Here is a 57,671-nt window from a genome sequence, read left to right as displayed (position 1 = left end):
CCTAGAGCGTCAGTCCAGTAACCTAAAGCCTGATCCAAGCAAAGGTGGCGACGAAAGTTGAGTTGTATAATCAGACCTATTAAGAAGGCTATAACTTTAATACTTCTGCTTTGCTTGAACTCGATTTTCCTAACAGGATGTTGGGACCGCACTGAGGTAAATGATTTAGCTCTCATTTTGGCAGCAGGTATAGATAAGGGCGAAAAAAACAATATTGAATTATCCGCCCAAATTTATATCCCTCAAGGATCACAAGGCGGACAACAATCCGGGATGTCCAGCGGTTCCAGCAGTAATCAGTCATTTGTTAGGTCAGCTGAAGGAGAAACCATTGCTGACGCGATGGCGCGACTCCAGGAAGAACTGACAAGGAAGGTTTTTTGGGGCCAAAATGAGGTGCTCATTATTGGTGAAAAATTAGCAAAGGCAGGGATAAGTGATGAAATTGATTTTTGGTTGCGACACTCGGAACCTCGCATACGCGCTGATGTTTTTGTTTCAAAAGGAAGGGCAAAGACTGTCTTAGGGGCCATACCTGAATTGGAAAGAGACGCAGCAAAACAACTACGTAAAATCGTCAAAACACATATAGGTGTGGAAGTAACAGTAAAGGATTTATCGCAGATGCTATCAGGTGAATCAGCTCCAGCCGTACTTCCTTGGGTCGAAGAACTTCCACCATCACTAATGGATTCAAAGAAAAAAGAAATCCCCATCATTAATGGAGTAGCCATTTTTAAGGAAGGAAAAATGGTAGGAAGATTAGATGACAAGGTAACAAGGGGGATTCTTTGGCCTAGAAATGAGATTAAATCAGGTGTAATTACGATTGCTTTTGATGACGAAGATGGTCACATCTCCTTACATTTATTGAGGAGCCATACTGAATTGACCCCCTCCATAAAAGATGGAAAATGGAGTATGCACATTAATACAAACGTAGATCTTGAGGTTATCCAAAATACGACAAAAGTAAACTTATTCAATCCCAAGGTCATAAAAAAAGCTGAGCAAAAGGTTAGAGATGAGATTGAACAAAGAGAACGCTTAGCTTTCTCGGAAGTTCATAAAAAATTAAATGCTGATATTTTCGGTTTTGCGGATGAATTCCAGAGAAAATATCCACAAATATGGAAGCAAAAGAAAGACGAATGGAATGAAATATTTCCGGAAGTGGCCGTTTCTTTTGAAACCAAGGTAAAGATCGAAAGAACCGGTTTGGCAACTGGACAAGGTCAAAGGGGTGTTGAACATTGAGGATTGGAGGGATAGTAGGCGTAACAGTTATATTGGTGTTTATTTTCTTTTACCAATGGCCCCAGTTGAAGAAAAGTGGAAGAAAAGTAAGAATGGTCTTTTTTTCGTTGATGCTGCTTAACTGGGTTCTTGCAGTTTTGCTTGTGATCTTTCCAGAAATGCCAGGACCTGGGCAATTAATTGATTTCATCTTTAAGCCATTTGAACCCTTTTGGTAAATAGACTCCTTTTAGAAAAGGATTGAACAAACATGATTGAAAAAGGTAGAATTGCCTACTTAGAGTTATCTCTCATTATGTATGCAACAATTGTAGCTACGTCCATACTTTACATTCCATATATCACAGCACAACATGCAAAGCGTGATTTGTGGTTATCTCCCATATGGGGTTCTTTGACCGGCTTTCTCATCGTCATCATTATTGTAAAGCTTTCTAAGCTATATCCAGGGAAAACACTAATCGAATATTGTGAACTTATTCTTGGTCGGACTTTAGGCAAAATCATCGCGGTCATTTACTTGTTTTTTTTATTACACGATACCGCTATCGCTTTTAGGGAATATGGTGAGTTCATAGAGAGTGCTTTTTTGCATAAAACGCCAATCATTTTTGTAACTGGCAGTATTGCCCTTTCTTGCGCGATTGCGGTCCACGGGGGCATTGAAACGATTGGAAGATGTGCCACTATCTTTATGCCGATTGTATTAGCTCTTTATATCCTGATTTATATCTTATTAATTCCTGATTTGAATGTAAAAAATATGTTTCCAATTATGCAAGATGGGGTCATGCCCTCCATTAAAGGTTCCATTGCACCACATGCCTGGTTAAGTCAATTTTCATTGATGTCATTCCTGATTCCGTTTTTAACGAATCAACAAAAGGTTTTGAAATGGGGAATGTTTTCTGTCATTGCCTGCGTCTTAACCATGGTATTTATTAATCTTGGGAATCTTTTATTATTTGGAGGAATTCTTTCTAACCTACATTTCCCTGTGTTTGAGGCTGCAAGATATATAAGTATTGGTTCTTTTTTTGAACATATTGAGTCAATCGTCATCGCCTTTTGGGCTCTTGGCGGATTTGTACAACTTTCTGCCTTTTTTTATATGCTCGTGCTCGGTACTTCACAGTGGTTAACACTGCCAAGTTATAAACCGTTTATATTACCAATTGGTTTTTTAATTATTATCTTTTCAGTCTGGTCAATTCCCTCATTTGAAGAAATGATACGAGGAATGGGGACAACCATGCCATTTTACTTTTTAACCGTTCAGTTACTCATTCCGATTTTACTCTTAGCTGTTGCAGTCATACGTCGGAAGAGATCGAAAACGTCCCAACCGTAATTTTTTAGGTTACCAATCATGCTCTAGATAACCGGAATTGCGTATCGTAACAAGTGATGCGTTATTCAAAGAAAAACTGCCCTCGTTTTTTTGAGGACAGTTCTCTTTTTGCAACACTATTAGATTAATATGCTAATAACAAATCAGGTTCGTGAACCAATTTTTTAAATTCATTTACAGCCTTCTGTGCGGTAGCTCCATCAATTAAGCGGTGATCATAGCTTAAGGATAAAGCCATAACTGGTCTAATTTCAATTGCATCATCGATGACAACGACTTTTTTCTCAATACGACCAAATCCTAGAATACAGGATTGTGGTGCATTAATAATAGGAGTAAACCAAGCTCCTCTTTCAGAGCCGATATTTGAAATGGTGCAAGTACCGCCAGACATTTCATCTGCTTTAATCGAACCTTCCCTCGCCTTCTTGGAAAGTTCTTGAATCTCTTTGGCAATATCAAAAAGTGATTTTTGATCAGCGTTTTTAATAACTGGAACCACTAAGCCACGTTCTGTATCAACCGCAATTCCCATATTATATTGTTTATGAAGAATAATTTTATCATTTTGATCATCTAATGAAGCATTTAACATTGGATATTTTTTAAGAACTTTTGTTAAGGCTTTTACGATGTAAGCAAGATAAGTGAGTTTAACGTCTTCCTCACTGAAATACGCTTTCGTCTTTTGTCGATGATCTACTAAACGAGAGACCTCTGCCTCGTCAAAATGTGTAACATGTGGAATCGTTGTTTTAGAATGGACCATTGCATTCGCGATGACTTTGCGAATGCCTGAAAATGGAATAACTTCATCCACCGTTGATGGAGATTTTGAAACTTCTACATTTGCTTGAAGTGCCCGATCCACATCAATTTTCGTAACTCTTCCATTTGGACTCAATGCTTCGATTTCTTCTAAATTAATATTGTTTTCACGTGCATATTTACGGACTGATGGTGCTGCAATAACTGTTCGAACTTTCTTTTCCACTTTTTCAGTAGGTTGGCTAACCACTTTCTCAATCGTTTCTTCTGCAACTGGTTGATTCAATGCCTCCGCCGCTTCCCGAATATCATCTAAACTAAGTTTTCCGGCTGGGCTTGTTGGTGTGACCTTTTGCCAGTCCACACCAAGTTGTTTCGCAAGTCGTTTCACTCTTGGTGTTGCTCTGACTTCAACCACTGTCTCAACTTCTTGAGAGTTCTCCACTACTTCGACAGTTGTAGCTGTTTCTAATTCTGCATCAGATTCACCCGAGGAATTTGTATCAAGGACAACGAGGACTTCATCCACTTTAACTGTATCTCCTCTTTGTTTTTTAATTTCCTTAATATAACTAGATTCAGGTGCTTCTATTTCAGATACAGCTTTGGCTGTTTGAACTTCTACTAATGTCTGCCCTTTTTCGATATAGTCACCTTCTGATGCATGCCAGAAGGTGATTAAGCTTTCATCATTGTCTTCAGATTGACGAGGTAGTTTTACTTCGATAGCCATGGTGTAATCCTCCTTTACTTCAGTTTTTATTCATTGACTAGTTCCCGAGCTGCTTTATAGATTTTTTCTGCATTAGGCAATACATATTGCTCTAATGGACGACTGTACGGAATTGGAACATCCGGGATTGCCATTCTTTTTACTGGTGCATCCAAGTCATATAAGCCATGTTCTGCAGCTAAAGCAGCAATTTCTGCAGTTAATCCATATGATAAATAATCCTCATCCACAACCATTAAACGATGTGTCTTTTTAATCGAGTTCAAAATGGTTTCTTTATCAAGTGGAACAAGGGAGCGAATATCAATGACTTCTGCACTAATTCCGTCTTCTTCTAATTTTTTCGCGGCTTCAAGTGCTTGGACAGTTGTCATTTGAATACCTACAATCGTTACATCTGTTCCTTCACGTACAACGTTTGCTTTATCAAGTGGAACTGTATATGTTTCTTCTGGAACATGTCCTAGGGAAGCATCGATTTGATCCATCCAGCCTAAACCTTGAAGTGTTTTATGGAACATGAAAACAACTGGATTATCATCACGAATAGCTGAAATCATCATACCTTTTAAGTCATAAGGTGTGGTTGGCGCAACCACTTTCATTCCTGGTAGGTGGGCAAATGTTGCATATAGAGTTTGAGAGTGTTGCGCTGCATCATTATAGCCACCGCCAACACCTGTCATCAGAACCATTGGAAGTTTTACATTTCCACCTGACATGTAAGGTATTTTTGCCATTTGGTTGTAAATTTGGTCCATACAAACACCAAAGAAGTCAACAAACATTAATTCTACGATTGGACGCATACCTTGTGATGCTGCTCCTACAGCTGCTCCGATAAATGCAGTTTCAGATATTGGTGTGTCCATAATTCTTTCTGAACCGAATTTCTCATACAAACCTTCTGTTGAACCAAAAATCCCGCCATATTTACCGACGTCTTCTCCCAAAACAAAAACTTCTGGATCTTTTTCCATTTCTAAACGAATCGCTTCAGAAAGCGCTTTATTTCCAGTTAATAAACGTTTTTTTGTTTGTAACATATTAGACACCCTCTCATGTTAATTTTTCTATCAAATGCGCCTTAGCGTATTTGCGCCCAGATTTTTTAGGTCCACACGAGGTGGGTCACAAAGACGTTGCCACAGGAAGTGGCGTTCTTAGTCTTTGATCTTATGCTCGAAAAATTACCTTTAAAAATCTGTGGCATCCGCCGGAGGCTTTAACTTTATTCAGCATCCTCCTGAATAAAGTTAAATATATAAATCTTCTAATGCTGCTTCTGGCTTAGGATATTCACTTTCTCTAGCAAATTGATAAGCTTCGTCTACTACCTCTGTTGCATGCTTTTCAAGTGCAGCAATTTCCTCTTCAGATACGTTATATTCAGAAACGAGCTGGTTACGTAATTTTACAATCGGATCTTTTGTTTTTAGTTCTGGTACTTCTTTTTTCTCACGATACAATTCTGGATCACCTTGGAAGTGTCCGAGGAAACGATAGGTTTCGATTTCAATAATTGAAGGACCTTCCCCATTACGTGCACGTTCTACAGCTTCTTTAGATGCTTCATACATTGCAAGTGGGTCATTATCTTTTACATAATAGCCTTTAGCACCATATGCTGACGCACGAAGATCATTTGACGCAATCGATGTTGAATCTTCTTTTGCGACAGAAATACCATAATTATTATTTTCAACAACTACAATTAATGGGAGATTCCAAAGGGCAGCTAAATTCAGAGATTCATGGAATGCGCCTTGGTTTGCTGCGCCTTCACCTATGAATGCAATAGCTACATCATTTGTTTGTCTCTTTTTCGCAACTAATGCAGCACCGAGTGCATGAGGAATATTCGCTCCAACAATACCTCCGCAGGAAAAATTAACCTCCGGATCAAAGATGTGCATATGTCCACCTTTTCCTTTGCTTAAGCCTGTCACTTTACCAAACATTTCTGCCGTCATTTTTTTCAAGTGAACACCCTTTGCAATGGCATGGTGATGTGGGCGGTGTGGAGATGAAACTGTATCTGATTTTCTTAAATGTGCACATATCCCCACTGCTGCTGGTTCTTGACCATTGGATAAATGCATTTCACCAGGTACAGGACCTAGTCCAATATTAAAAACGGGATTTTTTCCTTCAGCATAAGCATCCATCATACTTTCTTCAAAATAACGAATCTTGTACATTGTTTCATACATCCATTTAAGTTGATCAATAGAAATCGTCAATTTTATTTCCTCCTTTGCTTTCTCTTATAAATAGTTACATCAACTAATAATGCAAGAATCGTGCCAACTTCTTTAAGTTGATAAAAATTTCTTTCTACGCCTTGTTTGTGAGCCTTTTCACGTATAAATAAAAATTGAATTCTATATAAAAAAGAGGAGTGTCTCATTTTGGGACACTCCTCTTTCATGTAAGCGCTACACTTCGCTACAAAACGCAACACCAATTATTGGATATTGAACTTTTTCATTTGCCGATACAACGTACTTCTTGCAATCCCTAAGTATTTTGCCGCATGTAAAATATTCCCTTTGTTTTTTTTCAATGCATGGATGATGGCTTGCTTTTTTAATTCATTCCGATCTAGAACAATTGTCTCCTCGTGTTTATGTTGATCGGTATTTTCAAAGATTTCATTCGGTAAGTCTTGTGAAGTTAGGCTATCCTTCAAACTTTTATTCATTGTTCTCTCTAAAATATTTTGCAACTCACGGATGTTACCCGGCCAGCTATACTTCATTAAGGCGTGAATAAATCCTGGTTCGATAACAGGCATGGAGCGGTTAAGGTTTTTACTAAACTGACGGATGAAAAACTCAACTAACAGAGGAATATCATCTATTCTGTTTCGAAGAGGTGGCAGTTCTATAGGCATCACATTTAAACGGAAAAATAAATCTTCTCTAAAACTACCTTTCTCTACTTCTTTACGAAGATTACGATTGGTTGCAGCTATAATTCGAACATCTACAGAAATAACCTTTTGTCCGCCAATTCGAATGACTTCCCTATCCTGAAGAACACGCAATAAAAGCACTTGCATCTCCAATGACATTTCCCCAATTTCATCTAAAAATAGAGTTCCTCCATCAGCAAGCTCAAATTTTCCTTGCCTGCCCCCTTTTTTCGCTCCTGTAAAAGCACCTTCCTCATACCCGAAGAGTTCACTACCTAATAAATCACGGGGGATACCCCCACAGTTAATGGAGATAAAAGGTTTATTTTTTCGGTCACTTGCATTATGAATAGCTTGTGCAATCATATCCTTACCTGTCCCGCTTTCTCCTAAAATCAGGACTGTAGAACTTGTTTTGGCTGCTAGTTTTGCTTCTTGCACTTTATCTAAAAATGAACGAGATTCACCAATAATCTCACCAAATGATACTTTGGCACGATGGTCTGTTAAATGGTTCACAAGGTGACGAACCTTCTTCATTTCTTTAAGTGTAATCATCGAACCAAGCCACTTCTTATCTTGATAAATTGGTATTTTACTAACCATACAATGGATACTTGGTTGTAAATCTTGGCGTTTTATATATATTTCTTTATCGAGAAAACGTACTTTATTGGTTGAAGTTAAGATTTGATTTTCAAAAATCGCACTTAACTTTTTATTTTCATGCTGATCCTTGTTAATCCCAAGTAACCGTGTAAACTGTTCATTTGAAATAATAATGTTACCCTGTGTATCTGTAATGACAATAGCGTCATCGATATTATTTGTAGCCGCTTCAAGGAATTTTTGCATCATTAAAATATTTTGCATATTTTCGTGTAATTTTAATTGATACTCAATGGCCTTAACAGTTGACACAACCATTCCTAAAGTATGGGAATGGACTTTCTCCCTTGGTCCAGACATATTCAGAACACCTATAATCTTTCCATCACTATCATGAATCGGGGCTGCCGAACATGTCCAAGATTGACAAACCTTCGCATAATGCTCCTCTGCAACGATTTGAAGCGGAGAATCAATCACAATCGATGTACCAATCGCATTGGTTCCCATTTCTTCCTCGCTCCAATCAGCGCCTTCAATAAAACCCATCGTATTTGCATGATTCAATGGTTCTTTATCACCAATTACTTTTAATAATTGACCTTGCTCATTACAAATAATGACCATAAATCCGGATCCCTCGACAATCGAATAAAGACCTTCCGTTAATGGTGTAGCCAAATTAATTAATTCCTTATATTTTTCAAGATCTAATGATTTCACTTTTCCATATGTACGAAATGGGTCAATTCCCATTTTTTTTGAACGAAGCCATGAAAGCCTAACAGTCGGATTGATAGTTGGTTTTAACTCATCTTCATAAATGAACTGTTCCCAATTTTCCTTATAATCTTTTAAACTTTCCATGCTACCCTCCAGAAAAAATATTTATTAATCTAGACTCTTTTCTAAAAATTTGTTGTTCTTAGCCTAAAGTTTATTGGTGGAACTAGGGTGTTTTCCGCTTCTGGCACTCGCTTTCCGCGGGCGATCCGCAAGCCTCCTCGCTCGTGCCTCACTGCGGGGTCTCGCTTGGCTCGCTATTCCCGCAGGAGTCTCGCGCCATACGCTCCAATCACTAGAGGGAACACCAATGTGTCTAATAATAATTATTAATGGCTATATCAAAAACAACAAAGTATGCAAAAATAACCTAAATCTAACTCAAGTGATTACGGTTTCATCACACTCTTCTATTGTATCATTTAAAACTTTTAAAATAGTGAAAAAAGAGCGAACCTTTAAGGCTCGCTCAATTTAAGTTATCCACCGATTCTTATACTGTTATTCATTCTTTTTAATGTCCCTAGAATACTCATAGCCGCTAAATAGCTTGTCTTTGGATTATCCGGTAGTGGATGATTCGTGATAGAAAACGTCGCTTCCCCAAACTCACCTTTTATGTCCACTTGATGTATGTTTTTTTCAATATGTGGATCAGCCACTAGACACACAGTCGTCTTCTCTATGCCTACCCCAGCCAATGCCAGGACAATGGAGACATTTACGTTTTTCGGAAATTTCTTAATGGCATCAATCGCTTTCCCCTCAAAAACAACCCTCGCCTCGTTGATGCCTTCATCAATGAGCGAGCTGGCAGGTTTCCGAGTTGTTAACGAAACGCTATTCACTTTACCGAGGGCATTTGCATTTTGTAATAAGTCCAAACCGCCAATTGCACCGGACGGCAGGTGTATGGCATTCTTATACTCTTTTACTAGGTTACTTAGTTCTGTCAACAGTGCTTCATCTGCTAAAGCTCCTACACTTATTAACACTACATCCTTCTTCTTAACAACCGATGGCAACATGGTTTTCACTGCATGTATATTCGCTGCCTCCACCACAATATCGATTTCTGAATCAAGAAATGTGTTGAGGTCCGTAAACAACCTTACCCCAAAGTTTGACTCCAGCACCCCGTACTTTTCCTTATTCCGTACCAAAATACTTTTAATCCGTAGATTTTCATGTTGGGATTGATTGATTTCTTTCAACAAAAAAGTAGCTATTGCTCCTGCACCAATTACACCGATATTCATAGTTGCCTCCCCATTTTAATTTATATATGTGATAACTCTACCCCTTAACCATTTCGCTGTTAATGTTTCGGCATTCACCATCTCTTCTGGTGTGCCTTCAAATATAACTTGTCCTCCCTGCTTACCTCCTGATGGACCCAATTCGATTATCCAATCGCTCGCCGCTATAAAGTTTAGATTGTGTTCGATGATAATAACAGAATTACCTCTGTTTACGAGATTTTGAAATACATCTAAAAGTTTCTCATTATCTTCAGCGTGCAGTCCTAAGGATGGCTCGTCTAACAGGTAGATTTGCCCTTCTTTTTGCAGGTGGCTTGCGAGTTTTAGACGCTGGATTTCTCCTCCACTTAGAGAACTTGTCGTCTGCCCTAAGGTTAAATACCCTAATCCTACTTCTTTTAACGTATCCACTCTTTTTATGATTTTTGGTAGTTTAAAATAATGAATAGCCTCGTCTATTGTTAAATCTAAAATTTCTACTATATTTTTATCTTGATAGCGATAGACAAGCGCTTCGTCAGAATATCTCGTACCGCCACATGTCTCACAAGGGATTGTCACTGGATCTGCAAATGCTACATCAGGCTTTATGACTCCTTTTCCTTTGCAGACAGGACATGCTCCTAAGGAGTTAAAGCTGAACAAACCCGCTGGTTGTCCTGTTTCTTTTGAAAATATGGTGCGTATATCATCCATTATTCCCATATATGTAGCTAGGGTCGAGCGGTTAGAGATTCCGATACTGCCTTGTCCTACCCTGATCGTTTCAGGATATTTGTTCGCAAACGCTTCTAACATTAAAGAGCTTTTACCTGATCCTGATACTCCACATACAGAAACTAAGACATTTTTGGGAATTTGTACGCTTATATTTTTTAAGTTATTGATACTTGCTTTATTTAGTGTAAAATATTTTTTTGTCTCCCTTGGATTTTGATTAATTTTTAGCTTGTGGGATAGAGCTGTTGCAGTTGGGGAGTTATTGAGCCCTTCTAATTTTCCTTGATAGACAACTTCTCCTCCATTTACTCCTGCTCCTGGTCCCATTTCTATGATTTGGTCTGCTACTTTTATGACTGCTAGATTATGTTCAATTACGATTACAGTATTATGTTGCTCTTTTAACCTTTTTAGCATCTGTATTAATAAATCTACTTCTTCTGGATGAAGTCCTGCACTTGGTTCGTCAAAAATGTATGTAATGTTATTTAGACTACTCCCTAAATGACGAGCGATTTTTACCCTTTGTGCTTCGCCACTGGACAGCGTCCCCATTTTTCTTGATAGACTCAAATATCCGAGCCCCATATCAACTAGTTGTTTTACATGCGGAATTGCTTGTTGCGCTATCGATTCCCCCATCGGGTCTTTTATGTTCTTGAGTTCCTCTAGTAATTCCGGAAGCTCCAACTGTTCATATTCTGCGATATTCAATCCATTTATTCTACATGCCAATACCTTTGGATTTAGACCTGAGCCTTGGCAGGTTGGGCATAAAGCCTGTGTTGATACTGCTAAAACGTCATCTTGGGATACTTCTTTTAGCTTTGAGATGTCTCTATTAATATAAAGGCGTGTAAATCGAGGCAATAGCCCATCCCACTCATGATCCTGAGGTCCATTTTTTGTATGAAACGGAGCATAGACTTTTTTACCTTCTGGGGGACCATATATTAGCAGGCGGCGTTTTTCTTCTGTGTAGTCCTTTATCGGTTTATCTGGATCGAATAATCCGCCCGTCATCATCCATCTGCCTTGCCAACCCGAAGGAGATAAAGGCTTAAATCTCACCGCATACTCTCGAAGTGACTTATCGAAATCAACCATCTTATTTACGTCCGGTGCAATGACCTCCCCAAATCCACCACATTCTGGACATCTACCAAAGGAACTTTGACTCGAAAAATCAGTGGCAGAACCGATTGATGGCTTTCCTATTCTCGAGAACAAAAGTCTCAGTAGTGGATCTATATCCATATAGGTACCAACTGTCGAACGGGAATTGCCCCCTATTTGCCGTTGTTCCACTACAACAACCGGGCTTAAGTTTTGCATAAGATCAGCGTGGGGTCTTTCGTACCTTGGCATTTGATTTCTAACATAGAGAGGATAATTCAACGTCATTTGTCTTCTACTTTCAGTTGCCAATGTATCAAAAACTACTGAGCTCTTTCCTGAGCCTGAAAGACCCGTAAATACGATGATTTTTTCTTTAGGTATATTTAAATCGATATTTTTTAAATTATGTTCTTTAAGCCCTCTTAATATGATTTCATCTTTTACCTCTGGCATCTTATCACCCTTTCTGATTTTTATTTTTAGTTTCATAGATATATCTAGCTTACCCTATAAATCTCTACATAAGCCAATGTTAGAAAAGAAAAAGAGCCCTCGAGCAAAACCCAAGTAACTCATTTAGTTTATTTTAAATTAAAAGGTAATCAGATCAACGTAAACAATATAGATTGGAGCACAGCAATTGCTTGTTACCCCCTATTATCAAAAAGTAAAAAACTATCCTGACGGCTATGTTTATGGCTTAAAGCAGTCAGGATAGTTCTGTTTATTTGATTTCGATTGAGTCAAAGATTCTTTGTAATTTTAGATAGGAATCTTCTGCTATATCCGTTTCCTTGGCATTTTCAAGATGTTTTTTTGCATCTTGTAAATGTTTTATGGCTTCCACTTGTCTGCCCATATCCTGGTGATGAATAGCTGAAGACAGAGAATTAAACAGCTGCTTGCTTAATGAATTTGTGATTTTGCCACCACTTGTTTGCTTCGTGACAAATTTCCGTGCAGATTCTAATGTTTCTGCTACTTCAATTTTCATTAAATTGGCTTTATCTGCATAATAAATATTTCCATCGTCCCCAATAGTCATCAACTCTGTTTCAGCAAGTGTTTCATGCTCAAATGAATCAGGGTCGATTACTGTTAGTTTACCAGCAAGAGTCGTGTACAATAGTCCGTCTTCACTCCAGCGGATATGGATTGGTCTCCATCTACCGAAATCTTTTACTTCTGGATAAATGTTTTTGCTCTTCACAATTTTCAAGTTTTCTGGATCCATTGCAAAGATTGTTCCTCCCGCTGCTGACCATAATAAACCGTCTGGTCCCAGTTTCATTCCACTAATCATCTTCGGCTGAACTGTAGCACCTGGTATTTCTGGAACAAATTCAGTGATTTTTTCACCTTTTTCCATATCCCATACAAATATTTTGGCTGCCGACTCTGTTGGGTCTATTCCCAAACCACCGGCAACAGTTGTTGACCCATAAAGTTTTCCATTCACTTCTGCTAATCCAGCAATGGCTTGATTATGAACAACGTCTTCATAAACAACTGGATTTTTTACACCGGTTGGATCAAGTACAGTTAATGAACCTCCCAAATGCCCGTAATCAGGGATCGTCCCAATATATAATTGATCGTTGGCTACAGTCATTATAAATGGACGGTCCTGATTAGGAATATCGTAAATTTGTTTAGGTGAGAGTGAAGGATTTGTAACATCCATTTCAAAAATAATCGCACCTGGGTAAACCCCAAAATACATTTTGTTGCCAAGGGAGACCATACCCTCTGCTTGTCCCAAGGTGAAATTCTGGTATTCATTCGTTTCCGTATCAAAAACTGACCCTTTCCCTCCTGGATAACCACTTAAATACAAATGACCTTGAGGGCCTTTCTCCAATGTTTGAATAGGGATTGGATTTCCGACAATTGGATATTGGGTGGTTTTTACTTTTTTAGTTTGTAAGTTCATGTAAGTGACTTGACCACCAAATTGAACGGTAACTAATGATTGACCAGGGAGGTCAGGATCATTTTCTACTTCAACCCAAGTTGTATTTCGCAAAAAGGTTCCAAACACTACTCCTGTATCAACCGCTTGAAGCGTATCTAGGTCCACTTCCTTCAATCTACTTCCTTGTAGAAAATAGACTTTGTTGCTTCCAGGAAGACCGTGAATTAGGCGTATCCCTTTATTGTTTGTATAGTACGTATCACTCCATTCCCCTGTTTCTGTATCATAAAACAAGAGTGTATTACTGCCACCACCAACACCGGCAATGATATATTTGCCTGCCGCATCTAATTGCCAAACACTGCTGCCAGGAACGACATGGTCAGGCACCTTAATTGCTTCATATTCACCTGTTTCTACATTTAGTTTCACTATTCGATTATCAACACCGATACCTAAATAGAGGAACCCATTATGATAAGCAGTAGATCTGGAGTAGCTTTGTCCCGGAGCAATACTACCATAATCCTTCATCTCTCCAGTTTTCGGGTCGTATCGTCCAGCTTTTGCATTCGGATATGAACCGAAATATACTCTCCCCTGCTCATCATAAGATAAACCGTATACCACACTTTCCCCTATACCACCAAGATTTTTTACCTCCTTGGTTACTGGGGAATATTCATATAGATATCCATTTCCACCTATATAGACATTGCCATTTGGTACCGTAATATGTGTCCAAACTGCCCCTGTACCTTCTAAAGGATATGTCCTAACGACTTCCTGACTTTTAAGGTCGATAACCTGAAAAATGGCCGGGTCACCACTGGCAGTCGTGTACATCATATCCCTTCCATCTTCCGTACCATATGTAGAGTCATAGATTGCAATACTTTGAATAGTAGACCCCAAATTTATTGGATCTTTAAACCTTTTTTCTACTTCTGCATGAACTGGAAGACTATAGAGTAAAGAAGAAATAATTAATAGACATACAGCAAAAAGAATTCCAAATAATTTTGTAAACGTTCTCATTTTTTTCTGCTCCTTTCAATTCAAATTATTTTTTATTGGTCGATTCCTGTGTTCCCTCCCTCTTCTAGATATATGTTAAAAATAACAAATCTAAAAATGGATGAAAATGACGATAAATAGCCCATAAATAAAGACAGGTATATAGTCATACATAATATTATTAGTATTCTAATTTAATCAGCAAAAAAACGGTTCTAATGACCTATACTTATAAAATTGAAAGAGTTTTCTAGTAGTAGTGAAATCGATTTTATTAGTTCAAAGTAAGTTATCTTTTACTTCTGTCGGGAATACCTTTAATTTTCGATCGCATTACTGGCTGGATTAACTGGGCAATCCCGTGTAAGTCAGTAATATTAAAAATAAAAAAGGCCTGACTCTCAGTACCCCTAGACGTTGGTACAATAGAGTTAGACCATTTAAATACAAACTTATCACTCTTTAATTCATCAAATTAAAACAATTAAAGAATATACCAATATAATGGACGCTCAATTTTTTTAGTAAATAAGCAATTTCTTTTTGTCTTCCTTACTTTTGTACATATTTTTATCTGCCTGATTGAATATTTCTTCCATTTTCCCCTTGGAGCCATTTGAAATTCCATATCCCATCGACATTTTTACCCTTATATTTGAACCACTCGCATTGTGAGTTTCTACCTCTTTTAAAATATTATTTAAGAGATCCTCTACTTCTTCTACAGTTACTCCAGCAACTATCAACGCAAATTCGTCTCCCCCTAATCTCGCAACAGTTATCTTCTCAGAGGAAAATTGATTAAGCAGTCTTGCCGTTTCCTGTATTAATTCATCTCCTACTTTATGTCCATAATTATCGTTAAAAAGTTTTAGTTCATCTAAATCGCAAATAATGATCGCAACAGGTATATTGATCTGTTGATTGTATTTCTCAAAGATTCTCTCAAAATATCCACGATTATAAAGGTTTGTTAAGTTATCATGATAAAGTCGATATTCTAATTGATTTTGTAATTCAACTTTTTCATCGATGTTTCTTAACACTCCCTGTAAGGCTACTATTTTTCCATTTTCATAGATGGGGGTAGTATATTCCTCAAAACATCTGTAAATACCATTCTTATCCTTCCATCTTTGAACAATACCCTTCTTGTAATCAAGTTCACCGTTTATCTTTTTCATAAGAATATCGTAATCATCTGGATGAATGTCGGTAAAAGCCACATTAGGACTCTGATAAGCCTTTGCAATCGAGCCGTCACCAAAAAAGTATTCGGCGGATGGACTTAAATACTTAAACTTGATTTCAGGGCTTATTTCGCAATAATAAATAAAATCCTTTGTATTTTCAACAACATGTATAAAACGGTCATACTTTTCTTTTAGGGCTTCTTCTTTTACCTTTAATGTTCTATATAAAATAACTACCAAAACTGCCCAAAGAATACTTGAGATTATGAGGCCAAAAATAAACTGTTCATTCATTGGAGGTTACCTTCTCTCATAAATTACCGTTTAAATTCCAGACATCCATCACCAGAGCATAGATCGTTTATTCCAAACTATATTGCTCTGCTATAGCTTTATGTTATTACTTATTAGCAATTACCTTTATCACCCTTTTATTAGGTCTTTGCTCCTATATTATAACATAATTTGGAAATAACTTGTATTACTTTTTGGTATTTATTTACTCCACGAATCTAGTGGTTTGACCTACAATAGTAGTTATTTCAAATAAATTTAATGTAATTTAAACCTGTTAATCATAGTTTGCAACTCTTCAGCCATTTTGGATAACATAGCAGCAGATAAAGAGATTTCTTCCATTGTTGCAGTCTGTTCTTCCGTAGATGCAGACACTTCTTGTACCCCAGAAGCTGTTTCCTCTGAAACACCCGAGATAAACTGCATAGATTGTTCGACTTGTTTTGCGCCTACTGCTAGCTGATTCACGGCTGAAGAAACTCCTTGAATTTGAGCTGTCACTTCATTAATGGAACCTTCAATTTGTGCAAAAGATTCTCCGGCATTATTAACATAGCCGATTCCTGCATCTACTTCTCTTGTCATTTCTTCCATAAATTGAACAACTATAATCGTTTCACTCTGAATCATTGAAACTAATTGAGAGATTTCCTTTGCTGACTCAGCCGACTGTTCTGAAAGTTTACGCACCTCATCAGCAACCACTGCAAATCCTCGTCCATGTTCCCCTGCTCTCGCCGCTTCAATAGCAGCATTTAAAGCAAGCAGATTTGTTTGCTCAGCAATTCCGGTAATAGCCACAATAATTTTACCTATCTCTTCGGACCGTACCCCTAATTCCCCTACTACTTCAGATAAACTAGTAAACTTATGATTAATAAAACTCATTTGTTGTTTAGCCGTATTAACTGATTGACTACCAGCTGAGGCTTTGTTTGAAGAATTGATTGCTAGATTAGATACACTTTCAGCATTATTTGAAATTTGTTGGACCCCTAATGCCATTTTATTAACAGTTTGCGATGCATCTTCGACGTTTTGAACTTGGTTGTCCACACCAATCGCTACTTCATTCATTGTTTCTGCAATTTGTTTTGAAACAGAACTAGACTGCTCAGAACTTGCCGTCAACTGTTCAGCGGATGCTGCTAGTTGATTAGTGGTCAAACTCACTTGCTTAATAAGTACACGAAGATTATTGGCCATTTCATTAAATGCAAAAGCTAAATCACCAATCTCATCGGTATTTCTTACCTTAATGTCTTCAATAGACAAATCCCCTTCAGCGACTTTTTTGGCATTATCAATTAACATTGTAAGAGGCTTTGTTTTTCTCCTAATGACCAGAATAGTAATCACACATGCGATTAACATTGGTAACAGACCAAGTATAAAACTATCTTTTACAGACTCCCATGTTCTTTCATTTACAATTTTTGCGTTAAAATCAATAGCATTTAAAGCTATTATTTCTTTGTTTGGGTCATGATCTTTAAATATAGGCGCATATCCGGTAATACGTTTCATACCACCAAATTCATAAATTTCCGAATAATGGGGGTGCTTCGTTTCTTGTATAGTTTTGAGCACCGACTTATCAATATGAAATTTATCACCAGCCTTAAATCCTTGTTGTTCCATGTTACTATCTTGAGCCAAAATAGTCCCATCTAGTGATAGAATGTATTGACCTTCAAATATTGATTTATGATTTGTCGTCCAATTTAAAATTTCTTTCAAATCGTTAGGATCTTTATTTCCACTAATGATTTCTTCAACGTCATTTGGATCTACTAAACCGGTGGTAATGTTCGCACATCCAACTGCTTCAATTCCTGCTGCTTCATATGTTTTTTCATAACTAACTTTGTAATTAGTTATTGAAGAAATAATCATCGATAGAAATAGGACTACTACAATTATGATTCCTAGCTGTCCCGTAAAAGTTCTTTTCAATTTCTTGTCCTCCTAAATATCCCAAGCCTTTTCCTAGATTAATATATTAGTATTCCATTATTATATAATGAATAATACTTTAGTACTATATAAATTGTGAGAACAGTCATAAAAAGTAGGACTTAGAAAATGTGTGGTAATGGTTTTCTATTTAGAAGAAGGGCACCCAGATTCCAACTACCATCAGCATATTATTGGATTGTCTTAATACAAAAATTAACCGTTTTTCATTCATGTTAAATTGTTTTCCAGCGCCTCCATGCTTTACAGAGCATCTTCTACTAGTCAGATTCTATTTACCCAATTATCACCTATTTGCTATCCCTCCCAATTTACTAAGTAACTATTCTTATCAACTACTACTCCCACAAAAAAAGACCTAGAGGGAATGTATTTTCATTATGAATTTATTACGGATGTCGAAAAAACATATTTGAAAACGCTTTATTTTTTACTCAGTTTAAAATATAATGAATTTTAGTAATATTCATAAAGTTTGTGATGGCATTATTAACAATATACTTACGGTGTCAAAGTTTTTAAAGGGAGGGATCTTAAGATCAAATAACACTTTACGTTTTTAGATTGATAGGTTAAAAAAGGTGGTCTATGATTTTGAGTAGAAAAAAGAAACCTAATTCCCAGGGCCCTAGAATTCACCCCCTATTCCAACCAGATCCTAGTTTTTTTTATTACATCATGCTAATAAAAGTTTAATATTATTCTAAATTACCAGATAGGTGGAGATGTAGTATGGAAAAATCATCAATTCAAACTCACGCATCTAAGGTATTACACAATAAAGGCAAAGCTGAATTATGGCGCTGGTCTGCAACAGATTTAGCACATGGAATTCGAACAAGACTTATTTCATCCCGTGAGGCTGTAGAAAGCTGTTTGGACAGGATTGAGGAAGTAAATCCAGTGCTTAATGCCCTAGTCGAAGTACATGCAGAAGAGGCACTTGCCGCAGCCGATCAGGCAGATCTTGCTGTAAAAAAAGGATTACCACTTGGACCTTTACATGGTGTGCCTGTTTCGACAAAGATTAATGTTGACCAAGCTGGTCATGTAACAACAGACGGTGTTGTCGCTTTTAAAGATAATATTGCAGAAAAAGACAGTCCCCCAGTAGCGAACTTACGAAAGGCAGGGGCTGTAATCGTTGGACGCAGCAATACGCCAGCCTTTAGTTTTCGATGGTTTACAAATAATGATTTACATGGAAGAACCCTGAACCCTTGGGATAAGTCACGTACACCTGGCGGTTCAAGCGGAGGGGCGGCTTCAGCTGTCGCATCTGGAATGATGCCAATTGGACATGGAAATGATATTGGCGGTTCTGTTCGTCATCCAGCCTATGCCTGTGGAATTACTGGAATCCGCCCTACCATGGGAAGAGTACCTGGCTGGGCTGGTCCTCCAAGTGGCGATCAGGCACCTTCTACCCAATTAATGGCAACAGATGGTCCGCTTGCACGTAACGTTGCAGATCTTCGCCTTGCCCTTACAAGCATGAGTGAATTTGATCCACGTGATCCACTCCATACTTCAGTACCTTTATTGGGCGAACCACTTCAAAAGCCTATTCGAGTTGGTCTTTTACGTGATGTAGGTATTTCCACTCCATCATCAGCTTCAATATGGCTTTGACTGATGCAGCTAATCAGTTGACGGAAGCTGGTTATGTTGTCGAAGAAGTAAGCCTACCTCTCTTTGCTGAGGCATATAGACTTTGGTATTTATTAGTACTGGAGGATTTCAGAACTAATATCTCACTTGTAGAGCTGTATGGAGACGAAGGAATGAAAAAGGCAGCTTTTAATTATTTCGCTAACGCAAAAGAATGGTGGGGAGAAGACCCTGGTCTGTCCGATTATATCAAGGGCTACGCTCGTCGTGGAACATTAATTGTTCAACTTCAAGAGTTTTTGCAAAAATATCCACTACTTCTCATGCCGGTCTCAACTGAACAGGCATTTGAACAAGATGCTGATATAAAAAGTGTTGAAAGCATGAGGCGTTGTATGGATGCACAATGGTCTATGATGGCAATCCCAGTGCTCGGATTCCCCGCTATCTCGGTTCCAACTAATGTAGTAGATGGTCTACCAGTTGGCGTTCAGCTATTAGGAAGGCGTTTTCGAGAAGATACTTTATTTGACGCAGCAGAGGTAATTGAAGCTCACGCACAAATCAAAACACCTATTGAACCAAGATAGTTTATTATAAAACCCATTTCTTTCGTCTATATAAAAATTTCCCACGGCTATTTTCGCCGTGGGTTTTCTTGTGTATTCCTAGTAATCACACACCTGTAGTTGAAATCTAGAAAATCCCGTAAAAATTTTAAATTCTTGTGTGCCATTACTTCTTTTCCAATAGTTCCGTTAGAATCTCTTCGCAAATTTCATGGGTTTCCAGTGCATCCCGAGCTGAAATTTTAGGTTTTGAATTTGTGCTGACGGACTGAATAAAATCTTTAACCATTTGCTCAAACCCTCTTTTAACCAAGGTTGGTTCCCAATCACTGCTCCGAACCTCAATATTTTCCATTCCTTTCGAAATGACTAATGCGGAAACATTCGTAACGGTCCGTTTCTCCAACGGACCCATAACCTGGGCCATTTCTTCAGTGGTTCCATTATCCCTATTCATGATGCCAATTGCCGTGCCAGCTTTGGATATAAATTGAATCACAACGTGATATAAGGCACCATTTTCTATTCGGCCGTTCACGATCAAATCTTCAATCGGGTGTGGAAATAAATACTTCATGGTATCCACGACATGGATAAAATCATCAAAAATAAACGTCCTCGGCTCACCAGGAAGATTATTGCGGTTTTTCTGGACAACTACCATATTTGGCTGTTTAACTTCCTTCAAACTTACATAAGAAGGGGCAAATCTGCGATTAAATCCCACCATCAGAATAAGACCTTTTGCCTCCGCAAGCTCAACAAGCCTTTTAGCACCTTCATACTTGTCCGTAATGGGCTTGTCCACAAACACATTGATTCCGCGATGTAGAAGCAGTTCAACAATTTCTTCATGAGAAGATGTCGATGAATGGACAAATGCACCCGTAATACCACTCTCAACCAGGGATTCGAGGTCGGAGTGAATATGTTCAAACCGATACTGGCTAGCAATGGTTCGTAACTTTTCTTGGTTTCGTGTGTAAAAGTGAAACTCAATCTCTTTTAATCCGCTATAAACTGGAAGATACGCTTTTTGTGCAATGTCTCCAAGTCCAATAACTCCAATTTTAATCACTATAAATCCCCCACTCTACTATTCGTACTTCTATTTTATAAAAAAGGTAGAACTTTCGTCTTGAAATCAGCATAACTGTCGAGGTAAAAGTCCGCCTCAATATCCGGATTTTCAAAGGCAACAGTTTTGATTCCTAATTCTCTAGCTGGTATTAAGTCTAATTCGCGGTCGCCAATCACCAAATCAATTGGATAATCCTTGATCACATGTTGATATGACGCTGCATGTGGTTTTCGGGTAAATCCTTCTTCCTCGACCGAAACAATCACCTTAAAATAATGTAATAACTTGAATTTTTCCAAAAGAAACAAGGTCGACTCCTTGTCACGGTGAGTGACGATAAAATTGTCATCTGCCACTTGTAAAACCTCTTCTAAATGCTCAAATGGCTGGCTGTTAAAGGAATACTGATTATATAATTTGATATATTCTTTACGTTGACTTTCATCAATTCCATAATGCTGAAAGGCCACTTTCGAGTTGACCTTAAGCCACTTCAGAACTTCGTCTGGATCCAAATCCTTTCCGCTCAAATGGATAAACCCTTTGACAAGCGCCGGGTACGTGTTAAACAATGTTCCGTCAAAATCCCATAGAATATTCATGCAAATCCCTCTTTCTCTTCCATAATACCTCTCATTATAGAAATGAAACTGCTGAAAATAAAGTTTTTATGTTTAAGCGGTTGACCAAATGTGATATAAAGTCAAAGCGACCACCCAAGCCACCTAAAAAGCAAAAAGCCCGCAGGACTCGGCTTGGATTCGCCGAGCCTACAGGCTCTCTATCTTAATATTGGGCTACTTACGGGATTTTCCCTTACCCTTTTTATCAGCCTTACCGAGTTTGAAGTTCAACGGTACGCTCTTCTCCAGTGGCGTATCTGCCGAGGAACCACCGACATGCACGATGTATTTTCCATCAGCGGTAGCCCACTCACCATCAGCCCAATTCGCCAGGTTGTTCGGTTCTTTCGGAATGAAATAGGAGAACGGGTGGTTAGAGTCAGCAAGGTTAATCCGTAAAGTCACTCGCTTGCTCTCACCGGGCTTAAGATCAACCTTTTCGAAGTTGACGAGCCGCTTGCTCGGCTCTCCCGCCTCGTTCGGCAGGGTCAAATAGACCTGTGCCGCTTCTTTGCCGGCAACTTTACCGGTATTTGTAACAGTGAAGGATACGTCAATACCAGACAACGAGCCTTTGCTGCCGCGGACCCTCATCACCTTGAGGTCGCCATACTTAAAGGTCGTGTACGACAGGCCATACCCGAATGGGAAGACAGGCTTCACCTTGTTAGCCTCATACCAGCGGTAGCCCATCTCAAGGCCCTCTGTGTACTGGGCAATTAACTGGTTGGAACCGTTACCGTATGGACCTGGGCCACCAGGTTTGCCAGTGTCTTGACGGGTTCCAGGATACTGCTTCTCGGTCGCGAAGGCAGCCTCACGCTCAGTGGCACCGAACGTCATAGGCAACTTGCCGGACGGATTAACCTTACCGTAGAGCAAATTGGCGACGGCATTGCCATCCTCCATGCCCGGATACCATGCTTCGAGGACTGCAGGGACCTGATCCAGCCACGGCATAAGCACCGTACCAGAAGTTTTCAGGACCACAACCGTGTTCTTTGCATTGGCCTTCATAACGGCGTCGATCATCGGCTCCTGATCCACCCAGTCCTCTCGGGGCGCGTTCTTGTCGAGGGGAATGGCCGGGAAGCCGAGAGTTTCGCGGTCTATGGTCTCACCCGGGGTGTCGCCGACCATGAGCAGCACGACGTCAGACTCGGCGGCTAGCTTAGCAGCAGCCTCCGGGTCAAGGCCATCGTTGTACGTCACTTTGGTGTTGTAGCCCAGTTCCTTGATGACGTTCTCCAGGCCCTGTTTTGGTGTGACCGTGTAAGGGGTCACGACGTTCTCGTTGTTTATCCCAATGGAGCGCGGGGACATCTTGGCCTTACCAGCGAACCACTCGACGCCAATCAGCGCGATTGACTTCGGCTTTCCGTCCAGCGGCAGGAAGCCGTCTTTGTTCTTCAACAGCACGGAACCTTCCTCTGCCATCTTCCGTGCGCTAGCGCCGTTGACATTCAGATCGACAATCTCTGGCATGAACTTATTAAAAGGCTTATCCATATGGCCGTACTCAATCATCTTGATATACCGCGGACGAAGTAGATTGTCAATGTCGGCCTCGGTCACCTGACCCGAGTCAAGGGCCTTCTTGATCTTCTCCTGGGTGTAGTACTGCGGTGCCCAGTCGAGCTCTACATTCGTACCCGCCTTGATGGCAGCGACCGTGTCGTGAATTGCGCGGCGGTCACTCATCACGTAACCATCGAAGCCCCAGTTCCTCCTTAGTGCATCTTGCAGCAGCTCAGAGCTGTCACATGCATAGGTGCCGTTAACATCCGGGAACGAGCACATCACGGAGGCAGGGTTAGCATTCTTGACGGTCATCTCAAATGGCAGCATGTACAGCTCATTCATCGCCTTTGAGGGAACCTGGACACCCATCGTCCACCGCTCGGTTTCCTGCTCGTTTCCAGCAAGGTGCTTGAGTTGGGCTTGGACTCCCTGTTTTTGGATACCCTTGACCTGCTCGGTTGCCAGGGTACCCGTCAGGTATGGGTCCTCACTGAAGTACTCATAGTTCCTGCCACCGTAAGGGTGACGCACAAGATTCATGCCAGGTCCGAGCATCACGTGGTGCGCGAAGGCACGTGTCTCTTCACCGAGGATTCGACCTGCCTCATAGTTCAGCCCACGGTTGAAGGTCGCGGCCATAGCCACGGTAGATGGCAGGCCTGTCGCCACCGGGTCATTGTGACACGATCCGCCCTTCACACCCGTACCACCGTTGGTCATGCGGACTGTGGGGATACCCAGTTCCTCGATTCCATGAATTTGCCTTCCGGTGTCCTGAAACTCACACCCGGGCAGGGTACCCTCGGGCGGAAATACGCCGCTCTGGTACTTGTTAGTACCGCCCTTTTTGATGACAACCGGCTCACCTTTGTCGTTCTCATTGAAGCGCGAGATGGCGATTTGCTGAATCTTCTGTTCCAACGTCATCGCCTTTAGTAGCAGCTCGGTTCGCTCCTTTGCAGAAAGTTTGGTGTTCATCCAGGGCTTTGCCCCAACATTCTCCGCATTAACAGGAATTTCTAACATAGACATAAAGATCATTGCTGCAAAAAAAATTGAGATCATTCGTCTTATCATTTTAATATCTCCCTTACTTTCTATGTAGTAGATTAGTTTTGATATCATTCGTTTATCATCTTAATCTCTCCTTTGCTTTCTTTGTTGTCTACTAGTATTAAAATCATTCTTTTAACGACTCAATCTCTCCCTCGCTCTTTATGTTGTCTATTCGTTATAGAAATCATTCGTTTACCCTCTTAAAGTCTTCCTTTCTAACTATTGTCTAGTAGACTAAGGGAACGTTAATTAAAGAACCGTAAAAAAACACGCAATTAAGAAAAAATAAAACCCTTAATTCACGGATAATTTTTTGCGAATTCAGGGTCTTATTATTCTGGTGTTACAATTTACACCTTTGCGATCGATTCAACATGGCTTGAGTGGAGATTGCAGACATATTGATGTAGTAGTGTTTACCGATAACTAAAATAGGATCTCTAAGAAGAAATAAAATTAAACTGCAGTTGGGATACAAAAATACTTATATTTTTATTTTTTATCCACTAAAAAAACGAGAAAATTAATTCTCGTTTTTTCAAAAATTATAACCATTCCCCGTATTTTTGTAGACTATCGTTTTGTGTATACTCATCTGTTTTTCGTAAAAGTTCAACAATGGTTGGCATATCCATTTTCTCAATAAATTCTTCAATTGCAAGAACGCCTGATTGAGCTAATTCTTCACGATGTTTTTCAGATGTAATGAGAGGCGTTGGTAGATGATCTGATGCTTTATCAAAGTATGAACCAATTGCCCCTGACTGCAACGCATATTTTCCAAGTGCATTGCCTGGGTTTTTACTCATTCCGTTTATCATACTTTGTACATCATAGGTCACTGAGTTAGATTCCGGAACATTCATCGGAACATCTTCCAATCTACCTAGTATTTTGTATGCTCCAATGCTAATATCATTGAATTTCTCCATAAACGAAAAACTTAAATCTTTAACACTATCCGTTGCCTTAATCATGTCCATATAAAGGATTGGTACTTTAGTTTCCTCAAAGAAGTCACGAACCATTCCGCTTAATGTTAGGTGAGCCGGACCATGACAAGTCACATATACCTGTCTTCTAAAACCTTGTTTTAAAAGGGATTTTGCAATTGTGTCTAAATATCTCATACCTTCTTTGACGCTTACATTAACAGTCCCGCGAGCCATCGCTGTCCCACCAGCGAAGAAATAAGGGAGGTTGTGAAGAACGAGACCATTTGTCGCCTCTGCCATTTTTAACGCGAGCGCTTCAGTAATCACCGTTTCAGTATCAAGCGGTAAGGCTCCGTGCGTTTCTGTTACACCAACAGGTACAAAAATCAGATCATTCTGTTGTAGGTATTCTTCAACTTCGCCGTTTGTGCATTTGGATAGGAACCGAGTTCTCATCAAATAACATCCCCTTTTCTTTTTATAGAATTTATTGTTAGATTTAATTAGTTTTGAGCTCTTCTTTCTTTTAATGTCGCATACATTTCTTGAGCTTTCGTACTATTTAGGTTGAAAATTAACGCAATCCCGATAATCATTAAGAGAAAAGATAAAATCGGTAATCCGTTATACATACGTAAAACACCTTCTGCCACTTCTTGGCTTTGAGAAGTTTGTCCAGAAACAAATCCTACCCAACCTAAAGCATAACTACCAAGTGCAGAACCAATCCCCATGCCTACTTTACGTGAGAAGGAATAAATGGAGTAAAGTGTTCCATCATATCGTTTACCAGTTTGAAGTTCTGTAAAATCTAAACAATCAGTAACAAGTGCCCATACAATCATAACAAAAACCATATTTGCGATTGTAGCGATATTATAGGCCACTATATAAACGTAAACATTCTCAATAATAAAAATGGTTAGAAGTGTAGAAGCAATTAAACTAAAGCTTGCAGTACTAATGACCATATTACGCTTACCAAACTTTTTAACGAGAGTAGGGACAAAAATGAACAATACCAATGTAACTCCCATTTGTAAGAATGAGTTAATCGCAAATGCACTTGGCTTGTTGTAGTATTCTGAGAACACAATTGCAGCTAATTGCTGAACACCATTAATCATAATTAAAGAGCCAACACTTGCTACCATCATCCCTAATAACTGGCGGTTTTTTAAGGCAGCCTTTAATGCATCTGCAAATTTATAATCTGGTTTGGTTCCTACCGGTTTATCATCACGAATACGTTCTGTCGTTAATTTGACAAGTCCTGTATAAGCTAGAACAGAAAGAATACTGAATACGATAGAAATGTAGAAAAACATCTCAGGTACTAGATTCCCAGATTTATCATAGATAAACATAGGGACAAAAGATAAAAATCCGATTCCAACAACCATTCCGCCAACAGAACGAGCACGAGATAATTTCGTACGTTCAATTGGATCATCTGTAATAACAGCTGCTAATGAACCATAAGGAATTGAATCAGCTGTGTATGCGATTCCATAGAATAGATAAACAAATACAACCCATACATGAATAGCCGTTGATGACCAACTTGAGACATCAGCAAATGAAATTAAGATTGATGCTGCAAGTAGCCACTTAGAAATATTAATATATGGTAAAAATTTATCTCCACTCTTACCTAATCTCCATCTATCTGGAATACTTCCCATAATCACGTCTGTTACTGCATCAAATATCCGTGCAACTAAAAATAATGTTCCCATGAAATAAGGACTTACTCCAAGTACAGATGTGGCGAACAAAAGGAAAAACGCGCCGATGTAAAGGTTTGCAAATCCTCCCCCAACATCCCCTAGCATGTATACAAATTGATCACGGAAACCAAATTTTCTAACCTGTTTCTTTTCCATGTTGAAACCCCCAAATGTAAATAAAATAGATTGATATATATTTTTGAATCCTAATAACCAAACTTCCGAAGAGTGATATCTATGAAGCAAACAAATTTTTCCATTATATTTGTTTACTATACAAACTAACGACTTAAAATTGATTAATATAGTATACCTTCTTTCGTCAGCCTCCTCCTCTAAGCATTGAAAGCGTTTAATATTTATCTAATAAAATTTTAACGCAAAATTCCTAACTACTTTTGCAATAAAATAGCTTAATTTTACACTAAAATTGCATGATAATAAAAAAAGCTTTTAATCCAACTTTTTTTAGGTTGATTAAAAGCTTTACTTACTATTATTTCGTTTATATTCCTTTGGGGTTACGCCTTCTTCTTCTTTAAAAACACGTGAAAAGTATTGTTGATTTTTAAAACCGACTATTAAGGTGATTTCGATTAAAGAAAGATTAGAATTGGTTAATAGGTCCTTTGCTTCCTGGATCCTTATCAAATTTCGATAATGACTAATGGTCATCCCTTTTTCCTTTTTGAATGTACGCATTAGGTGGGAAGGATGAACATGTAACTTTCGTGATATTTCCTCAATAGAAATTTCCTCTGAAAAGTTCATCATAATAAAATGCTCAACTTTTTCAGCAATTGTTGCTTTTTCAAGTGTTATGAAACGAATAGAAGGATCTGAGTACTCTTCTAACATTCTTTTATGTATTTCTTCTAGTTCCGATATTGATTTGGCATTCTCAACCATAATCGCGTATTTTTCAGAAAGGTAATGACATTGCCATGCACTTAAGCCACCTTTTTCCGCAGAATAGCTGTATAGCGTATTATGTGATAGTAATATGTTTTTTAATGCACGTAATTCATTCCTTGGAACCCTTTTAATAATATCTAAAGTGTCTGTGTCTCCTCTTAGAAACTCATTCAATACATTTATATAGTTGGCAACAAATTTCTGATCTCCTTTTCGAATCGATTGTAATAATTCTTCCCGAAATTTGTGTGCTGATTCGATTAGTTCATGCTTTGTATTATTTTTCATTACATCACTTTTAATTTGAACTTCCTGACCTTCCATATTCATTTTCCCATCACCTCACTTCAAATAGGTTAGTTGCTTAATCATAATGTATAATCTCAAGAACCTCTATTAAAATGTTGATGTTGAAACATACACATTCTTATTGCATTATGATATTCACCGTCAACAAAAAACTCATCGATTAATTCTCCTTCAAACTGAAAACCTAGCGTTTTATAAATATGAATCGCTTTTTCATTCGTTTTATCTACGATTAAATATAATTTATACATATTTAATACAGAAAACGCATAATCCATTGCGAGAAATGTTGCAGACTTCGCATATCCATTCCCTTGATGATTGGGATCAATAATAATTTGGAATTCTGCCCTACGATGAATATAATCAATCTCTACTAATTCAACCAATCCCACCATTTCATCGCCTTTTTGGACAATAAATCTTCTTTCACCCTGATCGTGAATATGTTTATCATACAGGTCCTGTAATTCAACAAATGACTCATATGGCTCTTCAAACCAATACGACATAATGTTTGCATTAATATTTAATTTATGGACAAATCCTAAGTCAACTCTTTCTAATGGCCTTAATTTTACATCGTTCATTCCTTTTCATCCTCCGAATTCTGCGTACAATCCTCTTACAATAAATTCTTTCCTTTTCTCCCGCTTTTTGTCCACTTTTTCTAAAAAAATCTCGAGTTTTGAGCTTAGTGGCAATCTACCTTTTGCTGTTTGTATAAGATTTGCCGCAGCGTTTAAAGCAAAAAAAGCAAATACAAAAAAGCAGATGGTATAGATATTTTCTATAACAACTGCTTTTCTATTATACCAACTCCAAACGCACCACTTAAACAATAACCAGTTATTCTTCGCATTTAGTGATAGGTGGGAAAATTGTGTCAGTACTCTTATTATCTTTGGGCGAACATCTAAATACGCTTTAACGCCCCATTAGGCTTTGGTATCTCTTGCTCGATTATCTGATTCATTTTACAAAAGTGTTCAAAAAATTGTTGTGCAAGCTCTCGTTCTTTTGGGTCACTTTTCAATGAAACGATATCAAGCAAAATTTGAGCCATCCATAAATTATCAAAATAGCGGTATTTCCCCGTATTCCATGTCATTTTGTGGGGGAATTTTTGATTCACATAATAGTCCCAGAAGAGCATCTGGTCCGATTCCTGTTCTGTCAGTTGGAGTCTGTATTTTGAATGAGCAGGAATATATCCATCTTCAGAAAGCTTACCGATAAAGTCTTCCTTCACCAAATAAACACCTAAGATACGTCTGTCTTTTTCAGGCTTTCCGGATTCTACTGCTGTTAGCAGGACAGCGCTATTTTGGTGCAAGCGGATGGGTTTGTTTGGCTTCCCCTTGTTATTACCACTTTTGATTTCACCTGAAAATACCTTCCACTCTGAGAAGGAACGATTCTGTTCTTCTGGATCACACCAAAAAACCATTTGTGATTCGGGATGAAGTTTATGATTTTTCATCAGTTTTTCATGTTCCAAGCGAAGTTCCAGTCTTTTTCGGTATAGTTTCTTTTCCTCTTCTTTCTTCCTTTCTTCCTGCTTTCGTTCCATTTCTTTTTCCTGTATCATTTTCTCAAGTGAATGAGCAATACTTTTATCATGCAGTTTTAAGTGCTTTCCAAATACATCGGGAAAAACAAACTTTTTATTTTCCGATTCAAAATGTACTTCAATACTAGAATCATTATGATTCACTATACTACCCATGCCAAAACGCTTGTGTGTAACTTTCTTATTGATTAGATTCATTTTCTAAGTCCTCCTTGTAGAATAAAAACCCAGCTACTATTAGATAGTAAAGGGATTATTTTATTCAATTAACTTACCCTTAAAGCTCACACGACTGTTTGAATTTCACCTCATTTTTTAAAAAAGGAGATTGAATTAATAATTGTAAAACTATTATAACATTTTTTTGAATATATCACAATTTTCTTGTTGACAGCATATTTTATTGTGAGGTAAAATAAAGTTTTATTCTCTTGAACTACTAAAAATTTCTATAAAAAAAGCCCTCCAAAAGTCACAAAACTTTTGAAAAGCCTCTATACAATCACCACTTGATTACCCTTCTACGATTAAGCTAACTTAACTAACCCAGCCATCACTATATTAATAAACTACTACCGCATATTTCGTTAAATTATAACTCGCTTCAAATGAACTTGCCTTTACCCAGTATTTCCCGGCTGCTGGGTCTGTTACATGATAATAACCGTCCTTATAGCCAGTTAATGTCATAACGTGTGCATTATCGATACCTGTTCCCCAAAAATATTGACCATATTGTGGTGAACCCCAATTCATGGTTACATAAACAATCACTGGATTTCCGTTTTCTAATTGATTTTTTAGGTTCTCTACTGAACTCCCTGTAATATTGGAAACACTACCATACTTACTTCCCCATTTACTTAAAGGGGCCGGATAAATTGATTGATAAACCCCACTTACTATTTTATAAGGTGTTCCGCCGAATCCATTATTTGGATTACCCTCTTGATCAACAGGCATTTCTTTTAAGAAACTTCCTAGTGAATAATTTTTAGCATATCCTTTGTACTGTAATGCCTGCAATAGGGCCGCCGCTTCACACCCCATAGGAGCATTAGCTAAGTACTGATTTAGATAAGGTACTTTTAACTCCACTATTTTTGAATGGCTGGATGTTGAACTGTTGTTAGACTTTGCAGAAGATTTTTCTGTTTTTTGCTCCGTCCTACTCTCTTTTTCCCTTTTTTGTTTCTCAGCTTCCGCTTTTGCTTTCGCAGCCTCTTCTTCCTCTTTTTCTTTAAGGTAAAGGTCTATTTTTGCTAGTGTTTCAGATAAGAATTTTTTAGCTTTCTGATTCTTCACCTTTTCTACCTCTATTTTAATTGCATTATACTCTTTTCTTGTTACTCCTTCTGCTACTTTCCCATCTTTATAAATTTCTAACGATGTGGTCACTGTTGCAATTTGATTTATTTGTGTTTCTGCTTCTTTTACTAAATTGTTAATAGTAGTTTGCCATTCATTTACATCCCCTGCTTCATCATCAACAAACACCATGTTTTTTATCTCTATTACTTTTTCTGCATCTAAATCATCAGCAATGACTATGTTTTGTGAAACTGTATCGCCATTAATTGCTTTTTCTTCTCCGTTAAACAAAGAATTGACTTTCTCCTGAATCGAAAATTTGTGAGTAATTTCTTCTACCTCTATCTTTAACGACTCTTTCTCCGTATTTACCTTCTCGATTTTCTTCTTTAGATCATTTTCCTTTATATCGAAGTCAAATTTTGGTTTCTTAAATGTATGTAATGAACTTTTTACTTCATCAATTTCCTTTTGTGTTAAATCTGCCTTTAAGAAATCGGGCGTATCTGACTTAAGAAGATTGACCTGATCTTTGATTAGAGTTAATTCTTTATGTAGATCCGATAAATGATCTTCAGCATTTGCTATGTTTTGTTTGTAATTATATTGGTCGTATGCAAATACGCCTCCCGAAAAAACTAAAATAAAGATAATAATTGTTGCTGCGGTAACAAGTGGTTTCTTTAGTAGTTTAAACTTCATTTCTTTCTTCCCCCTACAAGTACATACAATAATATTTTAGGATAGTTATACATAAACATAAAAACGTCTAAAGATACAGAGTTTATTGGAAATTGACATAAAAAAGTCCCGGATTCCTATTGTGGAATAACCGGGATAAAATAAATCTGAGGGAAATAGGAGATGTATTAGAGTCATCAAAAAACATACTCAACTTTACTTGAGTAGTGATGGGGTGTAAAAAGGAAAGAAGTTGATTCTCTAGATATAGTAGGGAATCAACTTCTTTTCTCTTTAAATTGGACTTTTTAGATGGATGGAAAATAGTAAAAGAACGTGAGAACCGTCCCCCTGTTCACGAATCAAAGCATTTTAGTTTCTTACCTTAATAGCTATTCGATTTGTAATTGATGGAGGGAGTTTATTACATACCACCATTAGTAGTAAATCTTCTCACAGCTTTCAAAAGAAAAGTATCAACCATTAATAAAAAAATCGGCCACGGCGAAATCCACGGCGAAAACGAAAGCGAGGACCAAAAACAGGACCTCGACGGAAACGGAAACGAGGACCACCGAAACCACCTACGAAGAATGGCATAATAAAATTCCTCCTTTATCGAATGATAGTATAGGTTATGCCACAAGGGGGCTCGGGGATTGAGACAAACATCTAGAAATTCTACAAAACAAGTAATTTATTTCATATTGAGATACTAAAAGAATCCTTTATAACCAACAAACAATTCTCCACCATACTCCTCAAGCGTAGATTGGATGAATGAAATGAGTTCAGTTTTATCATTTGTATTCATGTATGTTTTTGTAGATTTAACCAGTTTGTCACACATATCTTTATCGAATGATTTAAGGCTTCTAACCATCCACTTTCCTTCACCAAGCCAATTGCCATTTGCCCTTAAAATCAATTCAGTTAACGTATTTACTAACTTATTTAAAATAAATAAACTTTCGGCAAAGTCTTCTGAACTTCTAAAGTCTGACAAAAAATCTGTAATTTCATACCTTGCTGCATTTATTTTGTCTTGATCCCAACGCTGTGGGCCCAGTTCATAAAGGTTTTTTGCCTCTCGTTGGAGTTCCTTTCCATTCCCTTGTTTATCTTTGATAAGTAGACCCTCGGCACACATTTTAATGATGGTGGGCATCCCTCTATATCTAGCTGTTTGAAATTCAAACTCTAAAGATAAAGCCGTATATATAAATGCTTCAATTTTCCACCCAAGAAAGTGATAACATTCAAGTCTTGGTGTTTCTGTTTCATCAATGATAATTAAGTCAATATCAGATTCTGTTGTTAAATTTCCAGAAACTGCACTTCCACCTACCCAGACGATATCTGATTCAGGATAGTGGGAAACGATAAACTGTTGAGCTATTCGCTTGATCGAGTCCCTCATATAAAACACCTCCCATACCAGGATATTCACCTAAAAGATTAGTGTTCTATAACGTAGGAGCTATCTGTAAAATAATTCACGATCATTTGCATTTGCGGCCCTTCCATTTGCTTTGTAAACAACATACAATTTCCACCTTCAAAATTCCAAAATCAACTAAACGAATAAAGGTCAGTCCCTACTTTTTAAAAAAGTGAGGACTGACCTTTTTATTTAACGAAGTGCAACAGGTTCTTCAAGTAACTGCAAATTTCCATCCATCATTTGGTAAACCTTATCGCAATATTTTAATAAACGTTCATCATGGGTGACCATGATTGCGGCTTTGTTTCTTGATTTCACACCCTTTGAAATAAGTTCGACAATTTCAAAGGCACGCTGTGTATCAAGACTTGCGGTAGGTTCGTCAGCAAGTATGATATTTGGATCATTCATGAAAGCACGTGCAATCGCTGTACGTTGCCGTTCTCCCCCTGACAGTTGATCAGGAAACTTTTTCAGTTTATCTCCTAATCCTACTTCCTCTAGCAGCTCTTTAGCAAAAAGCTTATCTTTATTTGTAACAGAGCCTTTCATTTTCTTTACAACTAAAAGTTGGTCAAGAACCGTCAAATATGGAACAAGATTAGAGGTTTGCAAAATAAAACCAATTTGCTCCAACCGTAATTTCGAAAGTTCCGTCGGCTTCAAATCGGATAAACGAAACCCGTTAATGGTGACGTTTCCTTCAGAAGGTTGTAGAAGGGCACCTGCAATTGAAAGGAATGTACTTTTCCCTGATCCTGATGGACCAATTACTGCTACGAATTCACCAGGGTTAACCGAGATGGAGACACTGTTTAAAGCTACAAACGTACTGTCTCCTTCTTTATAATACTTGGATACATTTTCAAACTGAATTCCATTCATTACTCAACCCTCCCAATCGCTTGAAGTGGATCTATCTTTGTTATTTTTCGAACAGAAAGAAGAGTACTCAATACAGACACGACTAATAGTACAAACGCATAGGTGAAGACGAGCATCGGATCAAGCGCAAAAGGCATGGCTTCTGGTAAAATCGCTGCCGTTCCATATGTGAGTAAAACACCTAAACCAATACTTATAACAGCCAAAATGAATACTTGGGAAATGACAGCTCGTCCAAGAAATGAATTACTCGCACCGATCGCTTTCATAATTCCGAACTGATTCGATTTCTGCAACGTGATGACATAGAAGAAAACGGTTATGACAACAGCAGAGATTGCCAAGAGAAAAGTAAGCATCATCATGATTGTCCCATTTTCAGCTGTGTAACCAGGCAGTCCATTAATTGCTTCTTGTTTCGTTGTTGTTTCAATTCCATCCACTGATTGATCTATGTCTTCTTGAATAATATTTTCCCCTTGAAGCATAATCGCATTAACCGGGTTCTTTATCCCCATATCTGAACCTGGTGCAGCAAAATGAATCGTACGCCATAAGTCCATCGTCATAAAAATAGCTGGTAAATGGTTAAAAGATTGATCTTTAACAAAGCCAACAACTTTGATAACTTCAGTTGAACCTTCGATTTCAAGGGTATCACCTAGTTTAATGCCTTTATTCTGCAAAACATTGTTGACAATGACTTCTTTGTCTTTTCCTTTTGTAAGTGGATTCCCCTCAATAACTTCAGGTTCTAAGAATGTTCCAGGATTGATTCCAAGAAGGGAGACATCGATTTTTTCATCATCAGAAGTTGCATTTTCTTTAAGAACCACTGCTGTACGAGAACCCATTGGAGCTACATCATTTACATGTTCCTGATTTTTGAGTTCTTCGGATAAATCTTCTGATATGACCGACCTTAGCATAGAATGACGGGCACCCTCTTCAAAGACAACATAATTCGCATCCATATTTTTGAATGCTGATGCACTTAGTAAAGAAAGGCCGTTTCCTAGTCCCGATAAAATAAAAACAAGCCAAGAGATTAATACTAGAATCATACCAATCATAAAAAAACGTAATTTTGCATGTTTTAATTCTCTTAATGCAAGAAACATATTTTCACCTCTTTGTTTAATTTACTAGATTTTCTAAATGTGCGCTGAAGTCAAAAGTTACAGAAGTGTAACTTTTGATAACAGAAGGACAAATGTGCTACTTGTTCAGTTTAATTAAAAGTAACACAAGTGTCAATTATTTATTATTAAACATTCCACTACATAGAAATTCCATAACTAGATTCTTCCAATCTTGTTCGGGTAACTGAGAATGATTAGGGATATTAACCGTTTGAAAAATAAACCCTAAAATAAGGTGATTGGGAAATTCAGATTTTAAAAATTTGTCTCTTTTTCCCAATTGGACAAAATCATTTAAATAGGAGTACATTTTTTCATGTTGGGTCTCTAACCGTTCAAGAGCCTCATCCACTTTTGCGTGATTGGACCTTTGAATTTGAAAGATCATCGAAAGGATTTGATGGATTCTACTATATTTAAAAATAACCCCAAGTAAATAATCCAATTGATCCTTGAAGAGAGGATACTCCTTAATTTTTTGAAGGTCCAGCAAGAATCGTTCCATTTCATCGACCATATATTCCGTAATCAGTTCATCTTTATTATCAAAGTACTTATATATAGCTGCCCTTGTTACATTCAGTTGTTCAGCCAGCAAGCCAAAATGAAATCCATTATAGCCATATTGCAATAATAGTTGATTGGTTGCCTGATACAAATCACTTTTTGTAAATTTACTTTCACGTCCCATCCTATCACCCCTTTTATCATTATAAGCGAAATAAAGAGAATTTCCGATAAAGATCGTTAACAGAATTTGACTTATAGGGTACTTTTCTTAATGAATTAACGTCTAAATTCACTAAATTTTGTTCACACGCTTCAATAAAATGTAAAGGCAACGTCCCATAAGGGTTAGTTGCCTCTTTTTAAAATCAGTTGCGAGATTATTCCACGTGTATAGAATGTATGCTAAGGGTGTTGATGAGTTTTTTTAGGCTTATTCAACATGGCAATAGTTTTAGCATTATCCCCTGTATTTGATAGCTAGCCCTTTTAAGAAGTTTCTGGCGAAATTATCTCCGCATTCTTTATAATTCTTATGTCCTTCTTTTCGTAATAAAGCACCTAGTTCTCCTTTTGTTACCCTTAACCCGGCATGATCAAAAATATCAAGCATATCCTCAGTCGTTAAAGCCAGTGCGATTTTGACTTTCTTTAAAAGGAGATTATTCACGTTTCCACTTGTCTTTAGAGGTGGTTCTGGTGGATTAGGCTGTCCTAATTTCGGCTCTTGTTTCCCCCTTTTGTAAATAATAAGCCCATTTAAAAATGAGTCTAACATACTGTGAGTACATTTTATTTGGTCTTCATTCTCAAAGTCATCATCATCGTATGTCTTTGTAAGGATTTTTATTACCTCTGGTACGGTTACTTCCACATTACCAAGTTTAAAAATCTCTACCATTTCTTTATTTTTTATTTCCAATGCATATCTCAACCGAATTAATATATCGTTATTATCCATTATTTGAGCTCCCTTTTTTTCAGATAGTAGTCATTTAACTCGAAACTACCTCAGATCGACCCTTTAATTCCCCATAATCAACTTTTGGTCATGAAGCAATTCTTTCGGCAGCCTTATTAGCTTTATTCCCTTTTCCACGATAATTCAAAACAATAATGCCAATCGCAACCATGCCAATAGCCACTAGAATATACAGATTCAATTTTTCACCTGGGATAAAAATGGCGGACAGTATCGTTCCGGAAACCGGTACAATGAACTTATATATTGTAATTTCACCTGCATGATTATATTTTAACAACGAATACCACAAGCCAAACGCAACAGCCGAGAGTACAGCAGAGTAGATTAATAGACCCCATCCAAATGGTGTAAACGTGATTGATCCTGTCTGCATCATCGGTAGACCTATAATAAGCATAACAAGTCCACCAAGACTCAACTGCCATCCCGTAATGGCAAATGGATCAATGCCATTTGCCAGTTCCTTGGCCATAATGGTTGCAATCGCACCAGTGAGTCCTGCTAGAATCATATATCCTTCTCCATCCCACTGAAAACTCATTTTAAGCTCTTGTCCCCAGTTAGCTACCACAATTCCAGAGAAACCAGCAAGTAGCCCAATTGATTTCTTCCAGGTTAATCGATCATTTTTATAATAGTAGTGAGCTAGTATAACAGTGAAAAAAGTGCCAACAGTCGATAAAATGGCCCCCTGCATACCTGACACTTTTGCTAATCCGTTATAGAAGAAAAAGTATTGGAGGGCTGTTTGAATCACACCTAGCAATAGGAGAATGAGAAAACTCCTTTTCGAAACCAATATTCTTTTCGGTTTTATGAATAATAAAAATCCTAAGACGAGCAAGCCCGCAAGCAAAAAGCGTATTCCCGCGAATACAACCTTAGCGATTACATCATCAGGGGACATTTGCAGTTCTTCATAACTCACCTTTAGTACAGGAAATGCACTCCCCCATAAAAGCGAACAAAAAATTGCAATCCCAATAACTGACCATTTCTTCTGAAAAATCCATTTCATGGTGTCAACTCCTAAAAAATCATTCCACAAATAAGTATATCCTATTGCATTGTCAGGGTTTTGGCAATGTATGTTTATGGGAATACCTATGGAACATCGGATTGTAAGAGTGCCCTGCACTCCCCGATTTTTTTGTTTTTCAGAAGGTTCCACAAAAAAGATGCCTGGCAAACAGTGTAGGATATCCTGTTAAACACTGTTTCCAGGCATTTTTAACAATAATAATACACACTCCACATGTGTGGTCACAAGGATATGGATACAAGGAAAATACCTTATCACTTGCTTGTGTACACAAATAATTTATGCAAATGATTTTGATAAAACCTAAAATACACGTCACCTATTCCTTTGGGAAGAGGGACGTGTATGTATTTTGAAAATGCCAGGATGTAATTTAACTAGCAATCGACTGCCCTGTAGCTTTATCCTTCTCTATAAATCTTCCAATTATTGCTCCACCGATGAATCCTATTATTGCTGGAATTAGCCATGCGAACCCATTACTGCTCAATGGAATCATCCCAATTAAACGAGATACAAATGGTATATTTATAGCTGCCGTCATAGCCTCAGCTACGCTAATAATCACTGTTAATAACACGGCACCTTTAAATGAAGCAGCGTTTGGTAAGTGCTTATGGAAAATCCCAACCAATATGACCACGATACAAATCGGATAGATTGCCTCATAAAGTGGTGTTGCTATAAACACGATTCGATCTACACCTAATAATGCAATGGCAATGCCAAGGACGCAAACGATGGCCGCTGTTGTTTTATAACTTAGCTTTCCATTTGTTAAACTATCAAAAAATTGGGCAACAGCTGTAGTCAAGCCAATCGCAGTAGTCAGACATGCTAATGCCACCACGATCCCTAATCCGTAGAGCCCGCCATTACCTAATATCGATTCTACAATCCCTAATAATAGTTCGGCCCTGTCTATGTTTTGAGGATACACCCCACTAACTGAAGCCCCTAAATATAAAAGCCCCGAATAGATGATAGCTAAAAAGATAAAGGCGATGAGCCCAGCAAATGCGGTCATTTTATTTCTTTCCTTTTCAGACCGGTATCCTTTGCCAACAATATGTGAAATAAACACACTTGCAACCATAAAACTTACTAATAAATCTCCTGTTTGATATCCACCAAGAAAGGCATTAACAAAACTGCTTGAAATATCTGTATCCACTGGTTGTCCAACTGGCGTTATGACTCCACTTATGATGATAGCAATTAAAATGACAACTAATGCAGGTGTTAAAAAAGCGCCCACTTTATCGATAACATTGTTCCTGTCATTTACAAAATAAAAAGTTAACGCGAAGAAAATGATAACAATAGGTGCTGCTGGAATCGATGGGAAAACTGCCTGAAAACCTAATTCATGGGTAACAGCCCCCGTTCTCGGTATTGCGATAAAGCTTGAAAATAACATGATGCCTAGGAGTATCCATTGTGAAAATTTAGGATGTACTTTTTTAGTCAATTGATCTACGGTACCACCTGCATAAGCGATAATATAAATCGCTAGTATAGGGAAAATAACCCCTGAAATAATGAATCCGATGCTCCCGCTAAACCAATCTGCACCCGACTGTAGCCCTAAAAATGGTGGAAAAATTAAATTCCCTGCCCCAAAAAATGTAGCAAAAAGCGCAAGCCCAATAATACTACTATCTCTTATAGTTTTTTTCATATGTAATCAGCCCTTCTCTTTTTATGTCAGAATTTGCTTGAATCCTTCCTAAGTAGTAAAAACTATCGTCTTCTAACAATTGATTCCACTATTCCACCTTTTCTGAAAAGTCCAGATACACTTTGCCTGATTGTTTCGCTCACTAAACCCCAGGTAGGGTAGCCTCGCCGTGTTCTCAAGAGGTTTAATTAACCTGTTATACGTTTTTTACTTTTTGGCATTCATACGAATCATGTTTTGTTAGATAAATATTTTTATAATATACCATATATTTTGCAATAGTGAAAATTTTTAGAACAAAAAAGTGTACTGTGGGTCACACTAGTAGATGTAGCAGCACATGGGCGACGGTGATTATAACTCCGTAAAAAAAAAGAAGGAGATGGTTAAAACCCAACCTTCTCCAAATACAACCCCTCAGCATCCGCCATACGACCTGTTTGAATTCTCTCTTTAGATTCAAGAATACTTGGTATTGTAGCAGCATCTTTTTCACCTAATCCAACTTCAATTAACGTTCCTACAATTTTTCTCACCATATTGTAAAGGAAGCCATTACCTCGCACTTTAATTTCGATAAAGCCCGCATTTTTATTTATCTCAAGTGAGTATATTTCACGCACCATGGACTTTTTCTTCGACTTTGCGTTGGAATAAGAAGTAAAGTCGTGCTGACCTAGAAAATAGTGAGATGCTTTTCTCATTTTTTCAATATCAAGCTTTTCCTCCACATGCATACTGTACTTTCGCATGAAGGGATGTGTATATTGCTCGTTCCAAATCTTATACAAATAGGTTTTATCTTTAGCATTATAGCGTGCATGAAAACGATCGTGAACGAACGTAACATCCACAACGCTAATGTCATTGGGAAGATATCTGTTTAAGTAATGCATAACTTCAGCTTCGGTTGCATTTTTACGCATCTTAAAATTAGCAATCTGAGCAAGAGCATGAACACCTGCATCCGTTCTTCCTGATCCAATGATTTCAATCTTTTCTCCTGCCAGCTCTGTTAATACATTTTCAATCTTCCCTTGAATCGTATTGTCGCCATTACCAAGTCGCTGCCACCCCTTGTAACGGCCACCATCATACTGAATGGTTAATTTATAATTGTTCATTGCTTTCTCCTTGTTTAATTACTTTATTTCTATCTTATGTAGAATATAAAACTTACCCTTTATTAATTTGCAAGAGTTGCGATTCAAATTCTTCATATGATATATTTCCTAACGACAAATCCAAAATCTTCATATATATCATTTCCGATTTTGAATGATTTCTTGAGGGAATAAGATCGAGCAATTCATTTTCATTCTTTAGTGGATTCAAAACATGCTGCTTATTAGAAAAGGCTTCATAATAGCGTAAACCAAATTTCCTTTGAGAAATTGCATCAATATGAATACCATCAGGATTAGATGTTAACCCTTCGGCTGTGACAAAATAACAATTATCCTGTTCAAAAGCAAACTTTTGCAACTCTTGATTAATAAGGTTATATTCTGTACAGTTCTTTCCAAATCCCGCTTTGCCTAAAAAATCTCCCAATCCACCGATAATGAGAGGAATATTTGTAGCATTCAATTCCTTTCTAAGAGCCTCAATAATTGAAAGTAATTTTTCGTAATAGACTTTGTAGTTACCATTTATACTATCACTTTCTCCCTGATGCCATAGAATCCCTGTTAATTCACTATTCTGCAAAGCAAATTTCGCTTCAGTTATTGCATGTCTAAAAAGCACTTGATCTACCGCCCATTCATCCAGTGTACTTCCACCTTCTGCACAAGGTATTAAACCAATCGAATCTTCTTGATTTTGACGACACCAAGCATCTGCAAATGAACCGACCAAACTTATTCCTGATACAGGTCGATCATAATTTATCGGCTCCGTCATCATTTGCCATCTACCATTACGCAACATCTGTATTCTTTCATTATAAATCGGGGGTACCTCATGGATAAACCCTCGTCCTGCCATATTTGACTGTCCTAACATTAAAAATGATTTGATCATTTTTTTCACCCTTAAATTTTTATTTAATATGTATATTAAGATGTTCTAGTTCCCATTAAATATAAAGTAGTTACGTAATCCACCATCACGTGATAATGAAAAAGAAAGATCCAACATTAAAACATTTTAGCATCAATTACTCAAGAAAGCTCTGTTGAAAGTAATCTGTTTGTTTTCACCTTACTAGTGGTTACCTATATTATTGCACTTATCTATTTTAGCCCTAGTTTTTTTTCGTCAATCTAAAAAGAATCTACCGAATTTACGGCAGATTCTTTGATTTAATGACCAATGCCCACATCATCGACATGTTTTACATGTGCGATATTTATTAAGATAAATACGACTGAAAGTAGGACAAATCCGGCTCCCACTTTAAATGGAACACTTGGATTATAAATCTCGGCAAGCTTTCCTGCAGTAAATCGAGCAATAGCTCCTCCAATAAAACGAAGAAAGCTATAAGCTGCAGAAGCTGTTGAACGTTCATTTGGGTGAGTATAGTGAAGGAGGAACATTCTTTTCCTCCATTCACAAAATACCAAGGCAAAAATTTTGTTTACCAGTCTAAAACATCAAACTACATCTGTTTTAACAAATATTCACACCATTTACTCGAACTAAGCCGAGCTGCCACATAAGGGGGCTGTATCCCTTTTACGCCTTCGAACAGAAGACCCAGCCACAAAACTTTATCGTCAATAATCACAAATGGAAATGAAAAGTTTTTGTCTAGCCAGACATCACACTTGCCCCACTTTTGATTGGAAATAACAGTTAACTTTATTCGTTTCTCTCTGTTTTCCAATTGCTGATTCCACTCCTCTGATAGCTTAATTCCCTCTGGCAGGCAGATGGTAATCGATGAATTTGCCGATCTCAAATCTTGAAAAATAACGTCTACCTTTCGTGCATGAATCCACCTTAACTTTGGGTGTTGGTTTCGAACCCAAGAACCAATCTCATTCATTGTGACCGTTTGATTGTTCCGAGCCTGATGGTCGACAAGTTGTCTTAACGTTTTTCCTTTAAAAACATGCCCTTCGATAAAGTTTCTGTCACTGACCTGAATGAATTTTCCTTTCGTTCTTGTAATGGCAACATTAATCAAACGCTTGCTGTCCTTGCCCGTGACTAACATACCTGGCTGATTTTGTGGGGCACTGTCAACCGTATCAAATATCATCACATCACGTTCACTCCCCTGGAATCGGTGTACAGTGGCTGCGATAATATCTGCTCCGCTACGTTCCTTCACATAGACCTCTTCAAGAAGCAGTTCCATCAGATTAGCTTGAGCACGGTATGGTGTCACATACCCGATTGATGTAGCGCCGCTTATATAGGCTTCATGGATACATTGAAAAGAAAGTAATAGTTGCCATAGATTGAATCTTGAATTAGTTGTTCTATCGCTCACACCATTCATTCCAGTGAAGCTTGTATCTAAAAGCACAGAAGCTTGCCCTTTAAAAGGGGGAAGGCAAGTGATATGATTTCTGCTTTTATAAACACTTTCGGGATCTTCAACTAGAGAATGATAGATATACCGATTGGTAAACGCTGAAATATCAGGGTGCATCCTGCGCTGTTCTTTTAATAAAAAAAGCTGAGGGTGAAGCTTCCCATTATGTAACCCTTCCACTACACCAGCCTTATGGAAGACATCTTCTTTCAGCCATTCGGCCACGAGTGGATTCCGGCTTGCCGCAATCGGAGGCAATTGCATGAAATCACCACAAATAATAACTCGCTTTCCCATGGATGCGGCAAAAGCAGCTTGGGGTACATAGGCCATACTAGCTTCATCGAGGATAACGATATCGTAATTCGATTCATAAATAGCACTGTCACTAGCTGCCTTTGCAAGTGTCGCACCGACAATGAAGGCATCTTTAACTAATTGAACCTCTTTCCTTCTGATTTTCTCCAGTATCTTAGAAAACTTCGTTTCTAGTTCTAGTAGATGGTCCGAATCTCTTTTACTGAATGAAGTGGCCAGGTCTTGCTTTAAGTGGTACCTTTCTTCAACCAGTCGCTCTCTATCCTTGGCAAGGAGTGGGTCCTGCTTTTCAATAAGCTGATTTGTGGTAATTTCGTGATGGGCAGATAGCGTTTCCCCTATATTTCCACCGTACCGAAGCACATCCCCTTCTCTGAATCTTTTTTTCCTTTTAATAAAATCTGTCATTTCACTCATCAATACATCGACCGCTTGATTACTATGCGATAAAATCAATACCTTTTTCTTTTGAAAATATTTATTGGCTGCAGTTCTGGCTAAGGTGTACGTCTTTCCAGTACCTGGTGGCCCCCAGACGAATGTGGCAGGATTGTATTTTGATCTCAAAATCAATTCATGGACACTACTCTTAATCTTCTCCTTCGGATGTTTCGTTTCCATGGAAGGATTCATTAATCTCTTCACTCGTATCCGCTTTTGTTTGTTTTTTTTGATTTCATCCAAGCGTTCTATTAACTGTTCAAGTAATTCCCAAGGGTCATGGAGAAGATAGGCATCCGGGATGAGGTCGCCAAAATTATGTTCCAATGCAAGAATAATTCCCTTTCCTTCAGAGGAAAGCACCTTCCCACTGCTTTTCATCGCACCCCAGTCTAATTTTATAGAGGAGCCAACCGGTATCCTTAAAGGGAATGCAGTATCAAAATAGTTTTTATAGGGGCTGTCGTTTGATAACAGTCTTCCATTTGTTACAGAATAGCGGCTTCCGCCAAACTTTTTTAAATGATTAATCTCTAGCTGCAGGGCATGCTGCCATTCTTTGATATACATTTTCGTTGTTGTCATTTGCATTCCCTTCATTTTGTAAGGCTCTTTTTACAAGGTTCATGTCAAGTTTTTCCATAATGAGAGGATTGGATCAATCGCAGTGTCCTTTTGGTGATTTAGCCTGAGCGCTTTGTCTTTGAGAGTGAGCCTCAGAGACATTTCGGTGCTTTCGCTTTAGTGTTTTGTCTTTGAGGGTGCGACTCAGGGACATTTCGGCGTTTTCGCTTTAGGGTTTTGTCTTCGAGGGTGCGCCTCAGAGACATTTCAGTGCTTTCGCTTTAGGGTTTTGTCTTTGAGGGTGCGCCTCAGAGACATTTCGGCGTTTTTGCCATAGGGTTTTGTCTTCGAATGAAGTAAACCAAGTTCCAAAAAACAACCTTCTCCAAATACACCCCTTGGCATCCGCCATACGACCTTTTTGACGTGTTTCCCTATTATTTATTACTTATTTTATATTCGCTTCATAATGCTCTTCTTTAAGTCTAACTACTTCAAGATCCTCTATACTCTCATTCAATTTCAATGCTAAACTTTCAATTCCAAAGAATTCTGTAAAAGTATGACTCCCAACGATAAGATTTATCCCTTTAAATTGCGCATATTGAATCGTATACAAATTACATTCACCAGTAATGTACACATCACACTTATTTTCAACTGCTTCCTTAAGGCAAGCTGTTGGTGCCCCGTTTCCACAGACTAAGCCTACTCGCTTCACCTTTTTATCATTAAACCGCCAATATTTAACTGGTTCCTCAAGTAGACTTTCAATAGCTTCCACAAATTCATTTAATTCAATTTCTCCATCATACTCTGCAACTCTACCAAAAAATAAACCTTCCCATTCGTGGGTCCGCTTAACAATTTCTAAATTCAATTTCTTTAATAAACTATCATTTGTTCCAAAGTTACAGTCATCGAGTGGCAAGTGATTATAGTAGTGACTTATACCATACTCTGTTAGTTTTTCTATGCATGCCTCTCTTAATCCATATATTTCATCCCATGCATCGTGGTGTGTCACCATCATATCAACACCATGAATTCTTGCTTCCTCTATCGTTTCAAGCATTAGGTTCACACAATAGCCTATTTTTTTAACTTTTTTATCTGCTTGGTATGTAATCCCCGATTCTCTCGAATAGATTTCCTTATTTGTCACATTAAAAAGAGCATTAATTCGTTCAACAATATATGTTACATCCATGTACGTACCTCCCCTTTGGGTTTGCTTGTTGCCTGAAGGCTTCTATTTTTGTTCTAATTGCAGGATTCTTAGATAGATTTTCATTAACTACTTACTCCTACCCCCATATTATCATACCCATATATTTCCTATGCTTATAAATTCTATCTGCAATCCTATATTTGTGAAAAACTATAATTCTATACGCAGAACTCTAATTTCTTTGTAAAAGCTTAGTCTGAGGGAACATAAATTTATATCGATATTCAACTAAAATACGTATAGCCCAATGATACTAAGATGGTTAAGGTACTTCCACAATTCCTCCCAATATACTCTAAATAAAATTTACATATCCTTTTAATCTTCCTCTTATTAGAGGTCGATTAAATGTAAACTTTTATTTACAATTATTCAACTCCCTCTAAAAATTGAGGCTAATTAGCATAAACACGCTACTAAATACCTGTGTATTTATTCTCAAAATAAATACATTTAGCAAATCGAAAAATAAGCACAATTAATCATTTAAAAGAGAAAATGCTAAAATCACCATTACCTTTTACCTAATGTTAAGAAAATTAACACTATATTAAAATTTATTTTGCTATATTAATCTTTGGGTCTATTAAACTCAAAAATATAGAAGGATGGATGAGTACATTATGAAATTAGAAATGAGAAACAGTAGCAAGAAAATATTGTCCAGTACACTTGCAATCACCTTGTTAGCAGCTCCTTTCTTTTCTAGCAATGCAATGGCTGCAAACCCCTCCAAAGACAAGATTCAATCACAAGTTGAACTTCGCGTCATGGAGACGACTGATATTCATACAAATCTACTGAGCTTTGATTATTACAAAAATAGTTCGGCCCCTAAACTAGGATTGGCTAAAACTGCAACTCTTGTAAAAGAAGCTCGAGAAGAAGTAAAAAACTCTGTACTCGTGGATAATGGTGACCTTATTCAAGGGAATCCTCTTAGTACATACAAAGCAAAAATAGACCCTTTAGAGGATGGAGAAATACATCCAGCTATCAAAGCCATGAACTTAATGGGCTATGATATGGCGACACTTGGAAACCATGAGTTCAACTATGGCCTGGAGTATCTAGACGAAGTATATGATGATGCAAACTTCTCTTTTGTAAATGCAAATGTATATGTAGATGATCATGATAATGATCCAACAAATGATATTAATAAATATACCCCTTATAAAATTGTAAATAAAAAAGTCAAAGATGAATCTGGCAAAACAAATGTCATTAAAATCGGATATATCGGATTCGTTCCTCCTCAAATTAATGAGTGGGATAAGTCGAATTTAGATGGGAAGGTCATAACAAAAGATATCGTAGAAACTGCTAAAAACTATATTCCTATTATGAGAGAAGAAGGAGCAGATGTAATAATCGCATTAGCTCACTCAGGTTTTAGTGGAAATGAAGCAAATACTGAAGATACAGTATATGCTTTAAGTAAAGTACCCGGTATTGATGCCATTACATTTTCACATACTCATAAAACATTCCCAGCAAACAATGTAGCTAGTTTAGATACATTGTTCAAAGGTGCCGACGGACAACCTCTGCCTGGAGTAGATAACGAAAAAGGAACGATTAACGGTGTAGCTGCTGTACAAGCTGGATTTGGTGGCGGAACATTAGGAATTATTGATCTTACCTTACAAAAAATAAAAGGTAAATGGACAATTTCTAATTCACAATCCTCAACAAGACAAGTGGATTCTGTTCAACCAGACCAAGCCATTGTAGATGCTGTTAAAGCCGATCACGAAGCTACCTTAGAATATGTGAATACACCAATTGGAACAACAACAGATGACATCTATAGCTACTTCGCACTTGTACAAGATGATCCATCTATTCAAGTAGTGACAAATGCACAAAAATGGTATGTTGAAAATTACATTGAGCTAAACAAGCCAGAATTAAAAGATCTTCCAATTTTATCAGCAGGAGCTCCTTTTAAAGCAGGTCGCAATGGTGTTGATGAATACACAGAAATCAAAAAAGGTGATTTGACGATTCGTAGTGCAGGTGACTTATATCTTTATGACAACACTTTAAAAGCTATTAAAGTAAAAGGTTCGGTTGTGAAAGAGTGGATTGAAATGTCCGCCGGACAATACAATACCATTGATCCTTCAATTACAACTGAACAACCGTTACTAAATCCAGCATTTCAAGTATTTAACTTTGATGTAATTGATGGCGTAGAATATCAGATTGATGTTACAAAACCTGCTAAATACGCACCGAATGGGACACTTTTAAACCCAGACTCAAGCCGTGTTGTGAATCTTACGTATAATGGAGAACCTTTAAATCCTGAGCAAGAATTCATCGTCGTTACTAATAATTACCGTGCTGGTGGTGGAGGAAATTTCCCTGGATTAAAAGGAAGTGAAATAGTAGTCGATTCAGCCGATGAAAACCGTCAAGTGTTAATGGACTATATTTCTGAGATGAAAGAAATTACTCCAACTGCTGATGGAAACTGGTCTATTGCTCCAATCTCAGGAAATGTAAATGTTACTTTTACGACTTCACCAAAAGCAGAGCAATATATCACGGAAGAAAGCACATTTACTTATACTGGCAAAACCGATCCAAAAGGTTTTGGGATCTTTACTTTCAGCTTTAATAGCGATTCAAATAGCGATCCATTAAAGGTTCAGCTTTTAGGAGTAAATGATTTACATGGACAGTTAGATACGGTTACAAAAGTCGGAGATTTACCAGCTGGGCAAATTGAATACTTAGCAGCTGCATTAAAACAAGAAGAAACAACAAATCTTAATACACTAATTTTACATTCAGGAGATATGATTGGGGGAAGCCCATTAATTTCTGCTCTTTTCCAAGATGAGCCTACCGTTGAAGTAATGGAAAATATCGGTTTTGATGCAGGTACTTTCGGGAATCACGAGTTTGATGAAGGGATTGATGAATTACACCGTATGATGAACGGTGGAGATCATCCAAACGGATCGGTTGGTTATGACGGAATGAACTTCCCTCTTGTTGCAGCAAATGCATATGATACAAGAGACGGAAATTTAATTACGGACCCTTACACCATCTTCACAATTGAAGGTGAAAAAATTGGTGTCATTGGAGTTGTCACTCAAGAAACGCCTTCTATGATTGTTAGAAAAGGAAACGAATCATTAAAGATTACAGACGAAGTTGAAGCCATTAACAAGTATACTGAAGAATTAAAAGGACAAGGAATTGAAGCAATTATCGTCCTTGCACATAACCCTGCTACCCAAACAGGTTATGCAGGTTCATTCGACGCTAGCGGAATTGCAGAACAAATTGATGATGAAGTGGATGTCATCTTTTCTGCCCACAACCATGTAATGGTAAACCGAGTAGTGGATAACAAACTAATTGTTCAAGCTTATTCTTATGGATCCGCTTTTTCGGATGTAGAAGTTGAGATTGACCGCGTTACTGGAGATATCATTACTAAATCAGCGGAGATTAAAACTGTTTATCAAAAGGACTATACTCCAGATCCAGAAGTTGCATCGATTATGAAAAAATATACAGAGAAGGCTGAACCAATTAAAGCAAAAGTCGTTGGGCAATCTTTATCAACCCTTGAAAAAAGTTATCCAACTGTAGCTAATGAATTTGGAGATTTTGCTCTTGGAAATCTGATTGCAGATGGTATGAAAGTTGCAATGGACGCAGACTTTGCCATGATGAATGGTGGCGGTGTTCGCTCACCACTAGAAGCTGGTGAAGTAACATTTGGTGATTTATTTGCCATTCAGCCATTTGGTAATGTGTTAAACAAAGTAAAACTTAGCGGTGCAGATTTAGAGACAGTATTAAACAACCAGATTACAGATAGAGGCCTTGACTTCCATATCGCTGGCTTTAAATACACGTATACCTATGACGACACAGCTAAAACAGGTAAGGTTATAGACATCTTCTTACCAAACGGGAGCAAGATTGATAAAACGAAAGAATACACTGTTGTTATCAACAACTATATGACCGGAAACCTTAAATACGGTATTGGGGCTCTTTCTACTGATTTAGAAGTTGGCCCAGTAGATGTTGACGCAACCGTTGATTTTGTAAAAACATTACCTTCTCCTTTTGAATATAAGTCTGAAGGAAGAATCCAAAGAATTAATTAATAAGGTAACAGAGGACTGTATAGATTCTATACACAAATCCATACAGTCCCAATGTTCTACAATCATTGAGTCGTTTCTAAATATAAAAGCCTGTGAAATTTACTACAAAATTTCACAGGCTTTTTCATTTTAGAGGATTGTTTATCCCAACCTCTACCTCTATAAAGAAAACTTACATTTATTCAAATACAGCTACTAAGCGCCCTTTTACTTCATGATTTTTGAGTTTTTCTAAGCCTTTGTCGATTTCTTCAAATGGGATTGTGACAAGAGTTGGATTCATTTTTCCAGTAGCGAAGCACTCATATACACCTTTCAAGTCTTCTACTGACCCACCATTACTTCCTAAAAGCTTAATTTCTTTTGTAATCATTAAATACGTGTTGATATTTGATTCTAATTTACCCATACCAACAATGACAACTGTTCCTTGTGGTCTTACAGCTTCCAGTGCGTCAGAAGTTGTTTGTCCGAAACCAGCAAAGTCAACAATAACGTCACATTCTGCTTCTTTCATATCTAGAACAGTATCGAATACTTTATGAGCCCCTAGTTCTCCAGCAAGTTTTCGAGCTCCTTCGGAAACATCTGTAGCGTACACTTCACAACCTTTAATTAGTGCCATTTGTAGAGCAAATTGACCAAGTCCACCGATACCGATGATTCCTAATTTTGTACCTTCTTTTGCTTGTCCAATACTGAAAAGAGCACGATACGCTGTGATTCCTGCATCTGTTGAAGCTGCCCCTTCTATAAAGGAAACGCCTTCAGGAATGATTACTAATTGATCTGCTGGAACACGTACTTTTTCTGCATACCCGCCGTCATAGTTATACCCAGCAGTTACTTTTGTTTCTCTATTCATTGGGTTAGCCCCAACACGATCTCCAACTTTAATACCTTCAACACCTTCACCCACTTCAATAACAACCCCAGCAAACTCATGCCCCATAATAACAGGACCATTTGGGAAAAGTGGCATCCAACCTGGATCTTGTAATGCTGCAACGTCTGAATGGCATAGACCAGCAGCTTTCACGTCTATCACAACGTGACCTGGAATCGCTTTCGGATCTTCTTTTTCAATCAATTCTAGTGGTTTATTTGTACCTGAAAATAGCCAACCTCTCATACTATCTCCTCCAAATTGTTCAAATCTTATTTTTTAATAATTCTAGCTACACTTATAGTTTACTAGGTTTCACTTTCTGTAAACCATCCTTAATATTTGCTATAATGTTGAAGAAACCAACATTTTCATCAAATCTGTCTAATAGGAGAGGAATATGATGAAATCCAATTCCACCCAAGCGATGCGGACAAAAAATTTCTTAAAAAAGGCATTTATTGAAATGGTACATAAAAAGGGATTTAGTGCTGTTACCGTGAAGGACATCGTTGATTATGCGCAATATAATCGAACAACCTATTATGTGTATTACCAAAACATAAATGAGCTTGTTGAAGAGTTAATGAATGAAATGTTTGAAGCCATTCAGTATTACAGCATGTCGAAATACCAAAGCGATAGTCAGGTAAAAGTAATAGAGTTAACAACAAACTCCTTCGATTTGTTGTATTATATTTACGATCACCGTGATTACTTTACATTATTACTTTTAGAAGATACCTTGCCACACATTCACCAGCAACTGCCCGAAGCGATATTTAATTTATTGAAGAATAAATTTGATATTCAATACGGCGTGTCTTCTGTTGATGATTACTCCCAAAAACGTTATATGGCATATGGTACGGCGGGGTTAATTACGGACTGGATTGCGCAGAATTTTGATGTGACACCCGGTGAAATGACAGATCGTCTTATACGTATTTTTAATACCTTTGCAAGAGGGTTTGTTATCAAAGAAATCGACACTTAACAAACTTTAGAAATATGTATGTTCATATGGTGCGTGAATAGATAATTATTAATTACGAAATTTCTCCTCTATACAATTTGCCTTTTCATACCAATATCGATAAGGTTACGTGTCAAGTATGATACGGTTTACCGTTGTTATTTGAGGGACAAAAATGAGCATTGGGAACTGTAATTCTCAATGCTCATTTTGAGTTACTTGACATTCGGTAGTAATTGGGAATTGCGTTCATTCTTGATTAGCACACTGGCTCTCTCCATATCCCTCATTAATTAAGCTGTTCAGTTCCGAAGCTTAGCCAGTTACTTATCCATCTATAACCAGAAGATATGGCATTACTTTTTTTCTAACGAGCCTGAAGAAAAAACACCCTTACGTAATACAACAGCACGCTTTGGTAGCCGGGCAACGGTTTCAGCAGAACAGCTCGCTTGAACAAGGACCGCTGTTGCTTCGTCACCAATCTTCGGCCAAATTTGAACTCCGTTTTTATTTAAAGGTGTAATACCTCCTGTTGCGAGAGCCAACGATCGGGATAAATTATACTCATTGCTCCATCCATATAATTGGGCTGCAAGATGTGCTTTCTGAAGGATATCCCCAATCCCAAAAGGTGACCAATGGTCTATGATACTATCATTTCCAAGTAAAACTTCTACTCCTTGCTTTTGAAGTAGTGGGATTGGCATAACGTTTTTACCTATTGGAACAGTTGAAGCAATTGAGATACCTAATGAGGCTAAACGATTTGCAAGCTCAATTCCTTCTACTTCAGCTATTGAAGCAAGTGAAAATGCATGACTGATTGTTACTTTTCCCTCTAAACCAGCCTCCTCCGTAAAATCTGCCAATCTAGTAATAGCTTTTATTCCCGTATCCCCTCCTTCATGGAGATGTATATCAATGCCCACATTGTAGTCAACTGCGATTTGTACCATAGTTTCCAATGATTTTTCCATATTGCCATCAACAATTGTCGGATCAAGTCCACCAACATGAGTGACCCCAAGCTGCATAGCTTCACGCAACAGCCCTTCAACATTGGAACGAAGCAATCCATGTTGTGGGAAAGCCACGATTTCATATGAAACCTTATCTGAATAATTCTCTAAAGCATTCTTTAGTTTTTCGAGATTTTTTAAACCGATTGTTTGGTCAATATTACAGTGACTTCTAATATATGTTGAGCCATAGCTAAGGAGTCGCTCAATGAGTTTTTCAGCTCGTTCCTGAGCGGTAGGAAGTAACTCTGGAAGTAATTCTTCCTCTAAAGCAATCATGTCAAATATTGTTTTTCGGTTTGCACCCGCTCTCCATGGTCCTCCATAATAAGTTTTATCTAAGTGGATATGCATTTCCTTAAAACTAGGGAGAAGAAGCATGCCTTTCGCATCATAAATATCAATATCTCTTTTATAAGGCTCATTTATCCCTTGAATTTTTGTTATTACACCATTCTCAATTTCGATATTTCGCAATTCTGTTTCTGTTGCAACAACCTCACCATTTTCAAATTGATATCCACTTTCTAATCGAACATTTAAGAGTATGTACGTGTTCTTTTTATGAAGTTCTTCATTGAAAATATTTCTTTCTTCCATTTCGGTACTCCCCTTTGTTTGAATCTATTTTTTTCCTAGTAATTTAAGAGAATGTTCTTTGTGCAAATGGTACAGAGAATTAGTAGGATCATATTTAATTGCATTCTCAATTGCTTCAATCGCTTCTTCATGTTTTCCGAGTGACCTTAGGCTGTTAGCTTTGTGAAATGAGAAATCGTACCGATGCGGTAGAAGAGCCAAAAGCTTGTCCATCTCAGCAACGGCCTCCTTATGTCTACCAAGTTCTCTTAAATAATTTGATTTATGGTATCGGTAAAAGGTTTCATTTGGGTCAAGTGCACATGCCTTATCATATTCGGCAAGCGCTTCCTCCTGTTTTTTCATCAACCGTAAGCATTGGGCAGTATAGAAATAAAAGTCTACGTCGTTTGAATCTATTGCTAAGTCCACCTCAAATTGCGTGAGTGCCTCTTTATACCTCTTTGCTTCTTGTAAAAAACACCCTTTATAAAAATATAAATCTACGTTTTCAAAGTCACTTACAAGGCCATGATTTATGGTAGCAATAGCCTCTTCGTACCTATCTTCCTTGTAGAGTGATTTAGCTTTTTTGATATTACAACTTTCTATATATTCCTTGTTTAAGATTTTAGCAACCTTTACTTGATTGAGTTTTACTGCATGCTGAATTGCAGACTTACCGTCTCTATCTGGCAAGTTTACATCCGCTCCCGCTTCAACAAGAAGTTGGATAACTTCAGAAAACAAACGTCCACCATTTCCTAAAATAACTGCTTCTAATAAAGCAGACCAACCCAAATCATTCACATGGTTGACTGGAACTCCGGCATCTAAACAAACTTGAACCGTCTTTAAATACCCTTTTTCACTAGAAGGCAGTAAAGCCGTACCACCAAATCGATTTACACTTTTGAGATCTGCACCGTATTTAAGCATCATGCTTAAAATTTCATGAAATCCGTTTGCACCCGCGCAAATAAACGGAGTTAACTGGGTAATATCTCTTGTATTAACATCACTTCCAGCTTCTAATAACAATTGAACAACTTGAATTTTATTTTTTTGTGTAGCCGCCATTAAGGCCGTTCTACCACTCTGATCCTTATAATGAATGCTTGCTCCTTCTTGCAGAAGGCGCTTTACATCCTCCAATACTCCATTTTCACTTGCAATAATTAGGTCCTTATGTAAGGTTTTTATTTGCATCGGTAACTCCTTCAGTAACTTAATTTTACTCTCTATAATAAGCTTTATATTGATGATAGCCGTTGAAGTATTATCACTATTTCTTTAAATCAGCTAGCCCTTTCTAGCTTATTAAGTACAATGAAATTATCAATAGCTTATGCAGATTTTATCCATTTACTATATGACTGTCTATGTAATTTTATAATAAACTTGATATTGGATATTTAATGAAACCACCAAATTCAATAAATAAAATAATTAACCAATCCTTGCAACCCACAAGTTGATAGACTTATATTACCAAACCCCTGATAAAATAAGAAAGACCCCAAATTCGATAATGAATTCAGGGTCGGCTTTGCAATCATATTCTTTGCTGAATTATTTCATTACCAACTTGGTTACCGCTTCCACATGTCCAGAGTGTATGTGGCAACACATGAGATGTTGGTGATTTTTGTAACATGTAAAAAAGGCTACATAACAAATGACCTAAATCAAAAAACTCCCATTTAGATGTACTAATTAGGAGTTTTTCATTCGAATGCTTAGGAGATTCTTATTTTTGATAAAAAATATTTAAAGTAATCTAGTCATAAAAAATAGTGAAATTAGAAATGCGCCGTCTTTTATTCAGGCTGTTCGAATTGCATAAGAGTGTATTTTTCATAAAACTCTTCTTCTAAATAGTCATTAACAATTTCTTTCTTAATAATTGCTCTTATTGAACTTGGTACCTTGAACTGTAGATTATTATTTTTTTTCAGTTCTCTAAACATTTCTGTAGACATTCTCCCACTTATTTCTCCAATCGAAGTAGTCGAAATTCTAAATTTGTTATAAGAAGTGTTAATTGATGTTAATACGCCTTCAACCTCAACCTCTTCAGAATGTTTCTGACTCTTATCTTTTAGAATTTTATTTAATATTTCTAGTTTACCGTAAGATGCTTTATCAAACTTAACTTCTCTCGGCACAGTCTTAGCTTTAGTATTTGCCTCTAAAGTCAATGAAAAATCATTATCTACAATGTCTTTAAGCATGTTTTTTACACTCTTTATTGTTTCGATTGAATATTCTTCATCAATATCAATTTGCTCTTCTATTTCAATTGGATTTTTATGTTGAATATCATCTATTAATTCAAAAAGATTGTTTAAAGATTTTTCAGGAACTTCAAACAAGTCTGGCTCCATTGGCTCTGTTAACAGCCAAATACCAAATGAAGATGGCTGAAGAGAATCCACTCTCAAGTTAATTGCATGAGTCGGTCCCTGCCCCAATAACTTACTTCCAATATCATAAGCAATATCGTTGATTGATTCCTTTAGATTACTTAAGACATCTAAAAATAAATCTAAGCTAATATCATGGCTGTTCCTTTCGTCTCTTAGCACCATTTTAAATCGTGAACTATCGACTAAATCTTGTTCTACCGGAACTAAATTTTGTTTTGTAACATAATCATACTCTACAAAGAAATCTTCTTCTGGAAAGCTTTCATCATCAAAATTATGTGCTTCTACTAATTCTAGCCCAACCTCATCATTTATGCTGATATAATTTGAATTAACAAAAATATGGTATAAGCGTTTTTTACTTAATAAACGATTTAACAATGTTAAGACTGAAAGCCTATGCTCAATTAAATTTTTTAGTTCTTTGCTCGTTATCCTACTAAAAAGCCATTTATCAACTTTTTCTTCTAATTCTTCTACATAATAATTTAGAAACAATTCATTAGAAGGGGATTTTGAGATGAAGAAGAGAGGGAAATCATAATAATCAAATGTATGTATAACTTCCAACCGTTCTAAATCAATATATTTAATTGGTTTCACCTCGATCTTCCTCTCCTAAGAATACTTTAAGCATATTTACATTTCTATATAACCAAAGATTTAAATGCCCGTTCTCTATATTATGTATACCACAATCAGATGTGATTTTTCCCTCTACAAAGCTTTTCCCTTTTAAATTTTTATACCTCTTCCCAGCACTTTTAGCTGCTCTTGTAGAAGTAAAAAAAGAGATTGCAAGTGCTTCACATGTTTTATCAGAAGGATATTTCTTTTCCCGTTCCTTATGATTTAAAAAATCTATTTCGCCAATTGTATCATTTTCTATAAATCTATATACAGGCTCTACATCATTGGGAGCAGCATTTGATGGAGGACAACTTTCTGGCATGTCAGCTTGACTTTTAAAAACCATTATTATATCCTTTCCTTTCTTTTTTATTCGTATACTTAGCAAATATGTATAAAAAAGTAAAATGATCTATGTCAAATATACCAATCTTTAGTGGAAATGTACTATTTCCGACAAAAAAAGACAAAATATTACATTAATCTTATTAAATTACTTCGGTCCTGCATTAGTACTTAAACAGAGATTTTCGAGGAGTTTTTCTAGAATGATTATAGAAAATTGTCTCATTATCTAATTCAATTTCAAGGCTACAAAAATAGTTAAAACTTGCATTCTATTTGTCAAAAGGTTTTATTAGCTACATAAAGTTAATCCCTTAGGATCAGAGCCACACCCTCTGTCAAAACGCTGTCGTTTTAGTAGAGTCAATATGGAAAACTACTGAAAGGAATAACCGTGGGAATGCCCTTAAGTCACGCTAAAAAGAGGTCAGGTGAGTTGAGCCGATGCAGAAAATCAACGTAGCAATCATTAGGCAAGGTCTTTACTGCTGTTTTCAGACTGGATTGTTAGGCTTAAAGGAGTGGGAACGACTTCTTGCACAAACGGTTTGGATGGAGTTTCGATTGGTTACGGCCAATAGTGCTTGTAACGATATATGCGGGCGAAACTGCGTATGCTTAATAAAGCAAATGACAAGTTGAAGTAATTCAGGTATTAAACAGTAGCATCATCGGGTGCCCAGCTTTACACTAAAAATTGCATTCTCAATGATAAATACTATTTCCTCTGTCCTTGAATCTCTATTGATTCTTGAGACAGGGGTGGGTATTTTTCATAGTCATAACCCGCATAACCTAAAAAGTGTGCATCTCGTAAAATAACCATCTTCCAAGTATATTGCTAATGAAAAGACACCCGATAAGAGTGTCTCAATCAAAAACATATGATAAACCTACATATTTGTAGCCTGTAATTTTGCTTGTTCTAATACATCCTCAACAGCTTTTGGTTCTTTGTTAGGCGGATAGTGTATTTTGCAAGAAAAAAGTGCATAGTTGCGCAAGAAATTTTGCAGAGTTTTGCCACCCAATTATTTCAACTTATTTTGCCCGAGATAAAGCGTTCGATAGTCTATAGCTTCCACCGTTAAATGTT

43 protein-coding genes and 1 pseudogene (1 of these 44 running past the window's edge) are annotated in these 57,671 nt (G+C 37.5%); 9 read left to right on the top strand and 35 right to left on the bottom strand.

The genetic code is table 11. The annotated features are described in order from the left end of the window. The 4 genes in view from DZB84_RS12430 to DZB84_RS12415 are tightly spaced (at most 32 nt apart) and all read left to right on the top strand, a layout consistent with a single transcriptional unit that may run on beyond the window. Positions 1-61, top strand: the 3' portion of a protein-coding gene (locus DZB84_RS12430; RefSeq protein WP_116352590.1) for a spore germination protein. Its footprint begins 1,517 nt before the window's first position; the window shows 61 of its 1,578 coding nt (coding positions 1,518-1,578); its start codon lies beyond the left edge, outside the window; its stop codon occupies positions 59-61. Next, positions 58-1,257, top strand: coding sequence for a Ger(x)C family spore germination protein (locus DZB84_RS12425; RefSeq protein WP_116352589.1), 1,200 nt, complete (start codon positions 58-60; stop codon positions 1,255-1,257). Before DZB84_RS12430 ends, DZB84_RS12425 begins: the two co-directional genes overlap by 4 nt. Next, positions 1,254-1,475 carry a M48 family metalloprotease gene (locus tag DZB84_RS12420; protein ID WP_116352588.1) on the top strand — a complete coding sequence of 74 codons (222 nt, stop codon included), beginning with the start codon at positions 1,254-1,256 and terminating at the stop codon, positions 1,473-1,475. Before DZB84_RS12425 ends, DZB84_RS12420 begins: the two co-directional genes overlap by 4 nt. Positions 1,476-1,507: 32 nt before the next feature. Continuing rightward, positions 1,508-2,608 (top strand): GerAB/ArcD/ProY family transporter, encoded by a 1,101-nt coding sequence (locus DZB84_RS12415; RefSeq protein WP_116352587.1) that lies wholly within the window; start codon positions 1,508-1,510, stop codon positions 2,606-2,608. A 124-nt stretch (positions 2,609-2,732) separates the two neighbouring features. On the opposite strand, the gene DZB84_RS12410 is transcribed toward DZB84_RS12415, so the two are convergent. The 9 genes from DZB84_RS12410 to DZB84_RS12370 all read right to left on the bottom strand — a co-directional run bounded on the left by DZB84_RS12410 (position 2,733) and on the right by DZB84_RS12370 (position 17,897). Next, complete coding sequence (locus tag DZB84_RS12410; RefSeq protein WP_116352586.1) at positions 2,733-4,109, bottom strand: 2-oxo acid dehydrogenase subunit E2; 1,377 nt, start codon at positions 4,107-4,109, stop codon at positions 2,733-2,735. 26 nt (positions 4,110-4,135) lie between these two features. Then, the gene (locus DZB84_RS12405; protein WP_116352585.1) at positions 4,136-5,155 is read right to left on the bottom strand and encodes an alpha-ketoacid dehydrogenase subunit beta; all 1,020 of its coding nucleotides are present in this window, start codon (positions 5,153-5,155) and stop codon (positions 4,136-4,138) included. A gap of 210 nt (positions 5,156-5,365) precedes the next feature. Then, positions 5,366-6,352, bottom strand: coding sequence for a thiamine pyrophosphate-dependent dehydrogenase E1 component subunit alpha (locus DZB84_RS12400; RefSeq protein ID WP_116352584.1), 987 nt, complete (start codon positions 6,350-6,352; stop codon positions 5,366-5,368). A gap of 224 nt (positions 6,353-6,576) precedes the next feature. Beyond that, on the bottom strand, positions 6,577-8,502 hold the full coding sequence (locus DZB84_RS12395) for a sigma-54-dependent Fis family transcriptional regulator (RefSeq protein WP_116352583.1): 1,926 nt from the start codon (positions 8,500-8,502) through the stop codon (positions 6,577-6,579). 395 nt (positions 8,503-8,897) lie between these two features. Continuing rightward, positions 8,898-9,677: an aspartate dehydrogenase gene (gene nadX / locus DZB84_RS12390; protein ID WP_116352582.1), complete on the bottom strand. Its 780-nt coding sequence runs from the start codon at positions 9,675-9,677 to the stop codon at positions 8,898-8,900. A gap of 15 nt (positions 9,678-9,692) precedes the next feature. Next, on the bottom strand, positions 9,693-11,972 hold the full coding sequence (locus DZB84_RS12385) for an ATP-binding cassette domain-containing protein (protein WP_116352581.1): 2,280 nt from the start codon (positions 11,970-11,972) through the stop codon (positions 9,693-9,695). A gap of 271 nt (positions 11,973-12,243) precedes the next feature. Beyond that, complete coding sequence (locus tag DZB84_RS12380; protein ID WP_116352580.1) at positions 12,244-14,472, bottom strand: FIMAH domain-containing protein; 2,229 nt, start codon at positions 14,470-14,472, stop codon at positions 12,244-12,246. 500 nt (positions 14,473-14,972) lie between these two features. Then, on the bottom strand, positions 14,973-15,938 hold the full coding sequence (locus DZB84_RS12375; RefSeq protein WP_116352579.1) for a sensor domain-containing diguanylate cyclase: 966 nt from the start codon (positions 15,936-15,938) through the stop codon (positions 14,973-14,975). Positions 15,939-16,196: 258 nt separating this feature from the next. Beyond that, the gene (locus DZB84_RS12370; RefSeq protein WP_116352578.1) at positions 16,197-17,897 is read right to left on the bottom strand and encodes a methyl-accepting chemotaxis protein; all 1,701 of its coding nucleotides are present in this window, start codon (positions 17,895-17,897) and stop codon (positions 16,197-16,199) included. 753 nt (positions 17,898-18,650) lie between these two features. Here DZB84_RS12370 and DZB84_RS25455 point away from each other — a divergent pair. Together DZB84_RS25455 and DZB84_RS25450 are read left to right on the top strand one after the other, a co-directional pair. Further along, positions 18,651-19,550 (top strand): amidase family protein, encoded by a 900-nt coding sequence (locus tag DZB84_RS25455; protein ID WP_262983974.1) that lies wholly within the window; start codon positions 18,651-18,653, stop codon positions 19,548-19,550. Next, positions 19,541-20,119, top strand: coding sequence for an amidase family protein (locus DZB84_RS25450; RefSeq protein WP_262983973.1), 579 nt, complete (start codon positions 19,541-19,543; stop codon positions 20,117-20,119). Before DZB84_RS25455 ends, DZB84_RS25450 begins: the two co-directional genes overlap by 10 nt. Before the next feature lie 145 nt (positions 20,120-20,264). On the opposite strand, the gene DZB84_RS12360 is transcribed toward DZB84_RS25450, so the two are convergent. The 21 genes and pseudogenes from DZB84_RS12360 to DZB84_RS12255 all read right to left on the bottom strand — a co-directional run bounded on the left by DZB84_RS12360 (position 20,265) and on the right by DZB84_RS12255 (position 45,542). Next, a complete protein-coding gene (locus DZB84_RS12360; RefSeq protein WP_116352577.1) occupies positions 20,265-21,176 on the bottom strand; it encodes a Gfo/Idh/MocA family protein in 912 nt (303 codons plus the stop codon). A gap of 35 nt (positions 21,177-21,211) precedes the next feature. After that, positions 21,212-21,781: an HAD-IA family hydrolase gene (locus DZB84_RS12355; protein ID WP_116352576.1), complete on the bottom strand. Its 570-nt coding sequence runs from the start codon at positions 21,779-21,781 to the stop codon at positions 21,212-21,214. 195 nt (positions 21,782-21,976) lie between these two features. After that, positions 21,977-24,400, bottom strand: coding sequence for a beta-glucosidase (locus DZB84_RS12350; RefSeq protein WP_189655233.1), 2,424 nt, complete (start codon positions 24,398-24,400; stop codon positions 21,977-21,979). Between the two features lie 524 nt (positions 24,401-24,924). Continuing rightward, positions 24,925-25,770, bottom strand: a complete 846-nt coding sequence (locus DZB84_RS12345; protein ID WP_116352574.1) for a creatininase family protein — start codon at positions 25,768-25,770, stop codon at positions 24,925-24,927. 47 nt (positions 25,771-25,817) lie between these two features. Further along, on the bottom strand, positions 25,818-27,200 hold the full coding sequence (locus DZB84_RS12340; protein ID WP_116352573.1) for an MFS transporter: 1,383 nt from the start codon (positions 27,198-27,200) through the stop codon (positions 25,818-25,820). A gap of 330 nt (positions 27,201-27,530) precedes the next feature. Continuing rightward, positions 27,531-28,289 (bottom strand): AraC family transcriptional regulator, encoded by a 759-nt coding sequence (locus tag DZB84_RS12335; protein WP_116352572.1) that lies wholly within the window; start codon positions 28,287-28,289, stop codon positions 27,531-27,533. A 53-nt stretch (positions 28,290-28,342) separates the two neighbouring features. Further along, a complete protein-coding gene (speG, locus tag DZB84_RS12330; RefSeq protein ID WP_116352571.1) occupies positions 28,343-28,858 on the bottom strand; it encodes a spermidine N1-acetyltransferase in 516 nt (171 codons plus the stop codon). 326 nt (positions 28,859-29,184) lie between these two features. Beyond that, a complete protein-coding gene (locus DZB84_RS12320; protein ID WP_116352569.1) occupies positions 29,185-30,039 on the bottom strand; it encodes a malate synthase in 855 nt (284 codons plus the stop codon). 363 nt (positions 30,040-30,402) lie between these two features. Next, entirely contained in the window at positions 30,403-31,854 is a 1,452-nt protein-coding gene (locus tag DZB84_RS25290) for a C39 family peptidase (protein ID WP_223254439.1), read from the bottom strand. A gap of 694 nt (positions 31,855-32,548) precedes the next feature. Continuing rightward, on the bottom strand, positions 32,549-33,253 hold the full coding sequence (locus DZB84_RS12310) for a nucleotidyltransferase domain-containing protein (protein ID WP_116352568.1): 705 nt from the start codon (positions 33,251-33,253) through the stop codon (positions 32,549-32,551). Positions 33,254-33,466: 213 nt separating this feature from the next. After that, positions 33,467-34,162: an ABC transporter ATP-binding protein gene (locus tag DZB84_RS12305; protein ID WP_116352567.1), complete on the bottom strand. Its 696-nt coding sequence runs from the start codon at positions 34,160-34,162 to the stop codon at positions 33,467-33,469. Further along, positions 34,162-35,283, bottom strand: coding sequence for an ABC transporter permease (locus DZB84_RS12300; protein ID WP_116352566.1), 1,122 nt, complete (start codon positions 35,281-35,283; stop codon positions 34,162-34,164). Before DZB84_RS12300 ends, DZB84_RS12305 begins: the two co-directional genes overlap by 1 nt. Before the next feature lie 136 nt (positions 35,284-35,419). Continuing rightward, a complete protein-coding gene (locus tag DZB84_RS12295; protein WP_116352565.1) occupies positions 35,420-35,995 on the bottom strand; it encodes a TetR/AcrR family transcriptional regulator in 576 nt (191 codons plus the stop codon). 276 nt (positions 35,996-36,271) lie between these two features. Further along, positions 36,272-36,772 (bottom strand): YehS family protein, encoded by a 501-nt coding sequence (locus DZB84_RS12290; protein WP_116352564.1) that lies wholly within the window; start codon positions 36,770-36,772, stop codon positions 36,272-36,274. 88 nt (positions 36,773-36,860) lie between these two features. Further along, entirely contained in the window at positions 36,861-37,814 is a 954-nt protein-coding gene (locus DZB84_RS12285) for a DMT family transporter (protein ID WP_116352563.1), read from the bottom strand. 397 nt (positions 37,815-38,211) lie between these two features. Continuing rightward, positions 38,212-39,519, bottom strand: coding sequence for a branched-chain amino acid transport system II carrier protein (gene brnQ, locus DZB84_RS12280; protein ID WP_116352562.1), 1,308 nt, complete (start codon positions 39,517-39,519; stop codon positions 38,212-38,214). A gap of 386 nt (positions 39,520-39,905) precedes the next feature. Then, on the bottom strand, positions 39,906-40,643 hold the full coding sequence (gene truA / locus DZB84_RS12275; RefSeq protein WP_116352561.1) for a tRNA pseudouridine(38-40) synthase TruA: 738 nt from the start codon (positions 40,641-40,643) through the stop codon (positions 39,906-39,908). Between the two features lie 52 nt (positions 40,644-40,695). Next, positions 40,696-41,544 (bottom strand): sialate O-acetylesterase, encoded by an 849-nt coding sequence (locus DZB84_RS12270; protein WP_116352560.1) that lies wholly within the window; start codon positions 41,542-41,544, stop codon positions 40,696-40,698. A 281-nt stretch (positions 41,545-41,825) separates the two neighbouring features. Beyond that, a pseudogene (locus tag DZB84_RS12265) lies at positions 41,826-42,038 on the bottom strand (MFS transporter); the annotation flags it as partial. A gap of 86 nt (positions 42,039-42,124) precedes the next feature. Continuing rightward, positions 42,125-44,353: an AAA domain-containing protein gene (locus tag DZB84_RS12260; protein ID WP_116352807.1), complete on the bottom strand. Its 2,229-nt coding sequence runs from the start codon at positions 44,351-44,353 to the stop codon at positions 42,125-42,127. A gap of 427 nt (positions 44,354-44,780) precedes the next feature. Then, positions 44,781-45,542 carry a Nif3-like dinuclear metal center hexameric protein gene (locus DZB84_RS12255; RefSeq protein ID WP_116352559.1) on the bottom strand — a complete coding sequence of 254 codons (762 nt, stop codon included), beginning with the start codon at positions 45,540-45,542 and terminating at the stop codon, positions 44,781-44,783. Between the two features lie 644 nt (positions 45,543-46,186). Here DZB84_RS12255 and DZB84_RS12250 point away from each other — a divergent pair. Beyond that, positions 46,187-49,708, top strand: a complete 3,522-nt coding sequence (locus DZB84_RS12250) for a bifunctional 2',3'-cyclic-nucleotide 2'-phosphodiesterase/3'-nucleotidase (RefSeq protein ID WP_116352558.1) — start codon at positions 46,187-46,189, stop codon at positions 49,706-49,708. 178 nt (positions 49,709-49,886) lie between these two features. Here DZB84_RS12250 and DZB84_RS12245 read toward each other — a convergent pair whose 3' ends face one another. Continuing rightward, entirely contained in the window at positions 49,887-50,840 is a 954-nt protein-coding gene (locus DZB84_RS12245; protein WP_116352557.1) for a zinc-binding dehydrogenase, read from the bottom strand. Between the two features lie 154 nt (positions 50,841-50,994). Between DZB84_RS12245 and DZB84_RS12240 the strand changes: the two genes are divergently transcribed. After that, the gene (locus DZB84_RS12240; protein ID WP_116352556.1) at positions 50,995-51,591 is read left to right on the top strand and encodes a TetR/AcrR family transcriptional regulator; all 597 of its coding nucleotides are present in this window, start codon (positions 50,995-50,997) and stop codon (positions 51,589-51,591) included. Positions 51,592-51,926: 335 nt separating this feature from the next. Here DZB84_RS12240 and DZB84_RS12235 read toward each other — a convergent pair whose 3' ends face one another. From DZB84_RS12235 to DZB84_RS12220, 4 genes are all read right to left on the bottom strand, one after another. After that, positions 51,927-53,192, bottom strand: coding sequence for an amidohydrolase (locus DZB84_RS12235; RefSeq protein WP_116352555.1), 1,266 nt, complete (start codon positions 53,190-53,192; stop codon positions 51,927-51,929). Positions 53,193-53,216: 24 nt separating this feature from the next. Continuing rightward, on the bottom strand, positions 53,217-54,380 hold the full coding sequence (locus DZB84_RS12230; protein ID WP_116352554.1) for an ankyrin repeat domain-containing protein: 1,164 nt from the start codon (positions 54,378-54,380) through the stop codon (positions 53,217-53,219). Between the two features lie 611 nt (positions 54,381-54,991). Next, positions 54,992-56,203: a DUF6575 domain-containing protein gene (locus DZB84_RS12225; protein WP_116352553.1), complete on the bottom strand. Its 1,212-nt coding sequence runs from the start codon at positions 56,201-56,203 to the stop codon at positions 54,992-54,994. After that, positions 56,190-56,576 carry a hypothetical protein gene (locus DZB84_RS12220; RefSeq protein ID WP_116352552.1) on the bottom strand — a complete coding sequence of 129 codons (387 nt, stop codon included), beginning with the start codon at positions 56,574-56,576 and terminating at the stop codon, positions 56,190-56,192. The genes DZB84_RS12225 and DZB84_RS12220 overlap by 14 nt, the downstream gene beginning before the upstream one ends. A 443-nt stretch (positions 56,577-57,019) precedes the next feature. Here DZB84_RS12220 and DZB84_RS12215 point away from each other — a divergent pair, with 443 nt between their 5' ends. Next, positions 57,020-57,217, top strand: coding sequence for a hypothetical protein (locus DZB84_RS12215; protein WP_116352551.1), 198 nt, complete (start codon positions 57,020-57,022; stop codon positions 57,215-57,217). Positions 57,218-57,671 lie beyond the last annotated feature (454 nt).

The sequence above is a fragment of the Bacillus sp. HNG genome, assembly GCF_003400205.1.
GTDB lineage: Bacteria > Bacillota > Bacilli > Bacillales > Bacillaceae_L > Ferdinandcohnia.
Note: the sequence above shows the minus strand (reverse complement) of the source record. Positions and strands in the feature narration are given on the sequence as shown.

Excerpts from the sequence above, each read along its gene's own strand:
- DZB84_RS12415 (WP_116352587.1), top strand. The coding sequence starts at position 1,508 with ATGATTGAAAAAGGTAGAATTGCCTACTTAGAGTTATCTCTCATTATG.
- DZB84_RS12410 (WP_116352586.1), bottom strand. The coding sequence starts at position 4,109 with ATGGCTATCGAAGTAAAACTACCTCGTCAATCTGAAGACAATGATGAA.
- DZB84_RS12405 (WP_116352585.1), bottom strand. The coding sequence starts at position 5,155 with ATGTTACAAACAAAAAAACGTTTATTAACTGGAAATAAAGCGCTTTCT.
- DZB84_RS12395 (WP_116352583.1), bottom strand. The coding sequence starts at position 8,502 with ATGGAAAGTTTAAAAGATTATAAGGAAAATTGGGAACAGTTCATTTAT.
- nadX (WP_116352582.1), bottom strand. The coding sequence starts at position 9,677 with ATGAATATCGGTGTAATTGGTGCAGGAGCAATAGCTACTTTTTTGTTG.
- DZB84_RS12385 (WP_116352581.1), bottom strand. The coding sequence starts at position 11,972 with ATGCCAGAGGTAAAAGATGAAATCATATTAAGAGGGCTTAAAGAACAT.
- DZB84_RS12380 (WP_116352580.1), bottom strand. The coding sequence starts at position 14,472 with ATGAGAACGTTTACAAAATTATTTGGAATTCTTTTTGCTGTATGTCTA.
- DZB84_RS12375 (WP_116352579.1), bottom strand. The coding sequence starts at position 15,938 with ATGAATGAACAGTTTATTTTTGGCCTCATAATCTCAAGTATTCTTTGG.
- DZB84_RS25455 (WP_262983974.1), top strand. The coding sequence starts at position 18,651 with ATGGAAAAATCATCAATTCAAACTCACGCATCTAAGGTATTACACAAT.
- DZB84_RS25450 (WP_262983973.1), top strand. The coding sequence starts at position 19,541 with ATGGCTTTGACTGATGCAGCTAATCAGTTGACGGAAGCTGGTTATGTT.
- DZB84_RS12355 (WP_116352576.1), bottom strand. The coding sequence starts at position 21,781 with ATGAATATTCTATGGGATTTTGACGGAACATTGTTTAACACGTACCCG.
- DZB84_RS12350 (WP_189655233.1), bottom strand. The coding sequence starts at position 24,400 with ATGATAAGACGAATGATCTCAATTTTTTTTGCAGCAATGATCTTTATG.
- DZB84_RS12345 (WP_116352574.1), bottom strand. The coding sequence starts at position 25,770 with ATGAGAACTCGGTTCCTATCCAAATGCACAAACGGCGAAGTTGAAGAA.
- DZB84_RS12340 (WP_116352573.1), bottom strand. The coding sequence starts at position 27,200 with ATGGAAAAGAAACAGGTTAGAAAATTTGGTTTCCGTGATCAATTTGTA.
- DZB84_RS12335 (WP_116352572.1), bottom strand. The coding sequence starts at position 28,289 with ATGAATATGGAAGGTCAGGAAGTTCAAATTAAAAGTGATGTAATGAAA.
- speG (WP_116352571.1), bottom strand. The coding sequence starts at position 28,858 with ATGAACGATGTAAAATTAAGGCCATTAGAAAGAGTTGACTTAGGATTT.
- DZB84_RS12320 (WP_116352569.1), bottom strand. The coding sequence starts at position 30,039 with ATGAATCTAATCAATAAGAAAGTTACACACAAGCGTTTTGGCATGGGT.
- DZB84_RS25290 (WP_223254439.1), bottom strand. The coding sequence starts at position 31,854 with ATGAAGTTTAAACTACTAAAGAAACCACTTGTTACCGCAGCAACAATT.
- DZB84_RS12310 (WP_116352568.1), bottom strand. The coding sequence starts at position 33,253 with ATGAGGGACTCGATCAAGCGAATAGCTCAACAGTTTATCGTTTCCCAC.
- DZB84_RS12305 (WP_116352567.1), bottom strand. The coding sequence starts at position 34,162 with ATGAATGGAATTCAGTTTGAAAATGTATCCAAGTATTATAAAGAAGGA.
- DZB84_RS12300 (WP_116352566.1), bottom strand. The coding sequence starts at position 35,283 with ATGTTTCTTGCATTAAGAGAATTAAAACATGCAAAATTACGTTTTTTT.
- DZB84_RS12295 (WP_116352565.1), bottom strand. The coding sequence starts at position 35,995 with ATGGGACGTGAAAGTAAATTTACAAAAAGTGATTTGTATCAGGCAACC.
- DZB84_RS12290 (WP_116352564.1), bottom strand. The coding sequence starts at position 36,772 with ATGGATAATAACGATATATTAATTCGGTTGAGATATGCATTGGAAATA.
- DZB84_RS12285 (WP_116352563.1), bottom strand. The coding sequence starts at position 37,814 with ATGAAATGGATTTTTCAGAAGAAATGGTCAGTTATTGGGATTGCAATT.
- brnQ (WP_116352562.1), bottom strand. The coding sequence starts at position 39,519 with ATGAAAAAAACTATAAGAGATAGTAGTATTATTGGGCTTGCGCTTTTT.
- truA (WP_116352561.1), bottom strand. The coding sequence starts at position 40,643 with ATGAACAATTATAAATTAACCATTCAGTATGATGGTGGCCGTTACAAG.
- DZB84_RS12270 (WP_116352560.1), bottom strand. The coding sequence starts at position 41,544 with ATGATCAAATCATTTTTAATGTTAGGACAGTCAAATATGGCAGGACGA.
- DZB84_RS12260 (WP_116352807.1), bottom strand. The coding sequence starts at position 44,353 with ATGACAACAACGAAAATGTATATCAAAGAATGGCAGCATGCCCTGCAG.
- DZB84_RS12255 (WP_116352559.1), bottom strand. The coding sequence starts at position 45,542 with ATGGATGTAACATATATTGTTGAACGAATTAATGCTCTTTTTAATGTG.
- DZB84_RS12250 (WP_116352558.1), top strand. The coding sequence starts at position 46,187 with ATGAAATTAGAAATGAGAAACAGTAGCAAGAAAATATTGTCCAGTACA.
- DZB84_RS12245 (WP_116352557.1), bottom strand. The coding sequence starts at position 50,840 with ATGAGAGGTTGGCTATTTTCAGGTACAAATAAACCACTAGAATTGATT.
- DZB84_RS12240 (WP_116352556.1), top strand. The coding sequence starts at position 50,995 with ATGATGAAATCCAATTCCACCCAAGCGATGCGGACAAAAAATTTCTTA.
- DZB84_RS12235 (WP_116352555.1), bottom strand. The coding sequence starts at position 53,192 with ATGGAAGAAAGAAATATTTTCAATGAAGAACTTCATAAAAAGAACACG.
- DZB84_RS12230 (WP_116352554.1), bottom strand. The coding sequence starts at position 54,380 with ATGCAAATAAAAACCTTACATAAGGACCTAATTATTGCAAGTGAAAAT.
- DZB84_RS12220 (WP_116352552.1), bottom strand. The coding sequence starts at position 56,576 with ATGGTTTTTAAAAGTCAAGCTGACATGCCAGAAAGTTGTCCTCCATCA.
- DZB84_RS12215 (WP_116352551.1), top strand. The coding sequence starts at position 57,020 with ATGCAGAAAATCAACGTAGCAATCATTAGGCAAGGTCTTTACTGCTGT.